Source organism: Bradyrhizobium hipponense, from assembly GCF_008123965.1.
Taxonomy (GTDB): domain Bacteria; phylum Pseudomonadota; class Alphaproteobacteria; order Rhizobiales; family Xanthobacteraceae; genus Bradyrhizobium; species Bradyrhizobium hipponense.
Genome location: NZ_VSTH01000021.1, coordinates 150,316 through 206,586, shown reverse-complemented (window position 1 = coordinate 206,586; position 56,271 = coordinate 150,316). Strand labels below are relative to the sequence as shown.

The window sequence follows — 56,271 nt, the reverse complement described above, 5'->3', positions numbered from 1 at the left end:
GAGAATGCTTTCTGTATTTCGGCGTCCGCGCCAGTAGAGACCGGTCAGCTTGAGCGCATTTCGGACGATAGAATGGACCGGATACCAGTTCTCTATGTGAAAGGAGAGAAGGCCGTGGCCGAAGATCTGTGCCTCATGATCCGTCTCGATAGCCAATCGCTGTCTCGCATGGAGCGGTCCGAGACGCCCCTCCAATTTGTGTAGGATATCTTCGTCCATGGAACGACTTCCTCCGAATCGGCTCAACCTTCGATGGGAGCACCAGGGCTTGCCAACTCGTCAGAAATTTCCTTTCGGCTGACTGCTTGGCAGCACCAAGTCCTGGAAGATCTTCCGGCTTTTCTTATAAACCTGCTGGGCGTGTGCAACTTCCTGTTGGGCGTGTGGAACTTCGCTATGAGCTCGATGTCGCTTTGGGTCATGGCTCGCCGCACCTGCGTCCCAGGCCGGTGGCTTTTAGTATTTAATTCCGGAATTTTGCGCATGAACCAGGAAGACCGGTCCCGCATAGATATGCCTGAACTTTTAACCACCCCCCGCCGCGCACCTTGACCTCACCGGCGAGCCGCGCATCGAGCAGCAAGCACCGCCTCGCCAAGCGTCTTATCGTCCAGCCGCGCTGTGTCGGCATGCGGGTCGAAAAGCAAAGGAGCACGCAAAGCCGGGACCTCGGCTTATCCGGAGCCTTCCCCGTGCAATTTGGCGCTGCCCGTGTGAGGTGTTTCACAATGACAACTCCCGCGCCGCGCTAGGCTGGGCGAGCGGTTCGCCTGCAGCAGATCACACGGCGGATTCCTCATGTCTGACGCCGAAAATGCATTCGCTGAAGCCACCGATCAGTTGATAGGATTGTATCGCGGCGTCGAACGGCGAACCCTCGACCTGCCCCTTGTCAGCATCATGCCAATGCTGATCTTGCTCTGGGCGGTGTTGAAGTTTTACTTCTTCTTCGTGGTCGGGGTGTTTCTCATCATTCCGGTCAACCTCGTCATAGCGATCCGAAACTGCTTTCCCGGGCATTGGCGGTACCGGCAGTTCTTCCTGCGGCAACTTCACTATATCTGGATCTGGTTATGGCGCGGCGAAGCCCCCTCGGCACCGCTGATATTCGTTCGCCCGCTCCTGATCATCTTCATGAAAGGGCATTTCCACGGGCGGCTTCGGCGGTTGCGACAGGAAATTCTGCTCGGTGACGGGATATCCGACACCGCGCGCTCGGCGCTGCTGGGTCGCCTGGATGCCGCGATCGAACGCTGGAAGTCACCTCAGCTCACAACGGTCTTCACCACCATCCTGCTGCCGGCGATAGCCTCCTTTCCCAGCTGGTACAAGCAGCTCACCGAGTTCTCAGCACTGTTCGCGGTCCGCTTGCCGCCCAGCCTTGTTGCGAACTTTACTGCCGATCAGATCTCGCCCTTCGCTCTGCACAGCCTGTACTCGTTCGGGCTCAGCTTTTTGATCGCGATACCGATGACGGCGTTACTGGCCAAGCGCGGCCTGTTTCTTGGGGCGGATCCCGGCAGGATATGTTTCCCCGGAGGACAGGAAGGCCAAGGAGTCTACGCGAAGGAAAGCGCAATCCTCAGCAGCGTCGGCGTGCGCGGGCATGAGGCGCCCGCAGACCTGTGGCTATTCGCCGTTAGTTTTGTGCTGAGCATGCCCATAGCGTTCCTGAGCATCAACGATCTCAAGACGCGCTATCCCGAGGCTGTTGCCGATACCCTTGCGGGTCTCCAATTGCGCATTCTCATTATTCAAGGTGTCGTCTTTTTGGCCCTCCTCAGTCTTGCATTCATCCGCCGGGGACGAACCGGCCGCAGCTGAGCGCGCGATCGAGGTTCGATCACTTGGACCATGCGACACGGCATCGTCTGCATCGCTGCACGGCCGCCCCGGCGGAGCCAGCGGCCGCCGCGTTCAGGACTATCTGGTTTCAGCAATGTTTCAGGCGTGTTTCGTCGGGCTGAAGGCGTCCCGCAGCCGTGCTTTGCTTGCCAGATCCGTCCCGAAAGGAACGCTGCGAACGGTGATCCGTTGCAAGCTCTATGTACAAAGATGCGCTCTTTGATGAGTTGAGACAGATCGAACGCGAGGTTGTCGAAGGAGAGCGGCAGCTTGCAGTGCAGGAGGCGCGTGTCATCGAAATGAAGAAGCAACGTCAGGACATCACCACTGCCCAAGCCGAGCTTGAGATGATGCGCTGCAACCAGCGCCGCCGCGAGCAAGATCGACAACGTCTTCTCTGTCTTCTTCAGCCGTAGTGAGTTTCGACAGCGGCCGAAGTGGACGCATGACCAGACCCTCCTCCTGTGGGCCCAATCCAGATGCGCGCGATAAACCCACGATAAGGACTGCCTCGTTGGGCGGCGTCGTTAGGCCGTTTGCTTGGCCCAACCGGTCCAACTTTAGTCAAATGCCGCATATCGGATTCGGCGGAATGAAATCTGTCCGCGCCAAGCTGGGGCATCCACCGCCATGGCGACGCAAAGGGATACCGGAGCCGCCGAAGGAGAAACCGCCGATGTACTACGTCGCCGCCGCATTATTGGTGCTGTCGGGACTGTTCTACTCCGCGAGCCATCACGAGCTTGGCCAGTTCGGCACGAACATGTGCAGCTATGGCAGCGCGTTCTGCGACAATCCCCTGATCGTCTTTTCCGGCGCGGCGCTCGCCGCGGCCTGGGGCATGTTCGTCAGCATCAAATAAAGCGGCCAACCGGCTTCGCCGCCGGAGCGACCAAGCCCGCCGCCCGACACCGGGGCGGGCTCGCGCAATTTTTGGATGATATAGTTCTACACCTGTTTTGCCCGACGGAGCAAACGCACTTAGCATAATCAGAAGCGCCGGACCCGCGGGGCACCTGGCGCGAGTGCCGGAACTTTTTATTCCCCGGCCGCATTGATGGTAGGCCTTTCGGACCTTCCATGAATCGGCCCCGCCGCCCATGAGACATCCCTCCGAGCGCGGCGGCGCCGTTTCCTCCGCCAAATCCGCACCGACACTGCTGCAAAGGCTGGGACCGGGCCTGATCACCGGCGCGGCCGACGACGATCCCTCCGGCATCGCCACCTACTCGCAGGCCGGCGCCCAATTCGGCTACGGGCTGCTGTGGACGGTGTTTCTGACCACGCCGTTCATGATCGCCATCCAACTCGTCAGCGCGCGGATCGGGCGTGTCACCGGCAAGGGGCTCGCCGCCAATGTCATGCAGGTCGCGCCGCGCTGGGCGGTGCTAGCGCTGGTGTTCATGCTGGTTGCCGCCAACACCTTCAACATCGCCGCCGACATCGCGGCGATGGCGGAGGCGCTGTCGCTCGTCATCGGCGGGCTCAATCACGAGCACGCCCTGATCTTCGCGGCCGGCTCGACCCTGCTCGAGGTCTTTTTGCCCTACCGGCGTTATTCGCCGGTGCTGAAATTCCTCACGCTGGCGCTGTTCGCCTATGTCGCGACCGCCTTCACCGTGAAGATCCCGTGGAGCACCGCGCTGCTTGCCGCGCTATGGCCGAAGGCGAATGTCAGCGCCGATTATTTCCTGATGGTCGTCGCCGTGCTCGGCACCACCATCAGCCCATACCTCTTTTTCTGGCAGGCCTCCCAGGAGGTCGAGGAGATGAACCACGGCAGGCATGACAAGCCGCTGCGGAAGCTCAAGCGCGGCGGCAACCCCGAGATCGACCGCATCAAGATGGATACCGTCTCCGGCATGCTGCTCGCCAACGGCATCGCCTTCTTCATCATACTGACCACGGCATCGGTGCTGCACGCGAACGGCGTCACCAACATCAACTCGGCCACCGAAGCCGCCGAGGCGCTGCGGCCGCTCGCCGGCGATTTCACCTTTGCGCTGTTCGCGCTTGGCATCATCGGCACCGGCCTATTGGCGATCCCGGTGCTGGCGGGGTCGGCGGCCTACGGCGTTGCCGAGATTTTCGGCTGGCGCGCCACGCTGGAGGCCAAGCCGGACGAGGCGGTCGGCTTCTACACCATCATCGCCACCGCAACCCTGATCGGCTTCGGCCTCGGCTTCACCGGCATCAGCGGGATCCACATGCTGGTGTGGAGCGCGGTGCTCAACGGCATCGTCGCCGTTCCCATCATGGCGATGATGATGGTGATCGTCTCGAGCGGCGCAATCATGGGCCGCTTCAAGGCGCGCCGATGGCTGGTCGCGCTGGGATGGTTCGGCACCGCGCTGATGGCGCTGGCCGTGCTCGCCCTGCTGGGTTCGTCCGTGATCGGCTGAGGCGTCGGAAGTGCTGCCGGCTGCACCTATCCAGTCTTCACGCCGGGCCGTCCTTGGCCTAACAATTGGCACTGAGGCCGGGCTCCGCGACTCCGGCCATAAAAAACCAAGCCTGATAAGAAAACAAAGCCCTGCCGGGCAACGGGGAGCGACATGACAAAATCATCAAAAGCAAGAAGCCTTGAAATCCTCGCCTGCGATGCCGGCTGGAGAAACTACCATTTCGTCAAGCTGACGACGGACGACGGCATCGTCGGCTGGAGCGAGTTCGACGAGGGATTTGGCTCCCCCGGGGTCGGCGCTGCGATCCAGCGCCTGTCCGCCCGCGTGATCGGGCAGAACGTGTTCCAGCATGAGCGCATCCATGCCGAGCTGTTCGCGGCCACGCGTCCGGCTGCCGGCGGCGTGGTGGCGCAGGCCCTCGGCGCGATCGAGAATGCGCTGCTCGATGCCAAGGCGAAGCTGCTGGGCGTGCCCTGCTACGAGCTGCTCGGCGGAAAGATCCGCGACCGCGTTCGGGTCTACTGGTCGCACTGCGCGACCTGGCGGATCAATCATCCGTCCTGGTACAAGCCGCCGATCGAAGACCTCGACGGTGTCAAGGCGATCGGGCGCGAGGTCGCCGAGAAGAAGTTCACCGCGCTCAAGACCAACATCTTCTCCTATGACGACGGCAAGCCGACCGGCTGGCGTCCGGGCTTCGGCTCGCCCTTTGCACCCGAGATCAATGTCGATCGCAAGATCCTGCGCGACCTGCGCACGCATCTGGAAGCCATCCGCGACGGCGCCGGTCCCGATGTCGACATCCTGCTCGACTGCAACTTCAACGCCAAGACCGAAGGCTATCTGAAGATCCTGCGAACCATCGCGGACCTCGACATGTTCTGGGTCGAGATCGACAGTTTCAATCCGGAAGCGCTCGGTTACATCCGCAGGCAAAGCCCGCATCCGATCTCGTCCTGCGAGACGCTGCTCGGCCTGCGCGAATTCCTGCCCTATTTTCATCAGCAAGCCATGGATGTCGCGATCATCGACACGCCCTGGAACGGCGTTTGGCAATCGATGAAGATTGCCTCCGCCGCGGAAGCTTTCGAGGTCAACGTCGCGCCGCATAATTTTTACGGCCACCTTTGCTCGATGATGAACGCACATTTCTGCGCTGCGGTACCGAACCTGCGTATCATGGAGATCGACATCGACCGTCTTGCCTGGGACCGCGAACTGTTCACGCACGAGCCCGAGATCCAGAACGGTCATCTGGTCATTCCGGACAGGCCCGGCTGGGGAACCGAGCCGAACGAAGAGGCATTGCGCGCGCATCCGCCGAAGACCAGCAGCGGGCTTCTCAATTACGGGCGCAAGGGCTGACGTTAAGGGCTGACGCTACAAGGGCTGACGGCCAAAAGGGCCGACGACTACGGCGTTACGGGGTTGACCGTCGGGGAGGTTTTCGGCCCCGGCCGCGAAGGCTCGATCGGCGATTTTGGTTCGGTGGGAAGCACGTCAGCGCCCGCAGCACGCGCGGCCTCGCCCGTGGTGTGGTACATCGCAACGTGCGCAGGCTGGGTCTTGGCCCGGTTCCATGGTCCATGGTCGACGATCAACATCGCGGCAATGGTCAAACCTGCCACGATCAGCGCAATCACGCCGGGATGACGAAGCGCCGTTGAGATAGAGTACGCGAAGCGATCAGTTACCATCGAAACATCCGCACCTTTTCCTCACCCGGGCTAATTCAAAGGCGCCCGACGAGTTCCATGGTCTTCTCACGCAAATTTCGAGCCAAGGCGCGGGAACTCTATAGCCACGCACTTACCTCTTCACATCGGGCCGCGCATCGCCGACGAAACTGTCGCGGTTCGGCATTTTGATGGCCGCAAGCGATTTTGCATCGAGGATTGCATTCTCTCCGACCAGCCCGTTCAGCCTCAGGACATAAGCGGACACCGCATAAACATCGTCATCGCTCAGCGACTGCGGTGCGTTCTGCGGCATGGCGCTACGGATGTAGTCGAACAGCGTCGTCGCATAGGGCCAGAAACTGCCGACAGTGCGGATCGGCTTGGCTGTGCCGATCGTGCCTTGCCCGCCCGCGAGCCTGTCGCCGAGGCCGCCCTCGCCTTTCTCGCCGTGGCACGAGGCACATTGCTGGGCGTACACGTCGCGACCGTCCGCCACCGAACCACGACCCGGCGGCAGATTGCCGCCGTCGCGTCCGATGTCGAGATTCCAGCCCGCGATCTCCGCTGGTGTCGCCGGACGTCCGATACCGTAGGGGCTTTGCGCCTGTGCGTCGCTGGCGCAGGCACACAGAAGAATCGCGAATGCGATGCCGCAAGTCTCACGCAAGCGCATTGGTCACCTCGCCGTCAGCCGCGACGCGCCAGGGCCAGATCGCATTGTTGTGGTAGAAAAAGTTCTCGCCGCGCACCGCGAGCAGCTCGGTCAGCGTCGGCTGCACATAGCCGGTCTCGTCGATGGCGCGGCTCTGGATCACTGCCGGCTTGCCGTCCCATCGCCATGGCAGGCGGAAGCGTGTCAAGGCACGCGTGAGTACCGGGTCCTGCAATCGCGCCTCCTGCCAGCTCTTGCCGTCATCGACGGACACCTCGACGCGCGCGATCTTGCCGTGTCCACTCCATGCGATTCCCGAGATCTCGTGAAAGCCGGGCGCGTCCAAATGTTGGCCGCCCGAGGGACGCGTGATGATCGACTTCGCTTCCATGTAGAAGGAAAACTCGCGCGCCGTGCCATCCGGCAGAAGATCAGTATATTTCGAGGTCTCCTCGCGCGAATAGACCGGCTCTGCAGTCACGTGCAGGCGCCGCAGCCATTTCACGCTCATATTTCCCTCGAAGCCCGGTAGGAACAGCCGCAGCGGATAGCCCTGCTGCGGGCGGAGCCGTTCGCCGTTCTGGCTGTAGACCAGCATGGCGTCTTCGAGGCACTTCTCGATGGGAATGCTGCGCGTCAATGCCGCAGCGTCCGCGCCTTCGGCTATGACCCATTTGGCCTCCGGCTTCAGCCCCGCTTCCTGCAGCACCAGCTTCAGGCTCACGCCCGTCCACTCCGCACAACTCACCAGACCCACGAGGTCCGATGCGGTCTTGCCATAAGGTTTGCTGTAACTGGGATTGCCCGAGCATTCGAGAAAGTGGATGCGCGACTCCGACGAAAAGCGCCGCAGATCGTCCATGGTGAAGATCAGGGGCCGATCGACGAGGCCATGCAACATCAACCTATGCTGCGCCGGGTCGATGCTCGGAACGCCACCATGGTGCCGCTCGTAGAACAGTCCGTTCGGCGTGATGATCCCATCGAGCTCCTGCAACGGCGTCCGGCCGGAGGCGGAAATATACTGCTTGAGCGTCTTCGAGATGTTCTTGACGACGCCCTTCTCGAACGGCGAGGGCGCGCCATAGGGCTGGCTTCCCATCGGCTCGCCCGGCATCTTCATCCATTCTGGAGTGTTGGGCGGAAGGTTGTCCGTCTCAGCAGCAGAAGCGCCCGCGCCGAGAACGGCGCCTCCGAGCGCAACAGTGCCGCCTTTCAGAAAGCGGCGGCGCGTGGTCGTCACAGGATCATCGTCGGGATTGATCGTGCTGCTCATTGCGGATCCTCGGCTGGCGCTGAGCCCGCATGAAACATTCCAACGGCGGCATTTGCAATTGGCAGCTATTTCAAAAGCAGGCAATTTCGATCAGGGCTGACCCAAATCTGCCGGCTGCGAGAGCAGTTCCTTTCCTTGCAATGCACAAGCGTCGCCGCGCGACAATCTCACTCGCCCGGTGCGATCGCGTTGCTCGGTGTTGGGCGGTCGGTGATTTGCTGGCCGAACAGGCTGCCGATCAGTTCGACCGCGGTGCGCGCGGTCCGGCCGCGTTCGTCCAGGAACGGATTGAGCTCGACGATGTCGACTGATCCCACCAGCCCGGAATCGTGCAAGAGCTCCATGATCAGGTGCGCCTCGCGATACGTCGCTCCGCCCGGCACTGTCGTGCCGACGCCCGGCGCAACAGAGGGGTCGAGGAAATCAACGTCGAAGCTGACATGCAGCACCCCGTCGCTCGCCCTGACACGCTCGATGACACGTCTTATCAGCACGGCGACGCCGAATTCGTCGATCTGGCGCATGTCGGCAACCCTGATCCGGCGGGCGCGCATCAACTCCTTTTCGAGCTTGTCGATCGAGCGTATGCCGAACAGATCGAGCCCGTCGGGATCGATCGACACACGGGGATCATCACCCAGGAGGCCGTCGAGGCCGGGCTCGCCGCATAGGAACGCCGCCGACATGCCGTGCATGTTCGCGGTGATCGTCGTCTCCGGTGTATTATAGTCGGCATGCGCATCCAGCCAGAGCACGAAGAACTTGCGACCACGCTCCTGCCAATGGCGCGCCATGGCGTTGACCGAGCCCATTGACAGCGTATGATCGCCGCCAAGGAAGATCGGAATCGCGCCGGTCCCGGCGATCTCATAGCTGCGACGACTCAGCGCGCGCGTCCAGCGCTGGATTTCCCGATAGTGATTGGCCTTGTCCGGCGGACTGTCGTCGAGATCCCTGACTTCAGCGATGGAGAGATCACCGTAGTCCACGACCTCGAAGTCCAGGCCATCGAGCAGCTTCGCAAGACCAGCGGTGCGCAGCGCGGCGGGACCCATCAGGGTGCCGCGCTGCGAGGCCCCCATGTCGATGGGCGCGCCGAGCAGGGCGATCCGCCGGCCTCGATCCGGCCTGGTCCGATCTGTCACGGCAGTCTCCCGAGGTCAGCAAGCCTGCGCTAGCCTAACAGAGATTCGCACCCGTCGTTTCACGGGTAGTTTGATGAAAGTGCGTCACTCGATGAGCACCCGGGAACAAAATCCCATAGCCCGAATTACCGATCCAAGGCCGGCACCCGCCGTTTACCACGGCGCCTGTCGCGGATAGCCAAAAGTCGTCCGACCCGCTGTTCAAAAACGAGCGCTCGCGAGGATAGCCAAAGGTGCCGCGCCTCATTCATCGCTTCAGAAGCGGAGTTTAGAAACTTGAGCACGGAAATTCCGCAGTCCCCGACTCAGCCCGGCATGGCCGAGCGCGCCATTGACGCCGCGACCGACGTCTCCCACACGATAGGCGAGGTCGCGGGCGGCCTCCGCGCCGCTGTCGACCGCCTCACGTCTGCCATCGACGAAGCTCGAAAGCCCGGCAAACCGCTCGCGACCGTCGCGGCGATCACCCGCGAAGCGCCTTTGGCGAGTCTGTTCGTCGCCTTCCTCTTTGGCGTAGCCGTCGCGCGCCGACGCTAGAACGGATCGAGCCCGTTCAGGCAGCGCTGACAGCTTCGCATTCGGCCGCGAGGAATTGCCGCTCAAACGCCTCGGCAGGCATTGGACGGCCGAAGAAATAGCCCTGCCCTTCCTCGCATCCTATGCTGATCAGGAAGTCAGCCGTGGCGCGGTTCTCGATGCCCTCGGCCACGACGGTGAGCCCAAGCTGCCTGCTGAGCCCGATGGTCGAGCCGACGATCGCAGCGTCGTCGGAATCCGCGAGCAAGTCGAGCACGAACGAACGGTCGATCTTGAGTCCATCGAGTGGAAATTTTTTCAGATAACTCAAGCTCGCATAACCGGTGCCGAAATCGTCGAACAGGACGCGGACGCCGAGCTCCTGGATCCGTTTGAACATGTCGAGCACACGGGCTTCGTCGTGCAGCAGGATGTCCTCCGTGACTTCGAGCTCGAGCAGCGACGGCGCGAGCCCGGTCGCATCGAGCAATATCGCGACGGCATGCGCGAGATCACCGGCATGAAGCTGCGACGGCGACAGGTTGATCGCCACGCGCACGGTTTGACCGGACAATTCCCACCTCCGCGCCTGCCGGCAGGCGGTCTCCATCACCCAGCTCGCGATGCGCTCCGAGAGTGCCGAAGTGTTGACCACCGGCATGAACTCTCCGGGCGAGACGTAGCCTCGCGTGGGATGCTTCCAGCGGATCAGGGCTTCGGCCCCGACCAGACCGCCGTCAACGAGGCGAACCTGCGGCTGATAGAACAGCTCGAACTCGCCGCGATCGGCGGCAAGCGCAAGCTCATTCTCCAGCGTCAGCCTGTTCTCCAATTCCTGTCTGATGCTGCTTTCGAAAATCACATGGCCGCCGCGCCGGGTCGCTTTCGCCCTGGAAAGGGCCAGATGGCCATTGCTAAGGAGATCGTCCGCACCCTGGCCTTGTTCCGAGTAGACCGCGACGCCAATGCTGATCCTGATACGATGCTGGCGCGCGCCAGTTGCGAGCGGTGCCTCGAATGCACGCGCGATGCGCTCGGCAAACTCGGCAATCGGCTCGCCAGCCGCTGCGCAATCGAGCGCGATCGCGAACTCGTCGCCACTCAGTCGAGCGACGATCGCCTCCATTCCCACCTCGGACTTCAGGCGTGCGGCGACGGCGCGCAGCACGAGGTCGCCCGCCGAGTGTCCAAGCATGTCGTTGATCTGCTGGAAGCCGTCGAGTCCGAGTACCAGCAGCGCGACTTCGGAAGACTGCCACTCGGCCGTGGCGATCAAACTGGAGAGTCCTGCATGCAGCGTATTGCGATTAGCAAGACCCGTCAGCGCATCATGTTCGGCGAGATACCTGACACGTTCCGCCTCGCGCTTGCGTACGGAGATGTCGCGCAGAATCGCACCATATTGGAAGCCATCCGTTCCCTGCCAACCCGAGAAGCTCGCCTCGACGGGAAAGGTCTCGCCGTTCTTGCGCCGGCCTTCGAACTCGACGACGACAGCGCCTCCCGGAACCAGAAGTGCCTGGCGCGCAGCGTCGCGCATCGCAGCAGGCCTCGCGCTGCCGTCGACTGCCACCGCGCACAGCGTTTCGAACCGACGCCCGATTATCTCGGCCGGCATGTAGCCAAAGATCGCGCTGGCGCCCGGATTCCATACTGTGATGCGGTGATCCTCATCGGTGCAGACCAGACCGTCGCCAAGCGACATCGCGATGCGGTGAAAGCGGCTTTCGGCAATGCGCCCCAGGAGGCTGCGGAAATCGATCTCGTCGAGCGCAATCGCCGTCAGATAGGCGACGATAGCGATGTGGAACAGCGATGTGTCTATGACGAGGGGCCATTTGACCTGCACCAAAGCGGCGGCGAGCTCCAGTGCGGCACCCATCGCCACCAGCATCGCGACGCGAAAGCCTGAAACGATGCGGCGCCAGCAAAAGAACATCAGCAAGCAGATGGCACACAGGCCAAGCACCATGCCTACGTCAGAGGTCCGACGCAGAGTCCGGTGCTGAAGAATTGATTCCGCGGCGAGCGCCTGAAGCATCGGCCCAGATACGACACGGCCATTGGGCACGCTGAATCGGTCGCCGAGCTCGAGCGCCGTGGCCCCGATGATGACCTTCTTGTCCTTCAGTCTCGCCAGAGTCGCGGCGTCGCCTCGCAACACGTCGAAGTAAGACACCTGCGGAATGGAAGCTGAGCGAATACTGAAGTCGATCAGGAAAGGCGCGGTTCGGCTGCCATTCTGTCCCGCCAGCACAACGGCCATCGAGGGCAAAAAGGTATCGCCGAGCTTCTCCCCGAATGGGTAACGCCGAACGAGGCCGTCGGGTTCGACCGCGACGTTGACGACGGCGGGCCACGACTGGTTGCCGAATGACTTCAGTGGGCGATTGATGCGAGCTGCGCCGCCATTCGGCCCTGGTTGCTTGAAGGACGGCAGAATAGTCGCGCCGCCGGCATTCCGCAGCGACTTGACCAAGGCCTCGTCGGTAGCGGGATCGGAGGGCGTGCTGAAGTCGACGTCGAAGGCGACATCCTGCACGCGGGCGCTTTCGAGTTGTTGCAGCAATTCGCCATGCAAACGGCGGGGCCAGGGCCACACACCGATCTGGTCGATTGAGGGCGCGTCTATGGCGACGACGACGACGTCACCACTGGCCTCACGGGATTGCCAGGCGAACCGCAGATCGATGAGCGCATTACGAAGGGAACCGTGCCATCCCGTGGACAGCACGATCGCCAGCGCAGTCGCAACCAGAATATGTGGTCGAAAGCGTTTCACCCGATCCTCCCGCACACCCACGTTCTGCGGATGCGCCCCTCTCCCGCTAGGGAATGGCCTCAGTGTCTGCCGTGTCCCGACGTGCCGCCGTGGCCGTCGCCCCCATTGCCGCTGCCGCTACCGCCTTCGTTGCCGCTTCCGTTGCTTGCAGTCCCGTTGCCGGAATTTCCGTTGCCACCGGCATTGCCATTACCCGCGACCGAGCTGCGGTTTGCCCCATGCGCATTCTCGCTAGACGCGCCGGCCATGGTCGCGGCGGTGCTCGCACCTGATGAGTTCGTGCCCGTTATGGCGCTACTTGTCGGCGTTGCGGTCTGAATGGCGCTATTGGCTGCCGTCGTGCTCGTCGCGCCATCGCTCCAGACCGTCTCGGCGCGGGATTGTGACGGACCTCTCATTGCGCCCGGCGCCGTTGCACCGCGTGCGAGGCCGTGCGTCGCTTTGTGGACGTTCAGCTTCACCTCGCCAAGCGAGCCCGAGATGCGGATCACGCCGGCCCGGAGATGGGACCCGCGGGCCGCCTGCTGGGATTTCAAGTCCGCGCTGGCCGCCTTAATGCCTTTCATGCTCTTCTCGAGCTGACCGAGGGCATGAAATGCGTGACCGTTGGCGGCGTTGCGGGGAGCCGATAAGCCCGATTTCGGCACCGGGATCCGATCGATCGTGGGTGCACGCGGCTTACCCTGCTCGATTGCATTGAAAGTACCAGCCCCGCTCAGGCTGAGACCGGACTTGCCGTGCTCAAAGGCGGTCGCCACCTGGCCCGGCAACACCTGGGCAATCTGGCCCGTCTTGAAGTCGGAGACTTCGACCTGGCCGCGGAGCACGCCGACCTTGGTGCTGCCCGCGTTCACGGTAACGCTGAACTGTGTTCCCTTGACCACTGCCGCGAGATAGGGCGTCTCGACCTCGAAATGTTTGACGTTGCGCTTTTCGACCTCGAGCAGGATCGAACCCGCTTGCTGGATGATGGTGGTCGAGAGCCCGTCCTTCTTCTCAGCCGGTAAGCCGACCACCGAATTGGGCGAGATCAAAATCGTTTCCTCACCGCGGACCAGGAGCACGCGACCGTTACGTCCGGTGCGAATGGTATCGCCGGACTTCAAGGTCTCTTCCTGCTTCAGCGAGACTTGCTGCGCACCGTCCGTCGCGATCCAGACCTCTCCCGTCGCCTTGCTGACCGACCATGCACCGCCCTCCGCTGCGAACGCGTGAGAAGCGCTTCCCAGTATCAGCGCCGCCGATAAAGCGCGCTGCAGTCGATCTCTGCCAAGCATGATGATCCTCAGTCCGGAGTAGCCCGGCTCTGAGGCTTATCGGATATCTCTCAAGATAGGATTAGCCGCAGTCCCGGTAAGAGCACCCGCTGCCTTAACCATTCATTGACCATAAAAAACTATGAAAAATCATGAGGCTAACCTCTCCTTACGATTCCTGCGGCGACACTCCGTTGAACTACGGAGAGCGCCCCTCATGGAAGCGTAGCTGGAGGTGTTTGGCGACCGCGATGGGCCTGTTGCTGCGGACGATTGCGGGAATTCCGCAAGCGCTCGCGCAGCAGGCGAGTCAGCCCGGCTTCGATCCGCGGCAGACCGAAAAATATTTTGACACGCAGACCGACCAAAATTCCCGTAGAGGGGCGTCTGTCAAACTACCGGCTGTAGGGCGTCCCGATAGCGGCGCCGACACCCGGCCGCAATTTGTGCTTCGCGGCGTGAGCATCAGTGGGGCGGATGCGCTTCCGCACGAGCACATTAGCGGCACCTATCAACCCTACCTCGGAAGACAGGTCTCCCAAGCGGACCTTGTGGCGATCGCCGGCGCCATCAGCGATCTCTACCGCTCTGTCGGTTTCCATCTGACCCGGGCCTTGATCCCCCCACAGGACATTCAGAACGGACACGTCCAGATCCGGGTGATCGAAGGCTCCATCGTAGAGACCGAGCTCAAGGGCGACGGCGCCGAACAATTCGGGATTAGGCCGATGCTCGGCCCGGTCCTTGCCGAGCGTCCATCGCGACTGGCCACACTCGAACGCCAGCTCTATCTGATCAATGGAAGGCCGGGTGTACGGATCTCCGATACCGCGCTTGAAGAAATCGGTCTGGCAACCGGTCGCTTCCGGCTCACCGTCTTTCTGAAGACCTGGCATATCTTCACCTCGTTCGGTCTGGACAATCTCGGATCCTCGACGGTCGGCCCGTGGCAGAGTTATGCGACAGGAGCTTTCAACTCCTATCTCACGCCCGGTGACACGCTGGCGGTGAACCTATCGACGACCGCGAACGATCCCCGCCAACTTCGCTTCGGACGCCTATCCTATGACACCCCTGTCGGCGTCGACGGCGTGCGTCTCGGTGCTTCGCTTCTGCACAGCGAGGTCCGGCCTGGGGATGCGCGACGCCTGGACAACGATATCACCACCACCGATGCATTCGAGCTTCGGGCGAGCCTTGTGCCGCTCCAGTCGCAATCCTCGTCCCTTATCCTGACGGCGGCCACCACCTTCAGCAATGTGTCCGAACGCGACCTCTATGGGCCCTGGTACAATGACCACATCAGGTTCGCGAGCCTAGCCGCCGATTATCGACTCCAGGACCGCTTCGGCGGCACCAGCTACGCGACACTGATCTACCGCCAGGGCCTCGACATCTTCGGCGCCTCCCATTTTTACGACGATCTTCTGTCGCGCGACGGCGCTTCGTCGAACTTCTCGGTGCTGAACTTCTGGTTCACGCGCTACCAGACACTCGACGATACCTGGTCACTCAAGCTCTCCGCGGCGAGCCAGACCGCGTCGCGCCCGCTGTTCATCTCACAGCAGTTCTACCTGGGTGGTGCGGCCTTCGGCCGGGGCTATGGCGCGGCCGAGATCAGCGGCGACAACGGTCTTGCCGGGTCGCTCGAACTGCGCTTCGACCAGAAGCTCAGTTTCCGCTATTGGAGCGGCTATCAGCTCTATGCTTTCGGCGACGCCGGCGCCGTCTGGAACGACGGGTACCGCCTCAGCGATGGCCTGTCGTTGACATCGGCCGGGGTCGGCGCGCGGCTCTTTCTGTGGGACGACCTCCAGGCCGATTTCGGGGTCGCCGTCCCCTTGAGCTACCGGGCGCCGGACAATGAGCGCCGCAGCCCGCGCTTCCTGGTTACGCTCTCGAGCGCCTTCCGGCTCTGCCCCGAGCGCGGCAAGACCGGGTGTCTCTAGCCGCGCAGCCTTCGCTGCGGTGCATCCCATGCGGCCCTTTTGGGACCCTTTTCACAGACTTGCCTAAATTTAATCACGTACTCTGCTCACGATCGCTCGATCTACAGGTCTGCAATATCTATCTTCAGTCAAAAGTGATCGAGACGGAACCCATGAAGAGGGTGTGTGTAGTTCTGGCTTTTCTTTGCGTCCTCGGTGTCGGCGAATATTTCGTCGTCAGCCGGTTCGCGATCCGCCATGAGACTTTGACGCTGTTCGACGCTTCGCGCCAGCGGCCCATCTCGGTCGAGATCGCTGTGCGGCGCGACTATGAGACCAAGGCCAATCTCGGACTTTGGAAGCTTCCGCTCGCGATCATCAGCAATGGCAACACCGTCAGGGCGTCCGAGTATTCGTTCCTCGCCAACGTGCTCGCCGCGCGCGGCTATCTCGTCACCAGCATTCAGCAGGACCTCCCGAGCGATCCGCCATTGATGACCCGGGTCGGTCAGCCATATGTCGGCCGGCGCGAGGTCTATATCCGCTGCGAGGCCAACATCCTCTTCGTGCTGGGCGCGCTGAAGAGGCGGCAGGAGAACGCCGATTACGACCACGTCACCCTCGTCGGACATTCCAACGGCGGCGATGTCTCCATGTATGTCGCCCATCAGCATCCTGAATTGGTGTCGAAAGTGATCACCCTCGACAATCTCCGAGTGCCTTTCGTGGTCAGCGATAAGATGAAGATTTTGTCGTTCCGTTCGAAAGATCCGCATTTCGTCACCGATCCCGGGGTGCTGCCGACGCCGGAAGAAGCCAAGGCGCGAGGCATCGACATCGTCCATACCGGCGCACATCATACGGAGATGAGCGACCGCGGCCCCGACTCGGTCAAGGAGAAGATCCAGGCGACGCTCGACCGCTTTTTACGCGACAGTGCAAGCAGCTCGCTCGCGCCTGCCGATACGAGAAGCCCGATGATCATGAATCCCGGCGATTACTAGTCTGGCTGCCTTGCGCCAGATCAAGGCCTCTTCGATGCCAGTGCGATAGGCTGTCTGCACAACGTCGGAGAGACAGGTGCCGGACCATACCGAAAGCCTTGGCCTTCCCGCAGCAAGGATAGCGGGGCCCGTCCGTCATCTGTATCGCTCCGCTCGCCGACTGCTGCGGTCGATCATCGCTCGCATCGATCTCTCGCAATTTCCGGGATCGTGCTGCGGATGAGCAGCCGCAGGCAAATGCGTAAGGGCTGCCTGATGCACCAGCATTTGAGGCAAATTTGTCTGCTTCTCGTCGTGGCATCAACCCCCGGCGGTTCGGCGGCATCCGCCGCCAATGCCGATCATGGCGGCGACCTTGCCAAACGCTGGTGCGCAAGCTGCCACGTCGTGACGAACGGGCAGAGCCAGGCCAGCGCAGACGTGCCCTCCTTCGCGTCAGTTGCGCGCAGACCAGACTTTAGTCCAGACAGGCTCGCTTTCTTCCTGCTCGATCCGCATCCGAAGATGCCGAACTTTCCCCTGAGCCGGACCGAAGCCAGCGACATCGCAGCCTATATCGGATCGCTGCGTTAGCATCGCGCCGGCCAATCGCGGTCACTCCGCAACATGCAAATCCCTGCCGGTTGAACCGACAGGGATCAGCAGAAAGGATGATGGACGGCGAATGAGACTCATCCGGTGGCCCATCATGGACCTGCACCGGAATTGAAATGCGCCTCTTGCCGCCACGCAAGACTAATTTGTGAGCAGACGCAACTGCGCGATAGTCAGGACTTGCCTTTGCCCGGTTGCATGAAGTTGCCGGTCATCTGGCGCATGTGATCCCCGGCATTCGTGAACTGGCTGCGCAGGAATTCGGATTGGATCCGCATGGCTTCCTGAAGGTCGGTCGCGTGAACGAGCTTGCGGGCGTGCTCGAACGCTGCCTTCATGTTCTGCTCGGTAAAAGCGAGCGCCTGTTTCGATACTTCCGTGCCCGTCCCCGGAACCGACGTCATCGATTTGGTGGCGGCATCGAAAAACATGCCGAATGCCCTTTCTGCTTGGTCGATCGTCTTCTCGGCCAGGTCGCGCAGTTCGGCCGGAACTTCCAGCTTCGGTTCGATCATGGTCGCTCTCCTCCCTTTTTTCTAACTGACTATCACATTTGCCGTGCTGGCTTCCAGCGGTGAGACCAGGCGGCAGGCGCAACCGGGCCGACGGCAGTGCGGCAGGGCCAACGCTTGGGAGAGCAATATGACGTCGGCGCGCCGCCCGGCCTCACGACAGGGGATATTCGGGGAGCGATTCGTCAGTCGCGAGGTCTTCGACGAGTTTGATGACTTCGAAACGTTGCCGAGGCGCTAGCTTCAGAAATGCCCGCATCAGCCGCAGACTTTCGACGGTGCTGCTCGCAGGCGCGCCGAGCTTGAGGTGCAGTTCAGCCGCGAATTCGATGTTCTTCATCTCGCACCCATGACAAGGATCGGCTTCGCGATCTGATCTAAAGGCCCCCACTCGAGAACCGAACGCCATAATCGAGCGCCATGGCGACGACGAACTCTCGGCCAGGGCACCTGCGGGTTAGCACGCTAAACTGCACATCCAAGCGGACCGGCTCAACCCGAGAGGTTGCAACTATGACAAGAAACAACCACTTCGGCAAGCCCAACCGCCCGCGTAGCGATGCGTCATCTGCACCGCACCACGGCGATTCCGGATAACAGGATTATGGAGCGCCGTCACCCACCTGCGTCAAGAGGCTGCATAATCCCGCACGCCGGCTTGATTGCCGCCAATCGACACGGCGTTTCGTCTGTTTTCCAGTGTGAACAGAGATCGGCAGACGCGGACTATTGTTTCGTCAGGGTATACACGCGATTGTTGAGCCCGATCTCGCCGGTTGTATCGCCGACTAAAGCGAATATCGATCCCGCAGCCAGTCTCTAGCGTCTTGATCGGGGGCGACCGAAGCTTATCGAAGCGGCGAGTGCGTTGGGATCGACTTTCTTGTCTGCCCTCTGCATCTCGTCGATTGCGCCCTGGAAGATCATATGTATTTCCGCCGATGAACCGTTGTTCAAGATCGAGCGACCAAGCAGTTGCGAACGGCCACGCAAACCACGCCGCCATGGCTGGTCTCGAATCAGGCGCGTGTCAGCACCAAAGGACGACGGCATGCTTTCTCGCTGCGATCTCATCAAGGGCGCCGCGGTCGCGCTTCTCACCTTCTCGATACAAGGCGCATGGGCGCAGGAGACCAAGATGAACCTCTTCAAGATCGTTACCATCAAAGACGAGATTATCATCGGACTGTCAGCGGAGGAACTTCAGGCGCTCGGCGGCAATGACGCGAGCGGGGTGGCGCACGCACTGGCGCAGAAGGGGGATCTCACCGTCTGGCAATACAACGTGCATCGGGGCGCGAACGGCGAATTGCAGCAGGCGCCGACCGCCAGGATAGGGCTTCTCGCCAACGCCTCGCTCCGCGTCGAGCCCTATACGACGCCCTACCAAATCGTCCCGCATCCGTAGCGGACGGCGGCGCGCCAGCGGCGAAGGCCGCCAGCGCCCACATTATCGATGCGGCTCGGAGCGCCGCCCCGTGGCTTCTGTTGCAAAACCGTAGATCAGCGCCAGCCGGTCGAGGCATTCGCGAAAGCGCCGCGCAAAAAAGTCGTTCCAGCGCTGGGTGCGGGCGGCGCGGCGCTGTCCGATCTGGTCCATCGTCAGGCCCAGCACCAGCACGTCGTGCACAAGCGCGGCACCATCGGTGCCGAGTTCGCGCTCGATCCGGTTCAGCCGCAGCACCGCCTGGCGCTGGCTTTCGGTGACAGGCTCGCGCGTGCGCGCGCCATCGACATATTCGCGGGTCGGATCCACCGCCTGAGGCCCCCGCTCCGCCCTCTCCCAGTCGCTCTGGAACGCCCGCCCGCCTCGGTATTGCACCTCGTCAATCTGATGGTGTGAATGCAGCCGGCCAAGCGGATCGCTGCGGATGGAACGCAAAGCGACGATCCTGTCGCCGGAATCGAGCGCCATGGGATCGTCGACCTCGATTTCAGCCACCTCGCCATTGAACGGCAGCTCGCGCGACCGGCGGTCGTAGATCTTGGCCAACTTGTAGGAACTATTGCGTCGAACACGTCCCACTCGAATACTCCTTGCAGAAAATCGACGATTGAACCGGCGGCGGCCCCCGTCAGGCAGCCGAAACGAGCCTCAGCACGACAGGAGCGGCGTTGCGCGCGGAGCCGGTTGCGGGCCGGCGAGTCAGGCGGAGATGGGGCGCGCAATAACTGGAGCCCGGCTGGAGTGGATGACCGCAGAAAGTGATCTCCTCCCCATCCCTGTCGCCGCCATAGGGATAGCGGCACTCGCCTGGTTCGAGTTCAACCAGAGAGATCAGGCGCGGCTGCACGCCAACACAGCGCAACTTGACCGGCGCGGCCGGCTTCAGTGCCGATTTCGGCGGCAGGTTCAGATATGACAAGGTCTGACGTCCTGGGGAAAGCAGACAGGCCTCACTGAGCAAGGACGGAACGATTGACGGACTAGCTATCCGTGCTGGCGCCGCGAGTCCGAGCCGCTTGGCGCGGCCGACCACGGCATTGCGTGAGTAAGCCGTTCCAAACCTTGCGTTAATTTGTCTTCCGATTTCCGCATAGGACATTCCTTTGAGAAAATAGTCGTGAAGCGCGTCGGAGTGCTCCGACGACCAATGGCCCGGTTCCATGCTGCTGTCCCGTGATGCGCCACATGTTGACCCCTCGCGGTCGGGTGGCGGAACATACATTCCGGTATTCCGAAACAAAAAGTCAATCGAAAATTCTGATATTCATAATTGCATCAATTCCGAATTTCGGATTACAAGAGGCAAGACCACCGCAATCAAGGAAATCACCATGTTGGACGTTGCAATGATCGAACGGGGCCTGGAGAAGACGGGCAAGAGCAAGGGCGGCCTCGCGGCCGCCATGGGCGTGCGACCGGGTGCGGTGTCGGAAATCCTCGGCGGCGAACGCCTGGTGAAGGCGTCGGAAATCATTCCGATTATGGAATATCTCGAACTGAATCTCGCGCCGATCATGGGCCGGGTCGGCGCCGGCGCGGTGATCGAGCCGGATTATGAACAGGTTCCTCCTGAAGGGCTCGGCGACGTCGCGTTGCCCTTCCCCATCATGGAAGAGACCGTCGCCTTCGAGATCGTCGGCGATTCGATGCTGCCCAAATACGAGAACGGCGACGTAATCGTGGTCTATAAGGACCAGCGCCATCCGCTGTCGAGCTTCTACGGCGAAGAGGCGGCGGTGCGATTGAAGACCGGGGAACGCTACCTGAAGACCATCGAGCGCGGCAAAACCCCCTCCGTCGTCAACCTCACCAGTTTCAATGCCAAGCCGATCGTCGGCGTCAAGCTGGACTGGGTCGGCGAGATCTGCCTGTCGATGCCCAAGGGTCAGCTCGAGCGTCTGCGCGCCAAGTCGGCGCGCCCCCGCAAGAAGAGCAAGTAGGCGTCTGGCGCGAATTTCCGATTTTTGGAAATCGCGCCTGACTAAATTATGATTTTCGGAAATAGTCTATCGCGACCCGGACCACTTGGGCCGCGGTAGGCCATTCCATGCAGTATTTCGTCGTGATGCTCGATTACGGGCGGCGTGGCCGCGAAGCGGTCGTCGATCCCGAAATCACCCGACGCGAGGTCGTCTCCCGCGTCACCTCGGGTGAGTATCGAAACATCTCTTTCATTCACGAGATCGTGGACCAATCGGTCGAGGACGTGACCGAAGCAATCCTGACCGAGGCCGCCCTTCCCCAAATCCGGCCTGACGAAGTCGGCCTCCAGGCGATCCGCCGCGATCACGCCCGCGACCTGCGCAAGCACGAACGAACGTGACGCAGGCCTGCGGCCCACGTCACTGTCCGGCCGGAGACTACACGGTGAGAACGGTCGATCCCGTGGTCTTGCGCGCGGCAAGATCGGCGTGCGCCTTGGCGGCGTCCTTCAACGGATAGGTCTGACGCACCTCGATCTTGACAGCGCCCGACTTGACGACGTCGAACAGTTCGCCTGCCATCGCGACCAGGCTCTCGCGCTTGGCGGCGTAAGTGAACAGCGTCGGGCGCGTGACGTAGAGCGAGCCTTTCTGGGCAAGCAGGCCGAGATTGAGCGGCTCGACGGCGCCGGAGGACGCCCCGAACAATGCAGCGACGCCGAGCGGCGCGAGGCAATCCAGCGATTTCAGGAAGGTGTCCTTGCCGACGGAATCATAAACCACCGGCACCTTCTTGCCGCCGGTGATCTCGTCGACGCGTTTTACGAAATCCTCGCGGGTGTAGATGATGACGTGGTCGCAACCATGCGCCTTGGCGAGCTTCGCCTTCTCGTCATTGCTGACGGTGCCGATCACGGTCGCGCCGAGATGTTTGGCCCACTGGCTCAGGATCAAACCGACGCCGCCGGCTGCAGCGTGGAGCAGAATGGTGTCGCCGGCCTTCACCCGATAGGTCTGCCGGATCAGATACTGCGTGGTGAGGCCCTTCAGCATCATCGCTGCCGCGGTCTTGTCGTCGACACCATCGGGCAGCTTCAACAGCCGGTCGGCAGGGATCAGCCGCGCCTCCGAATAGGCGCCGAGCGGCGAGGCGCCGTAGGCGACGCGATCGCCCGGCTTCAGATCGGTAACACCGGGTCCAATTTCCTCGACGACGCCGGCCGCCTCGCTGCCAAGACCACTCGGCAGTTGCGCAGGATAAAGACCCGAGCGGTTGTAGATGTCGACGAAGTTGAGACCGACGGCAGTGTGGCGGATACGCGCTTCACCAGGTCCGGGCTTGCCGACACTGACCTCCTCCCAAACCAGAACTTCAGGGCCGCCGGTCGTGTGAAAGCGAATGGCATGTGTCATGGGGTGCTCCCTTATCGTTGCAGTGAGGTCCGAGAACCGGATCTGCCGGTGAAATAGGCATTTGGTCTGCCCGTTACAGTCCAGAGCCGTAACAGGGCCGTAACAAGAATGTCACAGCTAACCGCAAACCGCCGCCGTTCCGTCTCTGTTCGAAAGAGTTGATGACGAGGCCGGCGCGACCGGCAGTAACCTTTGCACCGGGGTTTGGTGGTCGCCTGCGAAGGAGAGCCGAGATGCCAGCTTATGTACAGCATCATCAGGATATCGAAATCGCGCCTGTGATTTGCCCCACCTGCATGGGGTTCCTGCCGATGTATGTGCGCGAGGTCGAGCCGCACTGGAGCCTTGCCAAGATCGACTTCGTCTATGAATGCGCCGATTGCGGTGCCGAGGTCAGGCAGACGATCCGAAAGCGCGAGCTGTCGCGGCACTGATCGTACGATCGGCCAATCGCGCAACTATTTGCGCGAAGCGGAAAAATCACCGTTCGCGCGGGTCTGCTGCCTCCCAAACGAGGCTTGTTCTTTGCCCGGAACACAGGCAGAACAAGCCTCAAGCAAGACCTTTGGGAGCGCCCTTTCGTGGCTGAACAGAAGGCCTCGACCGCGATCGAGGCAGTGGAGAGCGGCCTCGCCGCGCAGGGCTATATCGCCAGCCGGCAGATCGCGACCGCCGTCTATTTGTCGCAACGGATCGAGAAGCCGATCCTGGTCGAGGGTCCCGCGGGCGTCGGCAAGACCGAACTTGCCAAGGCGGTCGCCGCCTGGCGCGGCAAGAAGATGATCCGGCTGCAATGCTATGAGGGTCTCGACGAGGCCAAGGCGCTCTACGAGTGGAAATACGCCAAGCAGCTCCTCTATACCCAAATCCTCAAGGACAAGCTCGGCGAAGTCCTTGGTGGCGCACGGACGCTGCATGCCGCGCTCGAACAGCTCCACGATTTCGGCGACGTGTTCTTCTCCAAGGAATTCGTCGAGCCGAGGCCGCTGCTTCAGGCGCTCGAGCATCCCGGCGGCTGTGTGCTGCTGATCGACGAGATCGACAAGTCCGACGCCGAATTCGAATCGCTGCTGCTCGAGATCCTCTCGGACTTCCAGGTCACGATCCCCGAGCTCGGCACGGTCTTCGCGATCACGCCGCCGACGGTGATCCTTACCTCCAACAGCGAGCGCGATCTCGGCGACGCCTTGAAGCGGCGCTGTCTGCATCTGCATATCGGCTTCCCCGAGCAGCGGCTGGAGGAGCGCATCGTCGAAAGCCGCGTGCCCGGCATCTCGCAGACGCTGCGCCGGCAGATGGTCGGCTTCATCCACGAAATCCGCTCGCTGGATCTGAAGAAGTTGCCCTCGGTCAGCGAGACCATCGATTGGGCGCGCGTCCTGGTGCTGCTTCAGGCTTCCGAGCTCGACACCGAGATCGTCAAGGACACGCTAAATGTGCTCCTGAAATACGAGGCCGACATCGAAGCGGCTCAGCCCCAGATCACGACCTTCATTGCCAAGGCAGCACGATCCAACGTCTTCGGTTGACTCCGATGCGCGAGAATATCCATCGTTTCTTTCGGGCGGCGCGCGGCGCCGGCGTGCATGTCTCGCCTGCTGAAAGCATCGATGCGATGCGTGCGGTCGCAGAGGTCGGCTTGTCCGATCGCGCCATTCTTCGCGACACCCTCCTTCTGACCCTCGCCAAGTCGCAAGATGAGAAGCTTGCGCTTGGCGAGTGTTTTGATCTGTTCTTCAGCCAGCCTGAGCCACGACAAGAGCAGCCTGAGGCCAACAATGACGACACTCCGCAGGAAGCGGCTCAATCTCGCTCCTCGGGTGCAACCAGCGATGCGGGCGCGAATCAGCCGTCCGAAGGACTGGGACCGCTTGCGCAGATGCTGCTCTCGCAGGACCGCAATGCGATCGCGGCCGCGATCGCCAGCGCCGCCGGCGCGGCGTCCCTGTCCGACATCCGCTACTCTACACAACGCGGCATTTTCTCCAGCCGCATCCTCGACGCCATGGGCCTCCAGCGGCTCCGCGACGACCTCGACGAGCTGACCGCGACCAACCCGGCATTGGCCGAGCGCCTCCGCGCCACGCTCGAGGGCTTGCGCGAGGCCGTGCGCGACACCGTCGCGCAGGGGCTTGCGCTCTATGCCCGCGAAGAGGCCGAAAACCTCCGCAACGAGATCTTGCGCAACGCGCCGCTCGCGCGCATCGAACGGCGTCAGGTCGCGGAGATGCGCGCACTCATCCGCCAGATCGCGCGGCGGCTGCGCGAGCGCTATTCAAAGCCGCGCAAGCGTCAGCGCCGCGGCCATCTGGACGTACGCCGCACGCTGCGCCGCAACGCGGCCTGGGGCGGCGTCCCCTTTCTCACGGCCTGGAAGCGCAAGCATCGCGACCGGCCGAAGATCTTGGCGTTGTGCGACGTCTCGGGCTCGGTCGCGCAGGTCTCCGATTTTTTCCTGCTCCTGATCCACTCGCTACATGAAGTGGTCGACGACGTACGCTCTTTCGCCTTTTCCTCGCATCTGATCGAGGTCAGCGACATCCTGGAATCGAAGTCGCCGGAAGAGGCCATGGCCGAGATCATGTCCAAGGTTGGCTTCGGCTCATCCGACTATGGTTCTTCCCTCGTCGATTTCGAGAAGCAGTGGATGAACACGCTAACGCCGCAGACGACGGTAATCATGCTCGGCGATGCCCGCAGCAACAACCTCGACCCGCGCGCCGACATTTTGCGCCGTATCTCCGAGCGCTCGAAACGGCTGGTCTGGCTCAATCCCGAAGGACGGCTCGCCTGGGGCTTTGGCGACTCGGAAATGCCGCGCTACGCGACCTTTTGCAGCCTGGTGCGCCAATGCGCCACCGCCCAGCAGCTCGAGCGCGCCGTGTCCGATATCGTGGCGACTTATCAGTAGGCGACGATCGGCTCGCGTCAGGCGGCAGTCAGCTCGACCCCAGCCAGATTGCACTCGCGGAAGTGATACGCGATTTCGTCGAGAGCACGCTGCTCCCACTCTTCCGCCTGCGCGAGCCAGAAAACGCGTCGCTCCGAATCCAGCGCCGCGCGCTCCCGGCAAAACAATTCCTGACTGCGAATTTCGACCAGCCTGTTCATGCACTCCACTCCTGTCGCGTGAAGTTATTCCCCCGTAAATCAGCGTAACAGACCCTTGAACGCTCGGCCCACCTCCTGTGCACCTCGCAGCGCGGAATGGGGCAGCAGTACTGCCCGTGCAGCGCGATCCTTGCGACGCAGCATCACGCCAACATCATCAATTGGTGATCGATGACCCGGACGATATTCGTCCGCTGCGGATCTTAACTATTGTGACGCAACAACGTGCGGCAATTTGTGAAGAGACCTTCTAAACAGCTATCGAATTCCCGACTCAATGTCGTCGCACGATGTTCACGCAGCGCCGTTAACAGGTGCACGCGAACGGCCATATATCTTGAGGCAACATGAACATCGATGTCGACTTGGATCTTTCGCCGGACCAATGGGAGGTTCTGAAAGCGCTTCGCAATCCTATGCCGCGCGGTCGCCTCATGAAGACCTACGTCGTCGAAGACCTGGTCAAGTTCGGTCTTGTCACGATCAGGGACGGCGTTCCCGTCATGACGTCGACAGGGCGCAAGGTGCTGGTGCGGGGATCTTGCCACCTCCTCGATCTGGCGGCCTAGGTTTTTCGCGACATCCGGACATCTCAAAAGATCTGTGCGGTCACGAACGCATAAGCGATGAACACCACGCCGAGACCCCAGACCATGGCAGGAATCCGCCCTCCCCGGCTCATCGAGACCTCCAGTGCGATATAGCTCAACGTCCCGAGCGCCATTCCGTTGATGAGATTGTTGGTCAGCACGGTGACCAGCAGCGTCAGCACGATGGGCACGGCGTTGACCAGATCGGTCATGTCAACGCGGGCGAGGCCCTGCATCATCAGCACGCCGACGAGCACCAGCGCAGGTGCGGTTGCTTGCGGTGGAATGATGATGAAGACAGGCCAGAAGAACAAGGCAAGGCAGAAGAACGCCGCGACCGTCAGCGACGTCAGGCCGGTGCGTCCCCCGGCCTGCACGCCCGTGATCGATTCGATGTAGGCCGTCACCACCGATGTGCCGAGCAACGGGCCGACGATGGATGCCGTCGCATCGGTGGCGAAGGCAGCGGTGGCATTCGGAATCGAACCATCCGGGCGGCGCAAATTGGCTGCACCGGTCACCCCGATCAGCGTTCCCAGAGTCGAGAAGAATTCGGCGCACAGGAAGTAGAACAGCAATGGCAGCGCCACGACGAAGTGACTGATGAGATAGCCGACATCGAGTGCCATGAAGGTGCTGGTCGGCCAGCGCGGCCATGACAGGATCGCCGACGGCATCGAGGTTACCATCTTGCCGTTTACACCGGGAACGAAGAAGCCGATCAGGGTCAGCACGGCGATGGACAAGATGAGTCCGCCGGGAACCCGTCGCGCCACCAGCACCGGCGTGAACAGCAGACCTGCGAGCGTCAGCAGCACCGGCGGGCTGCGCAGCGATCCCATGGCGATATAGGTCGAGGGGTTCTGCACCACGAGGCCGGCGCCGCGCAGCGCAATGAACACGATCAAGGTGCCGACCGCGGCCTGGATGCCAATCTTCAACGCTTCGGGAACGTCGCGTGCGATGCGCTCGCGCAGCTTCGACAGGCTGAGGATCAGGAATAGCACGCCCGTAAAGGCGACCATGGCGAGCGCGCCTTGCCAGGGCATGCCCATCTGCTTGACGATCACATAGGTGAAGATGACGTTGGAGCCCATCGCGGGCGCAACGGCGAGCGGCAGATTGGCCCAAAGCCCCATCACTACCGAACCGAAGATCGCCGCGAGCGCTGTCGCGCTGACGAGATCGGCGCGATCCATCCCGGCATTGGACATGATCGCCGGGTTCACCGCGATGATATAGGCCATCGCCGCGAATGTGGTCGCGCCGGCCATCACCTCGCGTCCAACCGTGGTGCCGCGCTCGGACAGGCCGAAGAGGCGGTCGATTGGACCTTGCGGGCCCGACGGCTCGACGGATTTTGGCGCGGCGTCTGCGGAATTCGTTTGCGGCAGCGTCATCTCGTTCATCGCCGTCTCCCCATCAGCGCTCACCAGACCACCGGGTGCGCTTCGCCGGTCTGGACGTTGATAAATCCGAGCGGCGCCTGCTCGCAGGGCGCGACCAGCACCCAGCTCCAGGGCGCGCAGGTCAGCGTCGCGAACATCAAGCGCTCCGGAAACCCGGGATACCAGCGCGGCCGGAAGGTCGGCTCATACATCCAGTCCACCTTGCGGCCCTCCGCATAGAGCGCTTGCATCTCGGCATCGAGCGCCTGCGCCGATCGGCAGCTCATCAATCCGCCAACCTCGAACCGCACGGTAGCAACGAGCTCGCCTTCTCTGACCAGCGACCATCCGCCCTGGCGTTCGACCAGCGCGTTCACGGCCTTGGCCATCGCGGCGTCGGATGAGCCGACCACCCAGATGTTGTGCTTGTCGTGCGCGACCGAGCAGGCAAGCGCGGTCTCCGGGGTGCGCGGTCCGCAGCCGCGCCAGAACATTTTTGCAACCCGACCGTCGCCGGAGAAGCGATCGACGATGGCAAATTTGGTGATGGCCTCGCTCTCATCGCGCTGCACGGCGCCGTCACGCACCGGCAGTTCGATTGTGTAGAACTCCGGATGCCAATGAAACGGGCGGATCACGGCGGCTTTCATCGTGGTGCGGCCGGGTTCGGCCGATAGCTCGAAGTCCTTCGGCTGGATCGCGCGCTTGATATTCACTGTCCTGGTCGCCCAATCGGGCCAGGAGATTTCGGGAACCTTGCGCAGGTAGTGCTTGCCTTCGGATACCTGCGCACCGTCGGCCCAGACTTCGGCGATGCTCAGCTTGGCGACATCAGAGAGCAGCACGACGTCGCCAAAACGCCCCGGGGCGAGACTGCCGACGAACGGGGTGATGCGCATGTGCCTCGCGGGATTGATGGTAAGACACTGGATCGCGACTTCCGGCGCCAGACCAGCCTCGATCGCGACCCGCGCGTTGTGATCGCTGGCACCGAGCTCGAGCGTATGGCTGGCGCTGCGGTCGTCGGTGGTGAATGCGATCTGCGACCAGTCCTGCAAACCCTTGGCGAGCAGCCAGGCGACGATCTCAGGCATGGCGTAGACGCGCAACTCGATGAAGAGACCGCGGGTGAGCTTGTCCCAGGTCTCCTCCGGCGTCTGCACTTCGTGATCGGAGGCGAGGCCGGCCGCGGCAAAGGCGTTGATGGATGGCAGGTCCCGCAGACCGGAGCCATGGCCTTCGACGACACCGCGCGCCGCGAACGTGGCTTCGATCATGCCCCAGAGCCGCTTGTAGGACGGGTTGTCGGGATTCCAGACCGCCGGCCAGTCCATCACCTCGTCGAGCCCGGTGACCATCAGGCTCTCGCTCATGAAGCTCGCCTGCTCGTCGCGACCATACCAGCCGCCACCCCACTCATAGGCCGTGGGCGGCACCGCCGATCCGGGCTGCGGAAAGATCTTGAGCGGCGATCCGCGACGGCGTGCCTCGAACCAAAACTCGAGATTGCGTGCGCCGTTGACATTGGAGAATTCGTGGCTCGCCTCGCAGGTCCAGGTATTGCCATGCGGCAGCACCAGCGCGGCCTCCCATTCCGGCGTCAGATGCGAGCTTTCGATATGCTTGTGCACTTCACCGAAACCTGGAACGGCCGCAAGATCGGGACGATGCACGCGTTCGCTGACTTCGCCGGGATAGCTTCCGGCCGGTCCGACCCATGCGATCCTTCGGCCCTTGAACACGATCTCCTGATCTTCGCTCCAGGTGCGGCTGTGCACGTCGAGCAAACGCCCGACCCGCAAGCTCCGATCGGCCGGGCGGCGACCGAGCGCCGTCAGCACCAGATCCTGCCGGATGCGAACCTCATCGGCGGCGTTGATCAAGAGGTCGTCCGGCATCTCGTTCGAGGTTGTCATGCCCTGCTCCACCCTATGACAGCTCTCTCGCCGCGGTTCGTTTCCGCGGCGGCTTGCCACCTTGTTCGGAACGCAGCCGTGCCGCAGCCGCGTCGCGCTGCCGGATATCCTTCAGGAGCGTGCTGAGCGCCCAGTCGATCGCATCGGCAATCTCGGCGCTCGACATGCCGAAGTCTTCGCGCAACGCGCTCCAGGCGAGCACGTTGTTGAGATAGGCTGCGAGCGCCTCGGCCTGGCGGACCTCCTTCGGTTTGAGGTGCCGCACCAGAGGTGCCATCGCCTTGCTGTGCTGGTCGATCAGATGCCGCCGAAAGCTGGCCCGCACGCTGCGGCCGACCCGCGTCATGGCGATTGCACGCGCAAGATTCGGATGGCGATCAAAGCTCTTGCAGAGCTTGCGAAAGATAACCGGCAGCTGGTCCGGCGAGGAAAAGGGAACGTAGCCGAAGACGTTGTCTTCGATCCACTCACCGGCCGCTGCAAACAGCTCCGCGCGAGTCTTGAAATGCCGATAGATGGTGCGTTCTGCAACCTTCGCGCGCCTGGCGACGGCAGCCATCGAGACCTCGTCCGCGGCATCATCCTCGAGCGTCTCGACGAAGGCCGCAACGATACGCTGCCGCGTCAACTCGGCATATTCGTCGCGAAGATTTGCGCCGTGTCGCCTTACTGTACTCATGTCATAAGCCTGACATCGGCGGTCGCGACGGGTCAAGGCGACATTCGAGGCACCTCGCGCCTCAATAATATGCGGGGTTCGTGCGCGGTGCGGCGGGACGCTCAAGAGGCCCACGGGGCTCCCAGGAGATCAGGAACAGCCGATGCGCCTTCGCACTCTCATGGCATGTTCCGCCCGCGTGATGCCCACACTCTTGCTTCACCGCCCGAGAAATAGCCTTTTGCCGGCCGCAAAAGTCGGATTTGCTTGGCACCCGACAGATCGCGCCGGCAATGTCGCCAGCGTTTGATCCAGCAAGGGAGCTGTTCATGAACGGGCTTGGCGGGTTGAACAAATCGCCTGAGGGCGTCGTCATCGGGCTGGTGCAGTTGCAATTGCCCAACGTCGCGACCGCGGCTGATCTGGCGCGGCAGACCGAGCGCATCGTCTGGATGGTCGGCAAGGCCCGCCGCAATCTTGCCACCATGGATCTGGTGGTCTTCCCGGAATATTCCCTGCACGGACTCTCGATGGACACCAACCCCGAGATCATGTGCCGGCTCGACGGGCCTGAGGTGACGGCCTTCAAGAAGGCCTGCGTCAACAACAAGATCTGGGGCTGTTTCTCCATCATGGAGTTCAACCCGCACGGCAATCCCTACAACTCCGGCCTGATCATCGACGATCACGGCGAGATCAAGCTCTACTACCGAAAACTGCACCCCTGGATTCCGGTCGAACCGTGGGAGCCGGGCGATGTCGGTATTCCCGTCATCGAGGGCCCGAGGGGCGCGAAGATCGCGCTCATCATCTGCCACGACGGCATGTTCCCGGAGATGGCTCGCGAATGTGCCTACAAAGGCGCGGAGATCATGATCCGCACCGCGGGCTACACCGCCCCGATCCGCGACGCCTGGCGCTTCACCAACCAGGCCAATTCGTTCCAGAACCTGATGGTAACGGCAAACGTCTGCATGTGCGGGTCGGACGGCTCATTCGATTCCATGGGCGAAGGCATGATCGTCAATTTCGACGGCACGGTGCTGGCACATGGCACAACCGGCCGGGCCGACGAGATCATCACCGCTGAGGTGCGGCCCGATCTGGTGCGCGAGGCTCGCATCAATTGGGGCGTCGAGAACAACATCTACCAGCTCTGGCATCGCGGCTACGTCGCGGTGAAGGACGGCGCGATGGACTGCCCCTATTCGTTCATGCAGGACATGGTCGCAGGCACCTTCCGCCTGCCGTGGGAAGACCAGGTCAAGATCACCGACGGGACGTCCTGTGGCTTCCCGGCACCGACCCGGATGTTCGGCAAAACGGCGAAGGCGGCGGAATAGACCATTTTCGGCCGGGATCAGCGACAATCTGGCACGGTTGTTGCTCCTTTTGGCGTCTAAGACGCGTCAAAACGGGATGTCACCATGTCGACCATTGCTGCGGCCCCGGCCGCCGAGCGCAAGCCGCTTTACACCTCGCTATTCGTCCAGGTTCTAGCCGCGCTCATTCTCGGCATCATCCTCGGCGTGGCCGTGCCAGACTTCGCCATCAGCCTCAAGATCCTGAGCGACGCCTTCCTGAAGCTGATTTCGATGATCGTGGCGCCCATCGTGTTCTGCGTCGTCGTGCACGGCATTGCCGGCGCCGGCGACCTCAAGAAGGTCGGCCGCGTCGGCGTCAAGGCGCTGGTCTATTTCGAGGTGATGACTACGGTCGCCCTCGTGGTCGGTCTCATCCTGGCCTACACCTTCGGCCCGGGCCATGGCATGAACATCGATCCCTCGACGCTGGATGCCAAGGCGCTCAACACCTATGCCGACAACGCCCACAAGCTTCAGGGCGGCGGCATCGGCTCCTTTCTGCTCAACGTGATCCCAAGCACCTCGTTCGACGCCCTGTCGCGCAATGACGTGCTCCAGGTCCTGTTCTTCGCCGTGCTGTTCGGCGTCGGCCTCGCGCTCGTCGGCGGTGAAAAGGGCAAGCTCGTTACTTCCCTCATCGACGCCGCCTCGACCGTACTGTTTCGCGTCATGGGACTGATCGTGCGCATCGCCCCGCTCGGCGTGCTCGGCGCGGTGGCCTACACTGTCGGCAAATACGGCGTCGGCTCGCTGAAGCAACTCGTCTCGCTGGTGATGCTGTTCTATGTCTCGGTCGGCATCTTCGTACTCGGCGTGCTTGGCAGCGTGATGGCGCTCGCCGGAATCAACATCCTCAAGTTCCTCGCCTACCTGCGCGAGGAGCTGACCATCGTGCTCGCGACCGCCTCCTCCGATGCGGTGCTGCCGCAGATCATGAAGAAGCTGGAGCGGATGGGAGTGAAGGACTCCGTCGTCGGCCTGGTGATTCCGACCGGCTATTCCTTCAATCTCGACGCCTTCTCGATCTACCTGACGCTTGCCGTCGTCTTCATCGCGCAGGCAACGAACACGCCACTGTCCTTCGGCGATCTTCTGCTCGTGCTCGGCGTCTCCCTGATCACATCGAAAGGCGCACATGGGGTGCCGGGCTCCGCTATCGTGATCCTCGCAGCGACACTGAACGCGGTGCCGAGCATCCCCGCGATCGGCCTCGTGCTGGTGCTGTCGGTCGACTGGTTCATCGGCATGGCCCGCGCGGTCGGCAACCTCACCGGCAATTGCGTTGCGACCGTGGTGGTCGCGGCCTGGGAAGGTGACCTCGACCGCGCCAAGGCAGCCAAGGTGCTCGACGGTGGCGAACTGGTCGACGTGACGGCTGGTTAGCGCGGATCAGTTACCCCAATGCAGCAACGGCGTTCCGAACGCCCTGCTCCAAACGGAAAGGAAACGCGGAAACCAGGAGTGCGCTACGGCGCCCTTGTAGGCCCAGGTGCGATACTTCAGGCCCTGTTCCGATAACAATTCCTGATATCCACCGTGAACTTCGGTCGCGGTCCGAATGTCCTTCAATATTCCTTGGGCGCAGGTCCGGTAGATGTCGCGCCCCGAGAATTCGTCGTAGTCCAGCATACGATCGGCAAACTCGACGTTGAACGTCGGCCAGGAGGATCGTCCCTGGTAGGCGGGCGCCGCAATCTTGTGGATCATCTTGTTGCGCGGATTATCCGCCGACACCAGGAAGTGGGATGTTCCGGGTATGCGAAACCGCGGTTCGGCGATGACCAGATCCGTCGTCGCCGCGAACAGCGTGCGTTCGCTTGCCTCACTCAGATCCCAGAAGCCCCGATGCACGCTGACGAAATCCAACGCAACCGAAGACACCGGAGAACTCGCCGGGCCATCAAGGGAATGCGTGACATAGCCGCCCTTGCCGAACAGATGCAGCAGGTCCCTCTTGTACTGCGAGAGCTCGCGCCCGAGCAGCGACTTAAGCTCATTCTCGTCGACGACACCGAGCAGCACGCCCCAAACGAATGTTGTGTAGACGCAGGCATTGGTGACAAAGCGCCTGCGTTCAGCGCGGGTGTCCGTTGCCGCAGACCGTGGCCGGCTCACGTCGCAAAGCAAATACCTGATGCCGCCGTCATGGAAGGGCTCCAATTCGCTGGCGAGCTGCAAAATCGCCCGCTTCAAGTCGACACCGTATTCGGCCAGCAGCAGACGGCCCGCATGCGCGCATTGTGACATCGCCAGATGGGACGACGCCCTCTCCTCGGCAGATATCATCTGCTGGAGCCCGGCGAGAATGCCGAGCAGCGTATCCGAGGGGCGCGAGAAATAATTCACGCCAAGATACCGGGCACGCCCCGCCGGAACGATGGTCGTCGTGACGACGTCGGCGCGAACCGCCTCCAGCAACAGGCGCACGCTCCTTTCGAGCAAATGCGCCCGCCGCGCCGCGTCCTGCGAATCCATGATGGTCTTGGGATCGAGAACGTCGGGATAGAACCAGGCGAAGTCGCGCGGATAATAGGCGGAGGCATGCGGCGCCCCCGTGACGAGGAAAGCCTCAGTTACCGAAAAGGCGCTGTCCATCGAGTGACGGTAAAGATCCTCGATGGCCGACAACGAATGATGCGATTTTCTCAGGAATCGATCGCCGAGAAAATTGACCGCCTGAAGAGCGTTGGCGACAAAGGTCGCGGTCGTCCCCTGATAAAACCGGTTCTCACGATGTGATGGAAAAGAGATGTCGCTGTTCATGTGCGTAAGTCGGCTGATGTCTCGTGATCCCGAATGATGGCAGTCACCATTCTAAACATGCCTGATTCGTATCTCTACCCGGTGACTTGCGGGCTCTCTGACAATCAATTCACGTGGCGCGGTCCTCCCGCGGCGTGAAATTCTCGATCACCTGCAGCAGCACCCGTGCACCGGCATCGGCATCGGCGAGTTCGACATGCTCGTCCGGGTGATGGCTGATACCGCCGCGACAGCGCACGAAGATCATGCCGACATCGGCGATGTCGATCATCGCCATGCCATCGTGCCCTGCCCCGCTCGGCAGCTCAAATACGGAAAGGCCCTCCGCAGCGATTGCCCGCGCGATCTGCTCCTTCAGCCAGGGCGCACAAGGAGCGGTGCGGTTTTCGTGGGTGACGTCGAGCTGAAGCGACAGCTGCCTGCGCTTTGCGATCGCCTCGATCTGGCGGACGACATCGGCGACCGCGCGCTTGCGATGCATATCGGTCGGCGCCCGCATGTCGATGGTGAACGATACCTCACCGGGAATGACGTTGGTCGCGCCGGGCTTGGCGTGGATATAACCGACGGTGCCGACCAGCCCGCTCTCGTCGGTCCGGCAAAACTGCTCGATCGCACCAATGCATTCGGCCGCGCCGGTCAGCGCGTCGCGCCGCAGCGCCATCGGCACCGTTCCGGCGTGACCGGCCATGCCGGTCAGTCGTGCGGCAAGCCGCGTGGCGCCCGCGATCGCGGTGACCACGCCGACGGGCAGGTTCTGTGCTTCCAGCACTGGTCCCTGTTCGATGTGCAGCTCAAGATAGGCAAGCAACTCGCGCCGCGCCCGCGCGGCCGCGCCGATATGATCGGGATCGAGGCCAAATAGCACGAGCGCATCGCGCATCGAGACGCCGTCGCGGTCGCGGGTTGCCAGGACGCTCTCATCAAACGTGCCTGCCACCGCGCGACTGCCGAGCAGCGTCGAGGCGAACCGCACCCCTTCTTCGTCGGCGAAGCCTATGACCTCGATCGCGAACGGCAGGCGCTTGCCGCGGCGGTTGAGATCGGCGACGCAGGCGATTGCGGTGATCACTCCCAGCGGCCCATCCCATTTGCCGGCGTCGCGCACGGTGTCGTAATGCGAGCCAAGCATCAGGCAGGGCGCACCCGGCCGCTCACCCTCATATCGGCCGCAGACATTGCCGATCGCATCGAGATGCGCGCTCATGCCGGCGTCGCGCATCCAGCCAAGGATGAAGTCCGCGGCTTTGCGCAATTCCTTGCTGAGATAGATGCGGGTCAGCTTGCCGGCTTCTTGCGAGATCTCACCAAGCTCATTGATCCGAGCTACGATCTCTTCGCCGAGCGATGCATTCTGAACGGCGTTACCAACACCCATCTCAGCGAGCTTCCATCCTCTGGGGCTGGAGCTGCGGCGGCCCCAGCGACAATCGATACAAATTCAGTGCCAGCGAACGCGGCCAGCGCCGTCCCAACTACGGGGTGGTTAGCACGAACGCGATGACTGGCCGACCTTGCAGCCTCCTCCATGCACACGCTCAAGCCGGCCAAGCCTGCTTAACTCCACTGCATACAATCAAAGAATACTGCTCAAAAATTAATCTGACGATTTCCTGTTCAAGATTCGACCCGACATCATAATCGATGTTTATCAATAGGTTACGTCGCTATGCACGGCTCATAGCCTCTGGCACGAAGCTTGCGACATCGTGTTCCAGCTCCGCCAGACCGGCGCAGCCGCGAGATTAAGGCGGTTCGTCCGCCAAGGGAGCATCCAATGGATTTTGGCAGGATTTCACGACGGCATTTGTTGCAATGCGGCGCGGCCCTCACCCTCGGCGCGGCGGCCGGCGCCCGCCCGGCTTTCGCAGCCGAGACGACCATCGGCTTCATCTATGTCGGCTCGCGCGATGACTACGGTTACAACCAGGCGCACGCTCAGGGCGCCGCGGCGCTGAAGAAGATTCCTGGCCTCAAGGTCGTCGAGGAAGAAAAAGTGCCCGAAACCGATGCGGTCGAGAAGACCATCGAATCGATGATCAATCTCGACGGCGCCACCCTGCTCTTCCCGACCTCGTTCGGCTACTACAATCCGCACATGATCAAGATGGCCAGCAAGTTTCCGAAGCTGCGCTTCGAGCACTGCGGCGGCCTCTGGAGCGACAAGGACCCGAAGAACGCCGGCAGCTATTTCGGCTATATCGACGAAGCCCAGTACATCTCCGGCATCGTCGCCGGCTACACCTCCAAGAGCGGCAAGCTCGGCTTCGTGGCCGCAAAGCCGATCCCGCAAGTGCTGCGCAACATCAACGCTTTCGCACTCGGCGCCAAGCTCGCCAACCCGAAGGCCACCACGCAGGTGATCTTTACCGGTGACTGGTCGATGCCGGTCAAGGAAGCCGAGGCCACCAACAGCCTGATCGACCAGGGCGTCGACGTGCTGACCTGTCATGTCGACGGCCCGAAGACGATGGTCGAGAACGCGGCGCGCCGCGGCGCCTTCGTCTGCGGCTATCACACCAACCAGTCGCCGCTCGCACCGAAGGCTTATCTGACTGGCGCCGAGTGGAACTGGGAGGCACTGTATCCGAAATTCGTCAAGATGATCGCCGCTGGCGAGAGCATCCCGAACTTCTATCGCGGCGGCCTCAAGGAAGAGATCGTCAAGACCTCGCCCTACGGCGAAGCGGTCTCCGCCGAAGCGCGCAAGCATGCCGACGACGTCAAGGCAAAATTCCTGTCCGCGGAGGGCTACGCCATCTTCAAGGGCGGACTGCTCGACAACAAGGGTAAGACAGTGATCGCCGCCGGCACCGATCGGGGCCAGAAGGATCCCGAGCTCGAGAAGATGGACTATCTCGTGGAGGGCGTGATCGGAGCGACTTCGTGACATCGGAGGCGGCGGATTCCACGCAGGCGGTCGGGACAATTGCCCCGGCCGCCGACCCGGGATTTCTCCAGCGCCATGGCGCGACCATCGAATACATCCTGATCCCGGGCGCGGCGCTGGCCGGCGCGCTCGTGGTCTTCGGTATTTTCGTCGCGATGTTCGGCAAGAACCCGCTCGATCTCTATTTTTACATGTACTACGGCGCCTTCGGCACCTGGTTCTCCTGGCAGAACACGCTGACGCGCGCGGCCCCATTGATCCTCACCGCGCTCTGCACCGCGCTGCCGGCACAGCTCGGCATGGTGATCATCGGCGGCGAAGGCGCGCTTCTGGTCGGCGCGCTGACGGCAACGAGCGCAGCGCTCGCGCTCCAGGGCATGCCTCCGCTCATCGTCCAGATCGCCATGGTCTGTGCCGGCGTCATCGGCGGCGGCCTGTGGATCATGGTATCGGGCGCTCTGCGTCAGTTCCGCGGCGTCAACGAGACGATCTCGAGCCTGCTGCTCGTCTACATCGCGCTCGCGATCCTCAACCATCTCGTCGAAGGCGTGATGCGCGATCCCGCCAGCCTCAACAAGCCGTCGACGCGCGAGATCGGCGCCGCCAACATGATCGGCTCGATTCCCGGCACCGACGTGCATTGGGGCCTCGTGTTCGGCCTGATCGCCGCGATCGCCGCCTACCTCCTGATCTATCACACCGTGTTCGGATTCGCCGCACGCGTCGCTGGCGGCAACATTCGCGCCGCGAAGATCGTCGGCCTCGGCGTCAGCAAGCTCATTCTCACCGTCTGCTTCCTGGCCGGCGGGGCAGCTGGCCTCGCGGGCATGGTCGAGGTTGCTGCCGTGCAGGGCCGCACCAACGCCAACCTCGCCGCAGGCTATGGCTTCACCGGCATTCTCGTTGCTTTCCTGGCGCGGCAAAATCCGCTCGCAATCATTCCTGTCGCGATCCTGCTCGGCGGCATCAGCGCCAGTGGCGGCCTGTTGCAGCGGCGCCTCGGATTGCCAGATGCCTCCGTGCTCGTGCTTCAGGGCATCATCTTCGTCTTCGTGCTCGCAAGCGATGCGCTCTACGGCCGCATCGGCTTCCTGAAGGGGAAATCCTGAGATGGCAGACGGATCGATCGGGCTCTGGACCGTCCCGCTCGCCGTGCTCGGCGGCGCCATTCGCGTCTCGACGCCGTTCCTGTTCGTGAGTCTGGGCGAATGCATCACCGAACGCTCGGGCCGCATCAATCTTGGCCTCGAAGGCACGCTGGTGATGGGCGCGATGAGCGCCTACGGCATCTCCTACGTCACCGGATCGCCTTGGCTGGGCGTGCTCGCCGCCGGCGTCGCCGGCGCGCTTCTGGGTGCACTGCATGCCGGCATCTGCTCGCTGCCGCGCGTCAACGACATTGCCGTCGGCATCGCCTTGATGCTGTTCGGCACCGGGCTCGCCTTCTATCTCGGCAAACCATTGATCGAACCGACCGCGCCGCGGCTGCCCGCGATCGATTTCGGATGGTGGAGCGATATCCCGCAGCTTCGCGCTGCGCTACGCATAAACGTGATGTTCCTGATCGGCGTGGCGCTGGCCCCGATCCTGTACTGGGCCTTCCGCACGACGCGCTGGGGCCTCCTGATTCGTACCGCTGGCGAAAGCTCGGATGCCGCACGCGCCATGGGCTATTCGGTCCTGCTGATCCGCCTGCGCGCGACCATGGTCGGCGGCTTCCTCGCCGGCATCGGCGGCTCCTTCCTGTCGCTGTTCTATCCGGGAAGCTGGAACGAAGGTCTGTCCTCGGGACAGGGCATCACCGCCGTGGCGCTCGTGATCTTCGCGCGCTGGGATCCCCTGCTGTGCCTGTGGGCCTCGCTCGCCTTCGGCGGCGCTGCGGCCTTGGGGCCGGCACTCCAGTCGGTCGGCGTCACCTCCGGCTATCACCTCTTCAACGCCGCGCCCTACATCCTGACGTTGGCAATCATGATCATCACCTGCTCGCCGAAGCGGACGCTGACCGGCGCGCCCGCCGAACTCTCGATCACACGGTAACACGCGGTACGCAACGAGGTCGTCCATGCCCGAGCGCTACATCAAGTCCGAGCCCTACGCCTGGCCCTATAACGGCGACCTTCGCCCCGAGAACACGGCGCTCGTCGTCATCGACATGCAGACCGACTTCTGCGGCATCGGCGGCTATGTCGACAAGATGGGCTATGACCTCTCGCTGACGCGGGCCCCGATCGAGCCGATCAGGAAGCTCCTCGCGGCCATGCGCAGCCAAGGCTATCACATCATCCATACCCGCGAGGGCCATCGTCCCGATCTGTCCGATCTTCCCGCCAACAAGCGCTGGCGCTCGCGGCAGATCGGCGCCGGGATCGGCGATCCCGGCCCCTGTGGCCGCATCCTGGTGCGCGGCGAACCCGGCTGGGACATCATCCCGGAGCTCGCGCCGCTGCCCGGCGAGCCCATCATCGACAAGCCCGGCAAGGGCTCGTTCTGCGCCACCGATCTGGAATTGATCCTGCGCGTGCGCGGCATCGAGAACATCGTGCTGACCGGCATCACCACCGATGTCTGCGTCCATACCACCATGCGCGAGGCCAACGACCGTGGCTTCGAATGCGTGCTCCTGCACGATTGCTGCGGCGCGACCGACAAGAGCAACCATGAGCATGCGCTCAAGATGATCAAGATGCAGGGCGGCGTGTTCGGCGCGGTCTCGACCTCCGACGCCTTCGTCGGAGCGATTTCGTGATCATCGGCGAGCAGCCTCCGCCGTCAGGTGCCTTTGGCGTCAATGCCATCGCCATGACCATGCGCTTCGGCGACTTCCTCGCACTGGACAATGTCGATCTGAAGGTACGGCCGGGCTCGTTCCATGCGCTGCTCGGCGAGAACGGCGCCGGCAAGTCGACCCTGGTCAAATGCATCATGGGCTATTACCACGCGACCGAAGGGGGCATCATCATCGGCGATCGCGAGCAGGCGATCGCCAATCCGAAGGACGCCCACGCGCTCGGCCTCGGCATGGTCTATCAGCACTTTACCCTGGTGCCGGCGATGACGGTCGCGGAAAATCTCGTGCTGGCGCGCGATAACGTTCCGGCGGTCGTGGACTGGTCCAAGGAGATGAAGGAACTCGATGCATTTTTGGCGCGGATGCCCTTCAAGGTGCCGCTCGGCGCAAAGGTCTCGGATATCTCGGCCGGCGAGCGGCAGAAGTGCGAGATCCTCAAGCAGCTCTATCTGAAACGCCACTTCCTGATCCTGGACGAGCCGACGTCGGTGCTCACGCCCGCGGAAGCCGACGAAGTGCTTGGCATGCTCCGCGACATGGTCGTCAGGGGCGAGCTGACCATCCTGATGATCACGCACAAGTTCCGCGAGGTCATGGCTTTCGCCGACGAGGTCACCATCCTGCGCCGCGGCAAGCTCGCCGGCCACGGCAAGGTCGCAGAGCTCACCGCGGACGCGATGGCACGCACCATGATCGGCGCCGAGGAGCTGACCGTGCAGCCGCCACGCACCGGCGAAGCAGGTCGGACGAGGTTAGAGCTTGCAAAAGTCCGCGCACTCGACGACGCCGGAGCCATCGCCGTACATGACGTCTCGCTCACCGTTCGTGCCGGCGAGATCGTCGGCATCGCCGGCGTCTCCGGCAACGGCCAGCGCCAGCTCGTCGAGGTGCTGGCAGGCCAGCGCGAGGCCGAGAGCGGCGAAATCAGCGTCGCAGGCGATCCCTATCGTGCCAGTCGTGCGGAAATGCGCCGCCACAAGATGTCGCTTCTGCCGGAGGAGCCGCTGAAGAACGCCTGTGTCGGCGGCATGAGCATCGCCGACAACATCGCCTTCCGAGAGTTCGATCGTGCGCCCTTTGCAAGCCTCGGCTGGTGGCTCAACCGCGGCGCGTTCCGCGACGATGCCAAGAAGAAGATCGGCCAGTACAAGATCAAGACCCGCACCCCGGATACGCCGATCTCGGCGCTGTCAGGGGGCAACGTCCAGCGCGCCGTGCTGGCGCGCGAACTCGGCGGCGACGTCGAGGTGCTGATCGCGGCCAATCCCTGCTTCGGTCTCGACTTTGCGGCGGTGGCGCAAATCCACGCAGAGATCATGGCGGCGCGTAACCGCGGCGCGGCGGTGCTGCTGGTCAGCGAGGATCTCGACGAGCTGCTTGAGCTTTCGGACCGGCTGGTGGTGATGTTCCACGGCGAATTCGTGTATGAAGCACCGACCTGCGACGCCGATCTCACCGTGGTCGGTCGGCACATGGCGGGACATTGACGGCGGAGCGGCGATGAACGGTCCATCAGAACGCGACGAAGGCTTTCTGCGCCTCTCCTTCGCGGTCGCCCGCCGTTCCCTCACCCATGGCAACCATCCCTTCGGCTGCATCGTCGTCGGCGCCGACGGCAACGTGCTGATCGAGACCGAGAACGGCTACATGCCGGATCGTGACGGCACCGCGCATGCCGAACGCATCGCGGCGACGCAGGCCTGCCGCACGCTCAGTCGCGAAGTGCTGGCAGGATCCACACTTTATTCCTCCGCCGAGCCCTGCGCGATGTGCGCTGGCGCAATCTACTGGGCTGGCATCGGCCGCGTGGTCTATGGCCTCAGCGAGCACCGCCTGCGCGGCGTCACCGGCAATCACCCGGACAACCCGACCCTCGACCTGCCCTGCCGCAAGGTCTTTGCCAGCGGCCAGCGGCCGACCGAGGTGGTGGGACCGTTGCTGGAAGACGAGGCCGAAGCGCTGCACGAAGGCGTGTGGACGAAGTAGGCGCTGCGAGCGAGCCTCGCCCGCTCTCGCGGAAGGCCCCCGCGTGACGGCACCAATCCCACAAACGAAGATGACGCCGCGGACGCGGCGTCATCGTCGTGCACCTGATGCGTGTCAGATCGTTAGAATTTTACTGTGATGCCGGAGTAGAGCGAGGACTCGGTGCAGGATCCGGTGCTCACCTTCGCCCCACCAACCAGGGTGGTGCAGGCCACGGCGTTGTTGTGATCGAGACCGAACTTATTCTGCCAGTAGCGATAGGCAACCCAGACATCCACGAAGTGCGAGTACTTCTCGCCCCAGATCGCCTTCGAGGCATCGAGGGTCAGACGGATCGGCTCGGAGTTGAACTCGACCTTGGTGGGATAGACGCCGTTGGCGACGCTGGCCGGAAGTGGCTCGGTATCCGTTCCCTTCTTGCCATACCAGCCGGCGCGGCCGCTGATCGAGAAGTACTGCATGTTCGGCGGCAGGAAGCCGAGATCCATGTAGTAGTTGGTTTCGACAGCCCAGGTCGGCTTGAAGGACGTGTTGCCGTCGGTGAGGCACGGGGCGGACCAGCCGGCGCCGCACTGCGAGAAGGAGTTGTGGTTGGCGAACTCCCAATACACGAGCGGCGCGACGTTGAAGTAGCCCTTGTAGGGAAGATCGAGGGCGAACTGCAGACCGGCGACGACGTCGCGCTTGGCGGCGCCGAAATACCGGTTCTCGGTGTTGGCATCCATGCCAACCTCGAACGAGATGTTATGCAGCGGGCCCTGCGTGAAAGCCTTGGTGTTGAAGATCTCGTTCCAGCCGAAGGTCGAGCGGAACAGGCCGTAGATTTCAGTTGCGCCGGCGCAGCTTGCTGGCGTCGCTGCGAAGCCCGCAGCCGGCGACACGATCACGCCGGTCGCCGTGCAGGGACCCGCCGGGTCGTTGTGGTCCGACTTGAACATCGAGATGGTGAAGAAGTTGGTGCCGTAAGCCCAGGCATCGAAGTGGGTGAAGGAGTAGACCTGCTTCGTCGTCTTGGCGTTGATCACGCCGTTGGTGTTGGTGAAGGCACCGGGCTGCGAGGCATCGAAGATGTAGGAGAAGGTGACGCGGTTGTCGATCACCAGGAAGAACGGGAGATCCGCCGCCTTCTTTGCGGCTTTGACCGGCAAATCTGCCGCCTGAACCAAGCCACCGGTGGCGAGCGTAGCAAGTGACAGCGCCGCTGCTGCAATTGCCCTGAAGCGAAACGACATCCTGAATACCCCCAAGTTTGGACACGTAAAAATGAACGTCCCTGGGTGCGACACTTGCGCCGATTTCCTGGAGTGAGAAGCCTCAACTTGTTTCAAGGCGTGACGCTTGTTTTGGCAGCGAGTGGCTTTTCATGACGAAATTTCAAGGGCTTTTGCGCCTCGCGCTTGCTTGCGAGCGGCAAGGCAAGGCAGGCGATTGCGAAATTTTCCCGACTGATTTTGCTTGCCTTTTGCGTCGCGCGAGAGCGCGGCCACGATCTTCGGCGATGATCATCATTGCTGCGCGGCAATGCATGCGTGTGGCGGCGCGATGGTGCTCAACTTGGCGTCAAGCCTGCATAGCGGGTTCCGATTTGGTTTGAACCGTCACAAATTAGCAACAGACGTTTCGCTGGGGCCGGGCCGCAAGCGCTATTGAGGGAGCAATTGGGACGCTCCTCGTTCGAAGCGAGGACGATCAGCGCCGCCTTGCCCATCTGCCAAAGCGTTGAGCAAGGGATGACGCTATTTCACACCTTACGCGCCGGTTTAAACTGGCCCACAATTGAGGCACTTCACCCACGCAAGCGCATCGACGAATGTTAGATCCGACGCCTAACGGCCAGCCTTCCGGCGAGTCCCCGCTCCTCAGGACGATCGGACTCACCAAACGCTATGGTGACTTCCTCGCCAACGATTCCATCGACATCGACATCTGGCCGAAGGAAATTCACGCGCTGCTTGGCGAGAACGGCGCTGGCAAGTCGACGCTAGTCAAGGCGATCTACGGGTTGATCCAGCCCAGTGCAGGCGAAATTCGCTGGCAGGGGCAACCGATTGCGCTGTCGGGTCCGTCGCAAGCGCGCGGCCGCGGCATCGGCATGGTGTTCCAGCACTTCTCGCTGTTCGATAATCTCACCGTCGCCGAGAACGTCGCGCTCGGCCTCGACGGAAGAGAATCTTTCAAGGACATGTCGGCACGGCTCGAGCAGGTGTCGAAGACTTATGGCCTGCCGCTCGATCCCAGGCGCGAGGTCTGGCAGTTGTCGGTCGGCGAACGCCAGCGCATCGAGATCGTCCGCGCGCTGATGCAGGATCCGAAGTTCCTGATCCTGGACGAGCCCACGGCGGTGCTGACGCCGCAGGAAGCCGATCAGCTCTTCATCGTGCTGGAGCGACTGAAGGCCGAAGGCCGCGCTATCCTCTACATCAGCCATAAACTCGACGAGGTGAAGCGGCTCTGCGATACCGCCACGATCCTGCGCGGCGGCAAGAAGATACAAACCTGCAATCCCAGACTCGAGACCGCAGCTTCGCTCGCACGCATGATGGTCGGCAGCGAGATCAAGGAAGTGAAAGCTGCAGCCGGCCGGCGGGCCACCGTGCCGCGGCTCGTCGTCAACGATCTCTCGCTCGCGCCGGCCGAAGCGCATGGCGTGCGGCTCGAGCACATCTCGTTCGAGCTGAAGGGCGGCGAAATCCTGGGCATCGCCGGCGTCGCCGGCAACGGCCAGGACGAACTGTTCGCAGCGTTGTCCGGCGAACGATTGTCGAACGACCCCGGCACCGTGGTGATCGAAGGTATTGCCGCCGGCCACCTCTCGATCACGCAGCGGCGCAAGCTGGGTGCCGCCTTCGTCCCCGAAGAGCGGCTCGGGCACGGCACCGCGCCGCGCATGAAGCTGTCGGAGAATGCGCTGCTTACCGGACACGCGGCGAGCGGAATGGTCCATCACGGCTTCATCGACACTGCGGCGACGCTCAAGACCGTCGATCGCGCGACCGAAACCTTCGACGTCCGCAAGGCCAAGCGCGATCCGGAAGCCGCGAGCCTCTCGGGCGGCAATCTGCAGAAATTCATCGTCGGCCGCGAGATCCTGCGCAACCCGGCCGTGCTGGTGGTAAGCCAGCCGACCTGGGGCGTCGACGCCGGCGCCGCCGCCGTCATTCGTCAGGCACTGCTTGATCTGGCAACCGCAGGCGCCGCTGTGCTCGTGACCAGCCAGGATCTCGACGAACTCGCCGAAATCGCCGACCGCATCGCCGTGATGTTCCATGGCCGGCTATCGGCCCCGCTCGCCACTGGCGAAGCGACGCGCGAGAAGCTCGGCCTGTTGATGGGCGGCAGCAGCCTGGAAACGAAGGAGGCCGCGCATGCAGTTGGTGCTTGAGAAGCGCGCCGAGCGTTCCAACACGATTGCGATGGTCTCGCCGCTGATCGCGATCGGCCTGACGATCGTCACCATGGTCATCCTGTTCGCGATCCTCGGCAAAAATCCGCTTCTGGCGCTGCACGCCTATTTCATCGCGCCCTTGACCGATGGCTATTCGCTCCAGGAGATTGCGGTGAAGGCGACGCCGCTGGTGATGATCGCGATCGGGCTGTCGCTCTGCTACCTCGCCAACGCCTGGAACATCGGCGCTGAGGGGCAATTCCTGGTTGGCGCCGTGGCCGGAAGCTGGATCGCGGTGAAGACGCAAGGTACCGACGCCGGCGCCTGGGTGCTGCCGGCGATGTTCGTGCTCGCGGCAGCCGGGGGCGCGCTCTATGCGCTGATCCCGGCGATCTGCAAGGTGAAGTTCGGCGCCAGCGAGATCCTGACCAGCCTGATGCTGGTCTATGTCGCCGACCTCTTTCTCGACTATCTGGTGCGCGGGCCGTGGCGCGATCCGCACGGCTTCAACTTCCCGACAACGGCCGAATTCGATCCGGTGGCCACCGTCCCGCTGCTGATCGAAGGCGGCCGGCTGCATCTTGGCTCGATCATCGCGCTGGTTGTCGTCGCGGCGGCAGCGATCCTGCTGGGGCGAACCATCAAGGGCTTCGAGATCCGCGTCGTGGGCGCGGCGCCGCGCGCGGCACGGTTCGGTGGTTTCAACGCCGACCAGTTGATCATCCTGACCTTCGCGGTCTCCGGCGCACTGGCGGGTCTCGCCGGCATCATCGAGGTCGCAGGTCCCGTCGGCCATCTCCAGCCCGGCATCTCGCCCGGCTACGGTTTTACCGCGATCATCGTTGCCTTCCTCGGCCGGCTGAATCCGCTTGGAATATTAATTGCAGGCCTTTTCCTCGCATTGACGTTTATCGGCGGCGAGCAGGCGCAGATCGCGATGAAGATCCCGTTGGACGTCACCAAGGTTTTTCAGGGCATCCTGCTGTTCTACGTACTGGCTTGCGATTCCCTCATCCTCTACCGCTTCAAGCTGGTCTTCCCGAACCGTCAGGTGGCCCGTGGAACTGCTTGAAGCCATCATCCTGGCGGTGCTCGCCGCGTCGACGCCGCTGCTCATCGCGGCGACGGGCGAGCTCGTGACCGAGCGCTCCGGTGTCCTCAATCTCGGTGTCGAGGGCATGATGATCGTCGGTGCGGCCTGCGGCTTCGCCGGTGCCTGGCTGACGGGCTCGATTCTGATCGGCGCGCTATTCGGCATCGTCGCGGGCACGCTGATGTCGCTGATCTTCGCGCTGATGGCGCTTGGGCTTGCCGTCAACCAGGTCGCGACCGGTCTAGCACTCACCATCCTGGGCGTCGGGCTTTCCGGCCTGATCGGTGCCGGCTTCGTCGGCGAGCGCATCACGCCGGCGGCACATCTCTACATTCCCGGCCTCACCGACATCCCGCTGATCGGCCGGGTACTGTTCGGCGAGGACGCCTTCGTCTACTCCTCGCTGACGCTGATCGTCGGCGTCTGGTGGTTTCTGTACCGCACCCGGCCGGGGCTGATCCTGCGCGCCTGCGGCGACAGCCACGTCTCCGCGCATGCGCTCGGCTATCCCGTGCTGCGCATCCGCACCTTCGCCGTGATGTTCGGCGGGGCCTGTGCCGGCCTTGCCGGCGCCTATTTGCCGCTTGCCTATACACCGTTCTTTATTCCCGGCATGACCGCAGGCCGCGGCTGGATCGCGTTGGCGCTGGTCGTGTTTTCCTCCTGGCGGCCGGGCCGGCTCGTGGTCGGCGCCTACCTGTTCGGCGCGGTGACGATCCTGCAATTGCATGCGCAAGGCTGGGGGGTCGGCATTCCCTCGCAATTCATGTCGGCGCTGCCGTACCTCGCGACCGTCATCGTGCTAGTGCTGCTGTCCCGCGCACGGACCGGCGGCTCGACCGCGCCGGCCGCGCTCGGCACCGTATTCGTGCCTGACCGCTGATCTTTTTCCGCGGCGTGCGCGATGGGGCGCGCATGTTGCGGATTGTGGCTTTCCCCGACTGTTTGGAGATTGATGATGAGGAAAACACTTCTTGCGCTGGCTGCCGGGCTTTTGCTTGCCGGGAGCGTCAGTGCAGCCTCTGCTGCCGACAAGCTGAAGGTCGGTTTCATTTACCTCGGTCCGGTCGGCGACCTCGGCTGGACTTATCAGCACGAGCTGGCACGCCAGGCGCTGGTGAAGGAGCTCGGCGACAAGATCGAGACCACCTTTCTAGAGAACGTGCCCGAGGGTCCCGACGCCGAGCGCTCCATCGAGCAACTCGTCCGCGCCGGCAACAAGCTGATCTTCACCACCTCGTTCGGCTACATGGATCCGACGCTGAAGGTCGCCAAGAAATATCCGAACGTGCATTTCGAGCACGCCACCGGCTACAAGCGCAACCCGAACATGTCGACCTACTCGGCCAAGTGGTATCAGGGCCGCTACATCCAGGGCCTGATCGCGGCCAAGATGTCGAAGTCCGGCGTGCTCGGCTATATCGGCTCGTTCCCAATTCCCGAGGTCGTCTCCGGCATCAACGCGACGATCCTTGCCGCGCAGACCATCAACCCGAACATCAAGGTCAAGATCATCTGGGCCAACACCTGGTTCGATCCGGGCAAGGAAGCCGACGCCGCCAAGGCGCTGATCGACCAGGGCGCCGACGTCATCATGCAGCACACGGATTCGCCGGCAGCGATGCAGATCGCCAGCGAGCGCGGCAAGCTCGCCTTCGGCCAGGATTCCGAGATGATCAAGTTCGGGCCCAAGACCCAGCTGACGTCGATCCTCGACACCTGGGGCCCCTACTACATTGCCCGCGTCAAGGCCGAGCTCGACGGCACCTGGAAGTCCGAGGACACCTGGGGTGGCCTCGACAGCCATATGTTCGCGATGGCGCCCTACACCAACATGCCCGACGACGTGAAGAAGATGGCCGAGGATGCCCAGGCCGCGATCACCGCGGGCAAGCTGCATCCGTTCAAGTGCCCGGTCGTTGGGCAGGACGGCAAGCCGGTCGAGTGCAAGGGCGGCGATCACCTCGACGACGGCCAGATCCTTGGCATGAATTTCTACGTCAAGGGCATCGACGACAAGATTCCAGGCAAGTAGCACGCTTCTTGCATTGCTAGAACCACCTGCTCCTCCCGGAGGAGGTTCGGAGGGGGTAGCCAGAAGCACCCGGCACTTGTGGTTGCCCCCTCTTTTTTTCTTCGCTCCTATCCCGCCTGCATCGCCCGCGCCGCGGAACTATGGCGGCGGACGAGGTCGGGGACGTCCAGGCCCGGGATCGCGCCTTCGACCACGGCCCATTTTCCCGCCACCATGACCCGATCGGCCCGATGCGCCCCGCACAGCACCACCGCGGCCAGTGGATCGCCATGGCCAGAGAAGCGCAGCTCGTCGAGCTTGAACAGCGCAAGATCGGCCGCCTTGCCGACCGCGATTTCGCCGAGTTCCGGCCGGCCGACGCAGGCTGCCGAGCCCTTGGTGGCCCAGCGCAGCGCGTCCTTGTGGCTGACTTTCGTCACCCCGTAGCGCGCCCGCTGCAGCAGGAAGGCGGCGCGCACCTCCTGCATCAGGTTCGATCCGTCGTTCGACGCCGAGCCGTCGACCCCGATCCCGATCGCCACGCCAGCCTCCTCCATCTCGCACACGGGACAACAGCCCGAGGCCAGCAGCTGGTTGCTACAAGCGCAATGGCTGATGGTGGTCTTCGCCTTGCCGAGGCGCTTGATCTCGTCAGCGTTGAAGAAGATGCCGTGGGCGAGCCAGGTCCGGGCATTGAGCCAGCCGCACTGCTCGAGATAGTCGAGGGGACGGCAACCATACATCTGCTCGCAGAATCTATTTTCATCCTCGGTCTCGGCAAGGTGGGTGTGCAGGCGCACGTCGAGCTTGTCGGCGAGATCGGCGGTTGCGCGCATCAGCGATGTCGTCACCGAGAACGGCGAGCAAGGTGCGAGAGCGATCTGCACCATTGCGTCCGCACCGCGCTGGTGGTGCTTGGCCACCACGCGCGCGCTGTCGGCGAGGATCGTATCCTCGTCCTGCACGACGCTATCCGGCGGCAAGCCGCCGTCGCGCTGCGACAGGTTCATCGAGCCGCGCGTGAGCAGGACGCGCACGCCGAGCCGCTTTGCAACCGCAACCTCGATATCGACGGCATCTTCGAGTCCGGCCGGAAACACGTAATGATGATCCGTCGTGGTGGTGCAGCCCGAGAGCAGGAGTTCGGACATCGCCACGGTGACGCCGAGTTCCAGCGATTCCGGCGTCATCCTCGCCCACACCGGATAGAGTGCCTGGAGCCAGGGAAACAGCTCGCGGTCCATCGCGGCCGGCAGCGCCCGCGTCAGCGTCTGGTAAAAATGGTGATGCGTGTTGATGAGTCCCGGCAGCACGACGTGCTCGCTAGCGTCGAACACCGCAGCGCCCGCGGTCGCGGGCGTGCCGCCGGCCGGTACGAGCTCGATGATCCGGCCGTCCTTCACCACGATCCCGCGCTCGGCGCCGTCGGCGAGGATGGCCAGGGGATCCTTGATCCAGATCGGCTTAGCGTCGCTCATGATCCTGCTTCTCCTCACATCCGCTGACAGCTGGCCTGCAAGGCAAGGGCCAGCCCGATCGCACTATTGCCGCGACTTGTTGTTGCGACTTGTTGTTGCCACTTGGCGCCCGTCTTGCAAGACTTTGCCGCGGAGCAAATCATCCGTTCGAAGCGCCGGGCTCGCCATGGACTTGAATACCATCACGACAGTGGCCCATCCGCAAACGCGCGCGCAGCTGCCCGTTTGGACGGCAGGCGATGCTTGGCTCGCGGGCGGCACCTGGCTGTTCTCGGAGCCGCAGGTCCACCTGACGCGATTGATTGATCTCACCGATCTGAATTGGCCGGCGCTGACGATCACGGAGAGCCACCTCACCATCGCCGCAACCTGTACCGTCGCGCAGCTCGATGCCCTCGCCTGCCCGACCGATTGGCTCGCAGCGCCGCTGATCAGCCAGTGCTGCCGCGCCTTCCTCGCCTCCTTCAAGGTCTGGAAGACGGCGACGGTGGGCGGCAATCTCTGTATGTCGCTGCCGGCGGGACCGATGATCTCGCTTACCTCCGCGCTCGACGGCGTTTGCACCATCTGGAAGGCCGGTGGCGGCGAGCAGAAGATTCCCGTCGTCGAGTTCGTCACCGGCAATCAGCGCAATCGCCTGACGCCGGGCGACCTGCTGCGGCAGATCGATATCCCGCTTGCCGCGCTGAAGCGCCGCTCGGCGTTTCGCCAGATCTCGCTCGCACCGGTCGGCCGGTCGGCCGCGCTTCTGATTGGTAGCCGCGATGCCGATGGCACGCTGACGCTGTCGGTGACGGCATCGACCGTGCGCCCAATTCAATTGTCGTTTCCCAAGCCGCCCGATGCGCGCGCGCTACGCGCCGCAATCGAGCAGCGGATCCCCGACGCGTTGTACCACGCCGACATCCACGGCAAGCCGCTCTGGCGCAAGTACATGACGCTACGGCTCGCCGAGGAGATTCGCGGTGAATTGCTGGACACGGCACGGCCATGAGCTTCGAGATCAACGGCACGACATTCGCGCAAGAGCCCCGCGCCGGCCAGTGCCTGCGTGCATTCCTGCGCGAACTCGGCCATTTCGGCGTCAAGAAGGGCTGCGACGCCGGCGATTGCGGCGCCTGCACCGTTCTCCTCGACGGCGAGCCCGTGCATAGCTGCCTGATCCCGGCCTTCCGCGCCGACGGCCGCGCCATCACCACGATCGAAGGGCTCGGTGGCGAGCATGGCGCGCATCCGATGCAACAAGCCTTTCTCGACGCGCAAGCATTCCAGTGCGGCTTCTGTACCGCCGGCATGATCGTGACGTGTGCCTCGCTCAACCAGGCCCAGCAGCGGGATCTTGGCGCAGCGCTGAAGGGCAACATCTGCCGTTGCACCGGCTATCGCTCGATCGAGGATGCGATCCTCGGCCATAACAATGTCGAGGAGAGCGTGGAGGCCGGCGCTGCGTTCGGTCGCAGCCTGCCGGCGCCCGCCGGCCCCGACATCGTGCGCGGCAAGGCACGCTACACATTCGACACGGCGATCGACGGCGTGCTTCACGTCAAGCTGCTCCGCTCGCCGCATGCGCATGCAAAACTCGTCGCAATCGACAAGTCGGCGGCGCTGGCCGTTCCCGGCGTGCACGCGGTGCTGACGCATGAGGATGCGCCATCAGTCCTGTTCTCGACCGCGCGCCACGAGAAGGACTGGATGGATCCCGAGGACACCCGCATCCTCGATGACGTCGTCCGCTTCATTGGACAGAAGGTTGCAGCCGTCGTCGCCGAAAGCGAGGCCGCCGCCGAGGCAGCCTGCCGCCGATTGAAGGTCAGTTACGAGATCCTGCCCGCGCTGGTCGATCCCGAGCAGGCCATGGCGCCGGGTGCACCGATCATTCATCCTGAGCGCACCAGCGAGAACCGCGTCGCTGACGCCCAGCGCAACCTCGCTGCCGAAACGCATGGCGAGTTCGGCGATGTCGCAGCGGCGCTCGCGACGTCCGCCGTCACCTTCGAGGCCACCTTCCACAGCCATCGCGTGCAGCACGCGGCGCTTGAGACCCATGGCGGCCTCGCCTGGCTCGATGCGTCCGGCGTGCTCAACGTCCGCTGCTCCACACAGGTACCGTTCCTGACCCGGCGCGCGCTGTCCGACATCTTCGCGCTTCCAATGGACAAGGTCCGCGTGTACTGCGAGCGGGTCGGCGGCGGCTTCGGCGGCAAGCAGGAGATGTTCGTCGAAGACATCCTGGCGCTCGCCGCGCTGAAGACCGGCCGGCCGGTCAAGCTCGAGCTCACGCGCGAGGAGCAATTCATCGCGACCTCGACGCGGCATCCGATGCGGGTCCACGTCAAAGCAGGCGCTGACGCCGAAGGCAAGCTGACTGCGCTTCAGCTCGACGTGCTGTCCAACACCGGGGCCTACGGCAATCACGCCGGCCCTGTGATGTTCCACGCGCTGTCCGAGTCCATTGCCGTCTACAATTGCCCGAACAAGCGGGTCGACGGCTGCGCCGTCTACACCAACACGGTGCCGGCGGGGGCATTCCGGGGCTATGGCCTGCCGCAGACACTGATCGCGGTGGAAGCGGCAATCGACGAACTGGCGAAGCAGCTCGGCATCAGTCCCTACGACATGCGTCGCCGCAACGTGGTCAAGCCCGGCGATCCCATGCTGGCGCCGCCGCCTTCGGAGTATCACGACGTGTTCTACGGCTCCTATGGGCTCGATCAGTGCCTCGATCTTGTCGAGCGCGCGATGCAGGCCGATAGCCCGCAACCCGAGCTGTCGGCGGAATGGCTGATCGGCGAAGGCATTGCACTGACGATGATCGACACGGTACCGCCCGCCGGCCACCTCGCGGATGCCGTGATCGCGCTCAACGATGACGGCAGGTTCGATCTCACCGTCGGCACCGCCGAGTTCGGCAACGGCACCAGCACCGTGCACCGGCAGATCGCGGCGACGACGCTTGCGACCACGGTCGACAGGATTCGCCTGCGCCAGTCCGACACCGCCCACGGCGGTCACGACACCGGCGCCTATGGCAGCGCAGGCATCTTCGTTGCAGGCAAGGCAACGCACGCCGCGGCGACGCAGCTCGCCACCGAACTGAGGACAACCGCCGCCGGCGCGTGGCTGTGCGATGTGGAAAGCTGCGTGCTCGATGGCGACTCCGTCGTCAGCGGGGTGCGCCGAATGTCCTTTGCCGAGCTGGCCAAGCTCGCGCGCGATCGCGGACAGCCGCTCGCGGCGAGCGGCAATTCCGGCGGCACGCCGCGCTCGGTCGGCTTCAACGTCCAGGGCTTTCGCGTCGCGGTGAACAAGGGCACCGGCGAGCTCAAGATTCTCAGAAGCGTGCAGGCGGCGGACGCCGGCGTCGTCGCCAACCCGATGCAGTGCCGGGGCCAGATCGAGGGCGGCGTCGCGCAGGCGCTTGGCGCTGCGCTCTACGAGGAGGTGGTGATCGATGCAGATGGCCGCGTCACCAACCCGAAATTCCGCGACTATCACCTGCCCTCGTTTGCCGACGTGCCGCGCACCGAAGTCTTCTTCGCCGATACGTCCGACACGATCGGACCGCTGGGCGCAAAGTCGATGAGCGAGAGCCCGTACAATCCGGTCGCGGCTGCACTCGGCAATGCGATCGCGGATGCTACGGGAATCCGCTTCACTGCGCCGCCCTTCAAGCCGGACCGGCTGTTTCCGGCCCTGCTCGAGAAGTTTGGATCCTAGCTGCCGCGATAGGTTGAATAGCTCCAGGGCGTAACCAGGAGCGGCACGTGATAGTGCCCCTCGGGCTCGCTGACCGCAAAGCGCAGCGGAATCTCGTCGAGGAACGGCGGCTCGGACAAGGGCACGTTGCGCTCGGCGTAATATTTGGCAACGCTGAATTTGAGCTCGTAGCGGCCGATCGGCAGCGGGCGCCCCCCGATCAGCGGCTGGTCGGTACGGCCATCCGCGTTGGTCACGGCGCGCGCGATCACGCGGCTCTCGCCGAGGTTCGCGAGCTCGATCAGTTCGACCGCGATACCGGGCGCGGGCCTGCCGGCGTGATTGTCGAGCACATGGGTCGAGAGCCGACCATGCACCTTGAGCTTGTCATCGGCCGCGACGAGCTGATCGAGCCGCAGCGCCGAGATACGGCCGATCTCCTCGATCGCACGTCGCGTCTCGGTCTTGGCAATATTGAGCAGCCGCATCTCGAAGTCGCGCAGGACGGAATCCCTGGTGTGACGGCGCACGCAGACGATATAGGGGAAGCCGAACTTGTCACGATAAGCATTGTTGACGCGCTCGAACGCGGCGTATTCGGCATCCGACAGCCGGTCGAGACCGGCGCTGTTCTGCTCGTCGGTCGATTCCGCAGTGAGGCCCGCTGCGCGCTGGGTCTTGTTGGCGAGATCGGGATGCGCCCGGATCAGCGCCGACTGCACGTCGGGCTCGGCACTCTGGATCGCCGCCATCAGCGCGGCGTGCAATTGATTGAGGCCGGCGAACGGCCGCTGTTCGGCAAGCTGCTCGGCGAGCCACGGCGAATATTCGACCACATTGGCAAGCGCGGCGACGAAACTGGCCTTATCAGCGGCGTTCAGCTCAGCGAGCGAGATCTGCGACATCGTCCGCTCACCCGATCTCGAATGCATCGGCGGCAAGATGCGCGTGCTTGTCATGCCAGTGCTGGGCAATCTGGAGCCGCGTCGGCACCCAGACCCGTTCGTGCTTACCGATATAGTCGAGGAAACGGATCAGGCCTGCGGCGCGGCCGGGCCGGCCGGCGAGACGACAGTGCAGCCCCACTGTCATCATCTTCGGCGCGGTCTCGCCTTCGGCATAGAGCACGTCGAAGGCGTCCTTCAAATAGGTGAAGAACTGCTCGCCCTCGGCAAAGCCTTGCGGATTGATGAAACGCATGTCGTTGGCGTCGAGCGTGTAGGGAATGACGAGCTGCTTGCCGTTCGCGCCCTTGACCCAATAGGGCAGATCATCGGCATAGGAGTCGCAGAGATAGAGGAAGCCGCCCTCCTCCATCAACAACCGGTTGGTGTTGATCGAGGAACGTCCGGTATACCAGCCGAGCGGCCGCGCCCCGGTGGCCTCGGTGTGGACGCGGATGGCGTCCGCGATCTCGGCGCGCTCCTGCGCCTCGGTCATGTCCTTGTGCTCGATCCATTTCAAGCTGTGGCTCGCGATATCCCAACCGGACTCCTTCATCGCCGCGACGATTTCCGGGTTGCGCTTCAGCGCGGTGGCGACGCCGAACACGGTGGCCGGCCACTTACGCGCGTCGAACATCCGCCACAGCCGCCAGAAGCCGGCGCGCGAACCATACTCGAACATCGATTCGATATTGGCATGGCGCTGACCGGGCCAGGGCTGCGCGCCCAACACGTCTGACAAAAACGCCTCGGACGCGCGGTCGCCGTGCAAGATGTTGTTCTCGCCGCCCTCTTCGAAGTTGACGACGAACTGCACCGCGACCCGTGCATGACCCGGCCATTGCGGATGCGGCGGGTTGCGGCCGTAGCCGCGGAGATCGCGCGGATAGCGGGCGTCCGTCACTCAGACCGCCTCGAAGCGGATCGGGAGGGCGCCCTTCCACAGCACGCTCTTGCCGAGCGTGGCCAAATTCTCCAGGCCGGAGGTCAGCGTGATGAAATGGTTGCCGGCGAGCTGGCCCATCTTGCTCGCAAAATGCACGCCGCCATAGGCGAGCAGGATCTCGGTCTCGCTGATGCCGCCGGGATAGAGGATGATCTGGCCGGGCGCGGGATAGCTCGTGTGGTTCTCGTAGCCGACGCCGAAATCGAGGTCGCCGAGCGGCATCCACACGCCCTCGCCGCTCCAGCGCACATGGATGATGTGGCTTTCGAACGGCAGCGCCTTGCGGAACGCGGCAACGGTCTTGGGCGCAAGCTGCTCCTCGAAGCGGGCATCAAAGGAGAAATCACCGGCGCGGATAACGAGTTTGCTCATCTCATCTCTCTGGATCGGGGGCAGCAGCCCCACGGGGAACTTTCAGGCAAAGAGCATTCCGGGCGGCTTGGCGCAAGTCGCCTGACGCCTCACCTGCGGTCGTAGGACCAACCGAATAGGCCGCTCCGCCGCACCTCCGGTTCCAGCTCAGCGGCTGGCTGCGGCGCCTCCTTCAGTTCCGCCTGCGGCGGGGGCGAAGGCGGTGCCGGGACGTTCTCGCATTTCATGGAATAGACCAGCTTGCCGTCCGCGGTCCGCCCGATCGGGGCACAGGGGTCGGGATGCGCCGCCGTGGCTTTCGGGGTCAACTTGACTTGCGCCGCGGCCGGCGAGGCGATCAGCAGAAGGACCAGCAGATATTTCGACATCGTTGTCGCTCAAAGCTCGATTTACCCCATTCAACCGGATTGCAGGGGGCAAGTCCACCGGCCGCGTGGGTGCGATTGCCGAATATTTAGCCGAGACTAAAAAATTTGCTCGCCCCATCGTGATTCCGAAGCTGCTGATATTCGG

The 56,271-nt window shown here is 63.0% G+C and carries 54 protein-coding genes (1 of these 54 only partly in view); 30 read left to right on the top strand and 24 right to left on the bottom strand.

All coding sequences use genetic code 11. The annotated features are described in order from the left end of the window. Positions 1–219: the beginning of a metallophosphoesterase gene (locus FXV83_RS08305; RefSeq protein WP_148738690.1), read on the bottom strand. It extends 720 nt beyond the left edge of the window; 219 of the gene's 939 nt are visible here — the first part of the coding sequence; the start codon lies at positions 217–219; its stop codon lies beyond the left edge, outside the window. Between the two features lie 579 nt (positions 220–798). On the opposite strand from FXV83_RS08305, the gene FXV83_RS08300 reads away from it, so the two are divergent. The 5 genes from FXV83_RS08300 to FXV83_RS08280 all read left to right on the top strand — a co-directional run bounded on the left by FXV83_RS08300 (position 799) and on the right by FXV83_RS08280 (position 5,615). Continuing rightward, positions 799–1,824, top strand: a complete 1,026-nt coding sequence (locus tag FXV83_RS08300; protein WP_148738689.1) for a hypothetical protein — start codon at positions 799–801, stop codon at positions 1,822–1,824. A 221-nt stretch (positions 1,825–2,045) separates the two neighbouring features. Next, positions 2,046–2,261 carry a hypothetical protein gene (locus tag FXV83_RS08295; RefSeq protein ID WP_148738688.1) on the top strand — a complete coding sequence of 72 codons (216 nt, stop codon included), beginning with the start codon at positions 2,046–2,048 and terminating at the stop codon, positions 2,259–2,261. A gap of 260 nt (positions 2,262–2,521) precedes the next feature. Then, entirely contained in the window at positions 2,522–2,707 is a 186-nt protein-coding gene (locus FXV83_RS08290; RefSeq protein WP_148738708.1) for a hypothetical protein, read from the top strand. Positions 2,708–2,945: 238 nt separating this feature from the next. Further along, positions 2,946–4,247 (top strand): NRAMP family divalent metal transporter, encoded by a 1,302-nt coding sequence (locus FXV83_RS08285; RefSeq protein ID WP_148738687.1) that lies wholly within the window; start codon positions 2,946–2,948, stop codon positions 4,245–4,247. A gap of 153 nt (positions 4,248–4,400) precedes the next feature. Beyond that, the gene (locus tag FXV83_RS08280) at positions 4,401–5,615 is read left to right on the top strand and encodes a mandelate racemase/muconate lactonizing enzyme family protein (RefSeq protein WP_148738686.1); all 1,215 of its coding nucleotides are present in this window, start codon (positions 4,401–4,403) and stop codon (positions 5,613–5,615) included. Positions 5,616–5,662: 47 nt separating this feature from the next. Here FXV83_RS08280 and FXV83_RS08275 read toward each other — a convergent pair whose 3' ends face one another. The 4 genes from FXV83_RS08275 to rocF all read right to left on the bottom strand — a co-directional run bounded on the left by FXV83_RS08275 (position 5,663) and on the right by rocF (position 9,002). Then, positions 5,663–5,947, bottom strand: coding sequence for a hypothetical protein (locus FXV83_RS08275; protein WP_148738685.1), 285 nt, complete (start codon positions 5,945–5,947; stop codon positions 5,663–5,665). Positions 5,948–6,059: 112 nt separating this feature from the next. Beyond that, entirely contained in the window at positions 6,060–6,602 is a 543-nt protein-coding gene (locus tag FXV83_RS08270) for a c-type cytochrome (RefSeq protein ID WP_148738684.1), read from the bottom strand. Beyond that, on the bottom strand, positions 6,589–7,857 hold the full coding sequence (gene soxC, locus FXV83_RS08265) for a sulfite dehydrogenase (RefSeq protein WP_148738683.1): 1,269 nt from the start codon (positions 7,855–7,857) through the stop codon (positions 6,589–6,591). The genes FXV83_RS08270 and soxC overlap by 14 nt, the downstream gene beginning before the upstream one ends. 167 nt (positions 7,858–8,024) lie before the next feature. Continuing rightward, entirely contained in the window at positions 8,025–9,002 is a 978-nt protein-coding gene (gene rocF / locus FXV83_RS08260) for an arginase (RefSeq protein WP_148738682.1), read from the bottom strand. Positions 9,003–9,278: 276 nt separating this feature from the next. Here rocF and FXV83_RS08255 point away from each other — a divergent pair, with 276 nt between their 5' ends. Then, positions 9,279–9,539: a hypothetical protein gene (locus tag FXV83_RS08255; RefSeq protein ID WP_148738681.1), complete on the top strand. Its 261-nt coding sequence runs from the start codon at positions 9,279–9,281 to the stop codon at positions 9,537–9,539. A 16-nt stretch (positions 9,540–9,555) separates the two neighbouring features. Here FXV83_RS08255 and FXV83_RS08250 read toward each other — a convergent pair whose 3' ends face one another. Together FXV83_RS08250 and FXV83_RS08245 are read right to left on the bottom strand one after the other, a co-directional pair. After that, positions 9,556–12,300 (bottom strand): EAL domain-containing protein, encoded by a 2,745-nt coding sequence (locus FXV83_RS08250; RefSeq protein WP_187435748.1) that lies wholly within the window; start codon positions 12,298–12,300, stop codon positions 9,556–9,558. 59 nt (positions 12,301–12,359) lie between these two features. Next, positions 12,360–13,577, bottom strand: coding sequence for a FecR family protein (locus FXV83_RS08245; protein WP_148738679.1), 1,218 nt, complete (start codon positions 13,575–13,577; stop codon positions 12,360–12,362). Positions 13,578–13,708: 131 nt separating this feature from the next. On the opposite strand from FXV83_RS08245, the gene FXV83_RS08240 reads away from it, so the two are divergent. The 3 genes from FXV83_RS08240 (at position 13,709) to FXV83_RS08230 (ending at position 17,061) form a co-directional block, all read left to right on the top strand. Continuing rightward, the gene (locus FXV83_RS08240; protein ID WP_148738678.1) at positions 13,709–15,505 is read left to right on the top strand and encodes a ShlB/FhaC/HecB family hemolysin secretion/activation protein; all 1,797 of its coding nucleotides are present in this window, start codon (positions 13,709–13,711) and stop codon (positions 15,503–15,505) included. Positions 15,506–15,657: 152 nt separating this feature from the next. Then, positions 15,658–16,488 carry an alpha/beta fold hydrolase gene (locus tag FXV83_RS08235; RefSeq protein WP_148738677.1) on the top strand — a complete coding sequence of 277 codons (831 nt, stop codon included), beginning with the start codon at positions 15,658–15,660 and terminating at the stop codon, positions 16,486–16,488. Between the two features lie 255 nt (positions 16,489–16,743). Further along, on the top strand, positions 16,744–17,061 hold the full coding sequence (locus FXV83_RS08230) for a c-type cytochrome (protein ID WP_148738676.1): 318 nt from the start codon (positions 16,744–16,746) through the stop codon (positions 17,059–17,061). Positions 17,062–17,255: 194 nt separating this feature from the next. Here the strand turns inward: FXV83_RS08230 and FXV83_RS08225 are convergent, their stop codons facing one another. Further along, positions 17,256–17,597, bottom strand: a complete 342-nt coding sequence (locus tag FXV83_RS08225; protein WP_148738675.1) for a phasin — start codon at positions 17,595–17,597, stop codon at positions 17,256–17,258. A gap of 151 nt (positions 17,598–17,748) precedes the next feature. Next, entirely contained in the window at positions 17,749–17,934 is a 186-nt protein-coding gene (locus FXV83_RS08220) for a hypothetical protein (RefSeq protein ID WP_148738674.1), read from the bottom strand. Between the two features lie 711 nt (positions 17,935–18,645). Here FXV83_RS08220 and FXV83_RS08210 point away from each other — a divergent pair. Then, complete coding sequence (locus FXV83_RS08210) at positions 18,646–19,002, top strand: hypothetical protein (RefSeq protein WP_148738673.1); 357 nt, start codon at positions 18,646–18,648, stop codon at positions 19,000–19,002. Positions 19,003–19,044: 42 nt separating this feature from the next. On the opposite strand, the gene FXV83_RS08205 is transcribed toward FXV83_RS08210, so the two are convergent. Further along, a complete protein-coding gene (locus FXV83_RS08205) occupies positions 19,045–19,620 on the bottom strand; it encodes a hypothetical protein (protein ID WP_148738672.1) in 576 nt (191 codons plus the stop codon). 49 nt (positions 19,621–19,669) lie between these two features. Further along, positions 19,670–20,203, bottom strand: coding sequence for a GcrA family cell cycle regulator (locus FXV83_RS08200; protein WP_148738671.1), 534 nt, complete (start codon positions 20,201–20,203; stop codon positions 19,670–19,672). 169 nt (positions 20,204–20,372) lie between these two features. On the opposite strand from FXV83_RS08200, the gene FXV83_RS08195 reads away from it, so the two are divergent. Together FXV83_RS08195 and FXV83_RS08190 are read left to right on the top strand one after the other, a co-directional pair. Beyond that, positions 20,373–20,981 carry a S24 family peptidase gene (locus tag FXV83_RS08195; protein WP_148738670.1) on the top strand — a complete coding sequence of 203 codons (609 nt, stop codon included), beginning with the start codon at positions 20,373–20,375 and terminating at the stop codon, positions 20,979–20,981. Between the two features lie 107 nt (positions 20,982–21,088). After that, positions 21,089–21,364 carry a hypothetical protein gene (locus tag FXV83_RS08190; RefSeq protein ID WP_148738669.1) on the top strand — a complete coding sequence of 92 codons (276 nt, stop codon included), beginning with the start codon at positions 21,089–21,091 and terminating at the stop codon, positions 21,362–21,364. Between the two features lie 37 nt (positions 21,365–21,401). Here FXV83_RS08190 and FXV83_RS08185 read toward each other — a convergent pair whose 3' ends face one another. After that, a complete protein-coding gene (locus FXV83_RS08185) occupies positions 21,402–22,376 on the bottom strand; it encodes a quinone oxidoreductase family protein (RefSeq protein WP_148738668.1) in 975 nt (324 codons plus the stop codon). A 233-nt stretch (positions 22,377–22,609) separates the two neighbouring features. On the opposite strand from FXV83_RS08185, the gene FXV83_RS08180 reads away from it, so the two are divergent. The 3 genes from FXV83_RS08180 (at position 22,610) to FXV83_RS08170 (ending at position 25,287) form a co-directional block, all read left to right on the top strand. Further along, on the top strand, positions 22,610–22,810 hold the full coding sequence (locus tag FXV83_RS08180) for a hypothetical protein (RefSeq protein WP_148738667.1): 201 nt from the start codon (positions 22,610–22,612) through the stop codon (positions 22,808–22,810). Positions 22,811–22,957: 147 nt separating this feature from the next. Then, positions 22,958–23,905: an AAA family ATPase gene (locus tag FXV83_RS08175; RefSeq protein ID WP_187435747.1), complete on the top strand. Its 948-nt coding sequence runs from the start codon at positions 22,958–22,960 to the stop codon at positions 23,903–23,905. Between the two features lie 5 nt (positions 23,906–23,910). Beyond that, on the top strand, positions 23,911–25,287 hold the full coding sequence (locus FXV83_RS08170) for a vWA domain-containing protein (RefSeq protein WP_148738665.1): 1,377 nt from the start codon (positions 23,911–23,913) through the stop codon (positions 25,285–25,287). Between the two features lie 17 nt (positions 25,288–25,304). Here FXV83_RS08170 and FXV83_RS08165 read toward each other — a convergent pair whose 3' ends face one another. Then, on the bottom strand, positions 25,305–25,487 hold the full coding sequence (locus tag FXV83_RS08165; RefSeq protein ID WP_148738664.1) for a hypothetical protein: 183 nt from the start codon (positions 25,485–25,487) through the stop codon (positions 25,305–25,307). Between the two features lie 347 nt (positions 25,488–25,834). Here FXV83_RS08165 and FXV83_RS08160 point away from each other — a divergent pair, with 347 nt between their 5' ends. Continuing rightward, on the top strand, positions 25,835–26,056 hold the full coding sequence (locus FXV83_RS08160) for a hypothetical protein (RefSeq protein WP_148738663.1): 222 nt from the start codon (positions 25,835–25,837) through the stop codon (positions 26,054–26,056). 23 nt (positions 26,057–26,079) lie between these two features. Here the strand turns inward: FXV83_RS08160 and FXV83_RS08155 are convergent, their stop codons facing one another. From FXV83_RS08155 to FXV83_RS08145, 3 genes are read right to left on the bottom strand one after another with little or no spacing between them, the layout of a single operon-like run. After that, positions 26,080–27,486 (bottom strand): NCS2 family permease, encoded by a 1,407-nt coding sequence (locus FXV83_RS08155; protein WP_148738662.1) that lies wholly within the window; start codon positions 27,484–27,486, stop codon positions 26,080–26,082. A gap of 20 nt (positions 27,487–27,506) precedes the next feature. Further along, positions 27,507–29,381 carry an adenine deaminase gene (locus tag FXV83_RS08150; protein WP_148738661.1) on the bottom strand — a complete coding sequence of 625 codons (1,875 nt, stop codon included), beginning with the start codon at positions 29,379–29,381 and terminating at the stop codon, positions 27,507–27,509. Between the two features lie 13 nt (positions 29,382–29,394). Beyond that, positions 29,395–30,060, bottom strand: coding sequence for a TetR/AcrR family transcriptional regulator (locus FXV83_RS08145; protein ID WP_148738660.1), 666 nt, complete (start codon positions 30,058–30,060; stop codon positions 29,395–29,397). Between the two features lie 308 nt (positions 30,061–30,368). Here FXV83_RS08145 and FXV83_RS08140 point away from each other — a divergent pair, with 308 nt between their 5' ends. Both FXV83_RS08140 and FXV83_RS08135 read left to right on the top strand, forming a co-directional pair. Further along, positions 30,369–31,382 carry a formamidase gene (locus FXV83_RS08140; protein ID WP_148738659.1) on the top strand — a complete coding sequence of 338 codons (1,014 nt, stop codon included), beginning with the start codon at positions 30,369–30,371 and terminating at the stop codon, positions 31,380–31,382. A gap of 84 nt (positions 31,383–31,466) precedes the next feature. After that, entirely contained in the window at positions 31,467–32,786 is a 1,320-nt protein-coding gene (locus FXV83_RS08135; protein ID WP_148738658.1) for a dicarboxylate/amino acid:cation symporter, read from the top strand. 6 nt (positions 32,787–32,792) lie between these two features. On the opposite strand, the gene FXV83_RS08130 is transcribed toward FXV83_RS08135, so the two are convergent. Beyond that, on the bottom strand, positions 32,793–34,166 hold the full coding sequence (locus FXV83_RS08130) for a hypothetical protein (RefSeq protein ID WP_148738657.1): 1,374 nt from the start codon (positions 34,164–34,166) through the stop codon (positions 32,793–32,795). Between the two features lie 109 nt (positions 34,167–34,275). Then, positions 34,276–35,544 (bottom strand): allantoate amidohydrolase, encoded by a 1,269-nt coding sequence (locus FXV83_RS08125; protein ID WP_148738656.1) that lies wholly within the window; start codon positions 35,542–35,544, stop codon positions 34,276–34,278. A gap of 399 nt (positions 35,545–35,943) precedes the next feature. Between FXV83_RS08125 and FXV83_RS08120 the strand changes: the two genes are divergently transcribed. The 6 genes from FXV83_RS08120 to FXV83_RS08095 are packed head-to-tail and all read left to right on the top strand — an operon-like array spanning position 35,944 to position 41,830. Beyond that, the gene (locus tag FXV83_RS08120; protein WP_148738655.1) at positions 35,944–37,056 is read left to right on the top strand and encodes a BMP family ABC transporter substrate-binding protein; all 1,113 of its coding nucleotides are present in this window, start codon (positions 35,944–35,946) and stop codon (positions 37,054–37,056) included. Next, a complete protein-coding gene (locus FXV83_RS08115; RefSeq protein ID WP_148738654.1) occupies positions 37,053–38,165 on the top strand; it encodes an ABC transporter permease in 1,113 nt (370 codons plus the stop codon). Before FXV83_RS08120 ends, FXV83_RS08115 begins: the two co-directional genes overlap by 4 nt. Position 38,166: 1 nt before the next feature. Further along, positions 38,167–39,093: an ABC transporter permease gene (locus tag FXV83_RS08110; protein WP_148738653.1), complete on the top strand. Its 927-nt coding sequence runs from the start codon at positions 38,167–38,169 to the stop codon at positions 39,091–39,093. A gap of 25 nt (positions 39,094–39,118) precedes the next feature. Then, positions 39,119–39,802, top strand: a complete 684-nt coding sequence (biuH, locus tag FXV83_RS08105) for a biuret amidohydrolase (protein WP_148738652.1) — start codon at positions 39,119–39,121, stop codon at positions 39,800–39,802. After that, the gene (locus FXV83_RS08100) at positions 39,799–41,331 is read left to right on the top strand and encodes an ABC transporter ATP-binding protein (protein ID WP_148738651.1); all 1,533 of its coding nucleotides are present in this window, start codon (positions 39,799–39,801) and stop codon (positions 41,329–41,331) included. Before biuH ends, FXV83_RS08100 begins: the two co-directional genes overlap by 4 nt. Before the next feature lie 13 nt (positions 41,332–41,344). Then, entirely contained in the window at positions 41,345–41,830 is a 486-nt protein-coding gene (locus FXV83_RS08095) for a nucleoside deaminase (RefSeq protein ID WP_148738650.1), read from the top strand. A gap of 122 nt (positions 41,831–41,952) precedes the next feature. Here the strand turns inward: FXV83_RS08095 and FXV83_RS08090 are convergent, their stop codons facing one another. Continuing rightward, on the bottom strand, positions 41,953–43,062 hold the full coding sequence (locus FXV83_RS08090; RefSeq protein WP_148738649.1) for a hypothetical protein: 1,110 nt from the start codon (positions 43,060–43,062) through the stop codon (positions 41,953–41,955). Positions 43,063–43,640: 578 nt separating this feature from the next. On the opposite strand from FXV83_RS08090, the gene FXV83_RS08085 reads away from it, so the two are divergent. From FXV83_RS08085 to FXV83_RS08070, 4 genes are all read left to right on the top strand, one after another. Next, positions 43,641–45,212 carry an ABC transporter ATP-binding protein gene (locus FXV83_RS08085; protein ID WP_148738648.1) on the top strand — a complete coding sequence of 524 codons (1,572 nt, stop codon included), beginning with the start codon at positions 43,641–43,643 and terminating at the stop codon, positions 45,210–45,212. Beyond that, complete coding sequence (locus tag FXV83_RS08080) at positions 45,196–46,287, top strand: ABC transporter permease (RefSeq protein ID WP_148738647.1); 1,092 nt, start codon at positions 45,196–45,198, stop codon at positions 46,285–46,287. The genes FXV83_RS08085 and FXV83_RS08080 overlap by 17 nt, the downstream gene beginning before the upstream one ends. Further along, positions 46,274–47,191: an ABC transporter permease gene (locus tag FXV83_RS08075; protein WP_148738646.1), complete on the top strand. Its 918-nt coding sequence runs from the start codon at positions 46,274–46,276 to the stop codon at positions 47,189–47,191. The genes FXV83_RS08080 and FXV83_RS08075 overlap by 14 nt, the downstream gene beginning before the upstream one ends. A 75-nt stretch (positions 47,192–47,266) precedes the next feature. Next, the gene (locus FXV83_RS08070) at positions 47,267–48,343 is read left to right on the top strand and encodes a BMP family ABC transporter substrate-binding protein (protein ID WP_187435746.1); all 1,077 of its coding nucleotides are present in this window, start codon (positions 47,267–47,269) and stop codon (positions 48,341–48,343) included. Between the two features lie 107 nt (positions 48,344–48,450). Here FXV83_RS08070 and FXV83_RS08065 read toward each other — a convergent pair whose 3' ends face one another. Then, positions 48,451–49,800 carry an 8-oxoguanine deaminase gene (locus tag FXV83_RS08065; protein ID WP_187435745.1) on the bottom strand — a complete coding sequence of 450 codons (1,350 nt, stop codon included), beginning with the start codon at positions 49,798–49,800 and terminating at the stop codon, positions 48,451–48,453. Between the two features lie 166 nt (positions 49,801–49,966). Here FXV83_RS08065 and FXV83_RS08060 point away from each other — a divergent pair, with 166 nt between their 5' ends. Continuing rightward, complete coding sequence (locus FXV83_RS08060; protein WP_148738643.1) at positions 49,967–50,794, top strand: FAD binding domain-containing protein; 828 nt, start codon at positions 49,967–49,969, stop codon at positions 50,792–50,794. Beyond that, positions 50,791–53,517, top strand: a complete 2,727-nt coding sequence (locus tag FXV83_RS08055; RefSeq protein ID WP_148738642.1) for a molybdopterin-dependent oxidoreductase — start codon at positions 50,791–50,793, stop codon at positions 53,515–53,517. The genes FXV83_RS08060 and FXV83_RS08055 overlap by 4 nt, the downstream gene beginning before the upstream one ends. On the opposite strand, the gene uraD is transcribed toward FXV83_RS08055, so the two are convergent. The 4 genes from uraD to FXV83_RS08035 all read right to left on the bottom strand — a co-directional run bounded on the left by uraD (position 53,514) and on the right by FXV83_RS08035 (position 56,126). After that, positions 53,514–54,401, bottom strand: coding sequence for a 2-oxo-4-hydroxy-4-carboxy-5-ureidoimidazoline decarboxylase (gene uraD / locus FXV83_RS08050; protein WP_148738641.1), 888 nt, complete (start codon positions 54,399–54,401; stop codon positions 53,514–53,516). The genes FXV83_RS08055 and uraD overlap by 4 nt on opposite strands. Before the next feature lie 7 nt (positions 54,402–54,408). Then, a complete protein-coding gene (gene puuE / locus FXV83_RS08045; protein ID WP_148738640.1) occupies positions 54,409–55,344 on the bottom strand; it encodes an allantoinase PuuE in 936 nt (311 codons plus the stop codon). Continuing rightward, positions 55,345–55,758 (bottom strand): DUF3830 family protein, encoded by a 414-nt coding sequence (locus tag FXV83_RS08040; protein ID WP_148738639.1) that lies wholly within the window; start codon positions 55,756–55,758, stop codon positions 55,345–55,347. It abuts the gene before it with no gap. Positions 55,759–55,847: 89 nt separating this feature from the next. Beyond that, positions 55,848–56,126 (bottom strand): hypothetical protein, encoded by a 279-nt coding sequence (locus tag FXV83_RS08035; RefSeq protein WP_148738638.1) that lies wholly within the window; start codon positions 56,124–56,126, stop codon positions 55,848–55,850. Between the last annotated feature and the right edge of the window lie 145 nt (positions 56,127–56,271).

Coding starts and splice junctions, on each gene's coding strand:
- uraD (WP_148738641.1), bottom strand. CDS start 54,401: ATGTCGCAGATCTCGCTCGCTGAGCTGAACGCCGCTGATAAGGCCAGT.
- FXV83_RS08145 (WP_148738660.1), bottom strand. CDS start 30,060: ATGAGTACAGTAAGGCGACACGGCGCAAATCTTCGCGACGAATATGCC.
- FXV83_RS08230 (WP_148738676.1), top strand. CDS start 16,744: ATGCACCAGCATTTGAGGCAAATTTGTCTGCTTCTCGTCGTGGCATCA.
- FXV83_RS08095 (WP_148738650.1), top strand. CDS start 41,345: ATGAACGGTCCATCAGAACGCGACGAAGGCTTTCTGCGCCTCTCCTTC.
- FXV83_RS08125 (WP_148738656.1), bottom strand. CDS start 35,544: ATGGGTGTTGGTAACGCCGTTCAGAATGCATCGCTCGGCGAAGAGATC.
- FXV83_RS08280 (WP_148738686.1), top strand. CDS start 4,401: ATGACAAAATCATCAAAAGCAAGAAGCCTTGAAATCCTCGCCTGCGAT.
- FXV83_RS08135 (WP_148738658.1), top strand. CDS start 31,467: ATGTCGACCATTGCTGCGGCCCCGGCCGCCGAGCGCAAGCCGCTTTAC.
- FXV83_RS08210 (WP_148738673.1), top strand. CDS start 18,646: ATGCTTTCTCGCTGCGATCTCATCAAGGGCGCCGCGGTCGCGCTTCTC.
- FXV83_RS08300 (WP_148738689.1), top strand. CDS start 799: ATGTCTGACGCCGAAAATGCATTCGCTGAAGCCACCGATCAGTTGATA.
- FXV83_RS08225 (WP_148738675.1), bottom strand. CDS start 17,597: ATGATCGAACCGAAGCTGGAAGTTCCGGCCGAACTGCGCGACCTGGCC.
- FXV83_RS08150 (WP_148738661.1), bottom strand. CDS start 29,381: ATGACAACCTCGAACGAGATGCCGGACGACCTCTTGATCAACGCCGCC.
- FXV83_RS08085 (WP_148738648.1), top strand. CDS start 43,641: ATGTTAGATCCGACGCCTAACGGCCAGCCTTCCGGCGAGTCCCCGCTC.
- FXV83_RS08170 (WP_148738665.1), top strand. CDS start 23,911: ATGCGCGAGAATATCCATCGTTTCTTTCGGGCGGCGCGCGGCGCCGGC.
- FXV83_RS08130 (WP_148738657.1), bottom strand. CDS start 34,166: ATGAACAGCGACATCTCTTTTCCATCACATCGTGAGAACCGGTTTTAT.
- FXV83_RS08110 (WP_148738653.1), top strand. CDS start 38,167: ATGGCAGACGGATCGATCGGGCTCTGGACCGTCCCGCTCGCCGTGCTC.
- FXV83_RS08190 (WP_148738669.1), top strand. CDS start 21,089: ATGCAGTATTTCGTCGTGATGCTCGATTACGGGCGGCGTGGCCGCGAA.
- FXV83_RS08140 (WP_148738659.1), top strand. CDS start 30,369: ATGAACGGGCTTGGCGGGTTGAACAAATCGCCTGAGGGCGTCGTCATC.
- FXV83_RS08060 (WP_148738643.1), top strand. CDS start 49,967: ATGGACTTGAATACCATCACGACAGTGGCCCATCCGCAAACGCGCGCG.
- FXV83_RS08180 (WP_148738667.1), top strand. CDS start 22,610: ATGCCAGCTTATGTACAGCATCATCAGGATATCGAAATCGCGCCTGTG.
- biuH (WP_148738652.1), top strand. CDS start 39,119: ATGCCCGAGCGCTACATCAAGTCCGAGCCCTACGCCTGGCCCTATAAC.
- FXV83_RS08070 (WP_187435746.1), top strand. CDS start 47,267: ATGAGGAAAACACTTCTTGCGCTGGCTGCCGGGCTTTTGCTTGCCGGG.
- FXV83_RS08235 (WP_148738677.1), top strand. CDS start 15,658: ATGAAGAGGGTGTGTGTAGTTCTGGCTTTTCTTTGCGTCCTCGGTGTC.
- FXV83_RS08040 (WP_148738639.1), bottom strand. CDS start 55,758: ATGAGCAAACTCGTTATCCGCGCCGGTGATTTCTCCTTTGATGCCCGC.
- FXV83_RS08220 (WP_148738674.1), bottom strand. CDS start 17,934: ATGAAGAACATCGAATTCGCGGCTGAACTGCACCTCAAGCTCGGCGCG.
- FXV83_RS08080 (WP_148738647.1), top strand. CDS start 45,196: ATGCAGTTGGTGCTTGAGAAGCGCGCCGAGCGTTCCAACACGATTGCG.
- FXV83_RS08195 (WP_148738670.1), top strand. CDS start 20,373: ATGTTGGACGTTGCAATGATCGAACGGGGCCTGGAGAAGACGGGCAAG.
- FXV83_RS08035 (WP_148738638.1), bottom strand. CDS start 56,126: ATGTCGAAATATCTGCTGGTCCTTCTGCTGATCGCCTCGCCGGCCGCG.
- FXV83_RS08165 (WP_148738664.1), bottom strand. CDS start 25,487: ATGAACAGGCTGGTCGAAATTCGCAGTCAGGAATTGTTTTGCCGGGAG.
- FXV83_RS08065 (WP_187435745.1), bottom strand. CDS start 49,800: ATGAGCGACGCTAAGCCGATCTGGATCAAGGATCCCCTGGCCATCCTC.
- FXV83_RS08270 (WP_148738684.1), bottom strand. CDS start 6,602: ATGCGCTTGCGTGAGACTTGCGGCATCGCATTCGCGATTCTTCTGTGT.
- FXV83_RS08295 (WP_148738688.1), top strand. CDS start 2,046: ATGTACAAAGATGCGCTCTTTGATGAGTTGAGACAGATCGAACGCGAG.
- FXV83_RS08160 (WP_148738663.1), top strand. CDS start 25,835: ATGAACATCGATGTCGACTTGGATCTTTCGCCGGACCAATGGGAGGTT.
- FXV83_RS08290 (WP_148738708.1), top strand. CDS start 2,522: ATGTACTACGTCGCCGCCGCATTATTGGTGCTGTCGGGACTGTTCTAC.
- FXV83_RS08200 (WP_148738671.1), bottom strand. CDS start 20,203: ATGGAACCGGGCCATTGGTCGTCGGAGCACTCCGACGCGCTTCACGAC.
- FXV83_RS08090 (WP_148738649.1), bottom strand. CDS start 43,062: ATGTCGTTTCGCTTCAGGGCAATTGCAGCAGCGGCGCTGTCACTTGCT.
- FXV83_RS08120 (WP_148738655.1), top strand. CDS start 35,944: ATGGATTTTGGCAGGATTTCACGACGGCATTTGTTGCAATGCGGCGCG.
- FXV83_RS08285 (WP_148738687.1), top strand. CDS start 2,946: ATGAGACATCCCTCCGAGCGCGGCGGCGCCGTTTCCTCCGCCAAATCC.
- FXV83_RS08055 (WP_148738642.1), top strand. CDS start 50,791: ATGAGCTTCGAGATCAACGGCACGACATTCGCGCAAGAGCCCCGCGCC.
- FXV83_RS08155 (WP_148738662.1), bottom strand. CDS start 27,486: ATGAACGAGATGACGCTGCCGCAAACGAATTCCGCAGACGCCGCGCCA.
- FXV83_RS08275 (WP_148738685.1), bottom strand. CDS start 5,947: ATGGTAACTGATCGCTTCGCGTACTCTATCTCAACGGCGCTTCGTCAT.
- FXV83_RS08185 (WP_148738668.1), bottom strand. CDS start 22,376: ATGACACATGCCATTCGCTTTCACACGACCGGCGGCCCTGAAGTTCTG.
- soxC (WP_148738683.1), bottom strand. CDS start 7,857: ATGAGCAGCACGATCAATCCCGACGATGATCCTGTGACGACCACGCGC.
- FXV83_RS08245 (WP_148738679.1), bottom strand. CDS start 13,577: ATGCTTGGCAGAGATCGACTGCAGCGCGCTTTATCGGCGGCGCTGATA.
- FXV83_RS08240 (WP_148738678.1), top strand. CDS start 13,709: ATGAGGCTAACCTCTCCTTACGATTCCTGCGGCGACACTCCGTTGAAC.